Genomic DNA, 57,671 nt, shown 5'->3' on the forward strand with positions numbered 1-57,671 from the left:
GTAAAGACATTTACCGGTTACGTAAAGCCATCGTGGAACCCGCGTGGGGGCAAATGAAAGAATGTCAGGGCTTTCGTCAGTTTCACCTCCGTGGCGAAGATAAGGTTGAGGGTGAGTTCGTCCTTTTGGCTTTAAGCTATAATTTAAGAAAGCTTCATTCTGCCAAATATCCCAAACCATCCACGGTGTATAAACGGGAGAGGTCTGCCCAAAAACGTAAAAAAGCGGCGTAACTCCCACAAAGGCAAAGAAAGACACAGTGATTATACTCAAATCGTGATGAAAAATCATTTGAAAACCGAGTCTAACTCCGAAGGGACCTACAAAAGTAACTCCGTCGGACAGACTCCTAAAAGGCTGGTGAAAAAGCAGACTTCGCTAAGCGAGGGCGATCCGGAGAAGCGTCAGCGTCGCCTTCGTTCCCGAATTGCAGCCCATGCAAGGGACAATTATTCAAGAAATCCGGAACGGGCGGCGATGGGGAGCTGCTTTCGCATGCACAGTAGGCGACCCTCCTATCGTAGAGAAAAATCCGCTGTAAAGGCGAGCGCTAACGCTCCTACAGTCGCGCCGTACTCTCGCAACGGACACAGCGGCCGTTATATCAACCCTATCGGCCATATTGGATTTCTAACGGACACAGATGCAGCTATCTGTTGACAACGCCGCCTTAGAAAGCCATTCGGAGCTATGTAAGCGCCATGACGTCCGTTACGTTTGAAAAGGGTCTGTTTGCAACGAAATTAGCTCCCTGACGTCCGTTAGCTTTAGAAACGGTTCGATGCTCGGTTCCGGAGGCTGCCTGCAGCCAAGCCGTTGTCTAAACGGATACGTTGGAGCATGAAGAGGGTACCGGATTCCAGACGCTGTGAACATGACTTTAAAAGAGTGGTGAAAAACAAGCATCCCGCGCTCGATAGAGGTTTCCACTCTCTGGTGCAGCCGGATTTTTTTTCACATTGCATTAACAGTTCCCGGCAAAATTGACGTTCCGATAACATGATGTCCCATTTCCGATAATGTTGGCTCCGTATAATGAGCGATGTAGCGAATGTCTTCATCCTTATTTCATAAACGGAGGGGAATTTTTTGAAAAAGGTATTTAAACAGCTTTTAGTTTCCGGTATGGCACTTTCCTTGCTTCCGGCATGGAACGCAGGCCCGGCTATCGCCGCCGATGCTCCGGCAGGGACTGCGTCCGCGCCGGCCCTATCGAAAAACGTCATCGTGCTGATCGGCGACGGCATGGGTCCGGCCCAAGTATCGGCGGCGCGCGACTACTCCCGCCATTTTCTGAACAAAAATCATCTTGAGCTTGATTCCTATTATGTGGGCCAAGCCACTACATATGCAGACCGGGGAGAAGACGGCGGCGTGATGGTGTCCGGGGAAGTGACGGATTCCGCCTCGGCCGGCACGGCCTTCGCAACCGGACATAAAACTTACAATGCGGGCATCAGCGTCTCCAACGAAGACGTATCCAAGCCGTTCGCATCGGTCATCGAGGCTTCCGAAAAAATCGGCAAGTCGACGGGGCTGGTGACGACAGCGCGAATTACGCATGCGACGCCGGCCGTTTACGCTTCGCACGTGCGCAACCGCGATAACGAGAGCGCGATCGCTTCCCAATATTTGCAGGATCAGGACGTGGACGTGCTGTTCGGCGGCGGCAAGCAGTTTTTCCTGAGCAAGGAGGAGAAGGGCAAGCGTACGGACAAGACGATTATCCCGGATTTTGAAGCGAAAGGCTACAAGGTTGTTTACGACAAGCAAGGGCTGGAGTCGCTCGGCGCCGGAGCCGGCAAAGCGCTCGGATTGTTCGGCAGCTCTCATGTCGATTATGTGCTGGACCGCGACGATACGGTTCCCAGCCTGGCGGATATGACCGGGAAGGCGATCGAAATTTTGGCGCAAAATCCGAAAGGGTTCACGATGATGATCGAGGGCGGAAGAATCGACCATGCGGGCCATTCGAACGATTTTCCTTCCGTCGTTCAAGAAGCGCTCGATTTCGACGCGGCGGTGAAAGTGGCGATGGATTTTGCCAAAAAAGACGGCAACACGTCGGTCGTGGTGACGGCGGATCATGAGACCGGCGGTTTGTCGCTCTCCCGCGACGGGGTATATGAGATTAATGTCGATGCCTGGGATCAAGAGAAGCAATCGTCCGAAATATTCGCTGCGAAGCTGAAGGCGGCGAAGAGCATCGAGGAAATCAAGCGATTGGTGCTTGAAAATACAGGATTCAACGATTTGACCGATGACGAAGCGAGCTACATTATGGAGGGCGACGGCACTTCTTATGCGCAGGAAGGCGCGTATAACGCCGTGATGGCCAAGCGCTTCATGGTCGGCTTCACCGGGCACGGGCACTCCGCCGTCGACGTAGGCGTCTGGGCGTACGGGCCGATCGCCGATCTGGTCAAAGGCCAAATCGACAATACGGATATCGCCAAAGCGATCGCCAAAGTGGCGGATGTGGATTTGGAAGGCACGACGGCCGAAAAGCAGGCAGAGTACGTTTATCCGAAGTTTAAGGTGACGCGCGACGGTTCCGTACTGTATCCGGCACGCGCCTTGTCCGAAGCGCTCGGTGTTCAGGTGGCATGGGATGAAGCGGCGAAATCCGTCGTCTTGTCCAAAGACGCCAACCAAGCGGCCGTTAACGTAGAGACGTCCGAAGTTACGTATAACGGAGCTCCTGCCGGGTTCCAAGCGAATATGGATAACGGCTCTTTATGGCTGTCGCTGGACGCGTTCAAGCAATTGACCAGGAAACCGCTGACCTGGGATGCGTTGTCCGAGCGGATCAGCTTGAAGTAACGGCATGGGTAAAGCGAGGCGGGGGAGCGATGTTCCCCTGCCTTTTCAAAGTCGCGGCATCGGGCTGCAGCGAAATACGGCGATAAAGGCGGTGAGAAGATGATCGAGATTAGCCGGTTGCAGAAATCGTTTCGGGCGGAAGGTCGGACGCTGCCTATTTTAAAAATAGACCGTTGGTCAATAAACCAAGGTCAGCGAATCGCCTTGATCGGACCGAGCGGCAGCGGCAAGAGTACGCTGCTGCATCTTCTGGGCGGGGTGCTGACGCCGGACAGCGGAGAGATTACGGTTTGCGGCCATCCGCTGCACCGGTATTCAGAAGCGCAGCGAGACCGGTACAGAGCCGAACAGGCAGGGTATATTTTTCAAGATTTTCATCTGATTTCCTCGCTGACGGCAAGGCAAAATATTGAGCTCGTGCTTCCTTCGCACTGGAGCCGGAAGGATAAGGAGGCGCAGCTGAACGAATGGTTCGAGCGAACCGGCTTGCAGGACCGGCAGCGGCATCTTCCGGCGCAGCTGTCGCGAGGCCAGCAGCAGCGGGTGGCGATGATCCGGGCGCTCATTCGCCGTCCTCCGTTTATTTTGGCCGATGAGCCGACCGGGAGTCTGGATTGGGAGGCGGCGGGAGAGATTATGAAGCTGCTGCTCGGATTATGCGAAGAGGAGGGGCTTACGCTGATCACCGTTACGCATGATCTGCATTTGGCGCGGCTGTACCCTACGCAGGTCCATATGAGCGAAATCAATGAACTGCTTCGCAAAGAGCCGCAGAAGCGGCCTGAGGATCAAGGAGGCGTGAAGGGTGAGTCTTCCTCATTTATTATGGCGTAACATGATGCACCGCAAGACGCTATCCTTGCTGACGGTTTGCTCGGTAGCGTTGACCGTGGCGCTGCTCGTCTTTCTCATCTTATGCAGTCAAGGAGTCGAGCAGGGGGCGGAGAAGGGCTACGGCCCGTTCGAGCTGACGGTGGGAGCGCAAGGCAGCTCGACGCAGCTGGCGCTGAACACTTATTATCACGTCGGAACGCCGACCGGAAACATTCCTTACGAAGTGTTCGCGCAGCTTGAGAAGGAGGAACAGGCCGAAGCGGTTTATGCGATGACGACCGGGGACAACTATAACGGCTATCCTATTGTGGGGGTGGACGCCAAATATTTTTTGACGCGGTACGGAGATAAGAAGCTGGAAGCGGGCACGGTCTATCTCCGCACGGGGGAGGCTGTCGTCGGCTCTCACATCGCCCGAACGCTCGGCGTGAAGGTCGGAGATACGTTCCGCGGCGGCCACGGCCTCCTTCACGAGGGAGAGCCTGCGGAGGAAGAGGAGGCCGGAGAATCCCATGAGGAGCATGAGGCTCATGCCGGTTTTCTGTACACGGTGGTCGGCATACTGCCGCCGCTTCATACGCCTGACGACCGGGCGGTGTTCACGACCGTCGATTATGCCTGGGCCGTCCATCACAGCCAGCAGGGGGAACATAAGGATGTAACTTCGGTTCTGGTCAAGCCCCGGTCGCTGCTCGGTGCGCAGACGCTCAAAACGAAGTACGACAAACTCGGTAACGCGCAGGCGATCTATACGAGCAAAGCGGTAGCCGATGTCGTCAATGTGGTTGACAAAGGCTCGCAGGTCATTCGAATCGTCACGATGCTGTGTATCGTATTGGCGGCCATCTCGATTCTGCTGTCGCTTACGTCGGCTGTGAACGAGCGCAAAAAGGATGTCGGTCTGCTGCGGCTGATCGGCAAGTCCAGAACGTTCGTATGGCTGTCCCTGATCGGAGAAGGGCTGCTGCTGACCTTGATCGGTTTGCTGCTCGGTTTGGCGGCCGGTCATGCGGGAAGCTATGCGGGCCGCGACGCGCTTTTCGACTTCTCCGGCATCGCGCTGGACGTATGGCGTCTGCCTGGCGAGGAATGGCTGCTTATGCTGGGTACGCTGGTGATCGGAGCGCTTGCGTCGCTGTGGCCCGCAATGAAAATATACCGTGTAGACCCGCTGCAGTTGTTCCGCTCATGAACGGTCTTTCGCTCATGAGGGGGTATAAGAAACGAAGCGTTGCAATGATTACAGAGGCAAGGGGGAAGCTACGCATGAAACGGATGATTGGCGATTTGCGGCCGCTTCGAGAGCAGCGCGCCGCTGCCGGCGAAGTGAAGGCAACGGGACGGGAGCGAGCGCCGCGTCCGGCCGGAGGCTGCCGATGGCCGGCGGCCATCGCCGCGGCGGCGGTGCTCGCTGCCGCCGCGCTGCTCGCCGGCTGCGGCTCGAAGCCGGCCGGCTCGCCCGAGGCGGCGTCCTTCGCCGCCGCCGAGACCGCTGTGCCGCTAGCGGCGGCACAGCCTGCTTCTGCGGGGAGCGCCGCAGAAGGGAGACCCGCGGACTCGCGCCCGGCGCCGAGTCCTGCCGCTTCGGCCGCGCCGCCGGCAGCGGCCGAGCCGGCGTCTCCCCCTGCGCGGCAGGCAGGGGGAGACGCTCCATCCCCTGAGGCGCAGGGGATGGAAACTGCGGCGGCGGCGGAAGCCTCGCCCGCCGCGACGCAGGCCCAGGCTCCGGCTCCGGCGGGAGCCGAGGAGCCGCAGCCTGCCGCCGCTGGCGCCGGCGCTTCAGCGGAGAGCGCCCCGGCCGCGCCTTCTCAGGGCGGCGCTCAGGCGCAGGAGCCGGAGCTGTCTTCGCCTCCATCTCCATCTTCTCCGCCCCCGTCCCCATCCCCGGCTCCGTCCCCGACGAAGCAGCCGGCGGGGAACGAGCTGACATGGGCGGAATTTTTCGACGATGATACGCAGTCGACGCCGTCGAACAAGTTCTGGGACTTAAACGGCAAAACGGTGCAGATCAAAGGCTTTATGGGCGAAGTGCTGTCGTTCGACAAGCATTGGTTTCTGTTGATCCCGCAGCCCGGGGCGGAATGTCCGTTCGACAACGGCGACGAGACGTACTGGAATAAAATTATGATCGTCTTCGTGCCCAAGGATACGAAGCTGAGGTACACGTCGGGGGCTTTGCAAATTACGGGCCGGCTCGACGTAGGCATCAAAATCGACGAATCCGGGTATAAGACGATGTTTCGGCTGTACGACGCCAAATTCGAGAAAATCAAGGAATAACCGATGCGGATTAAGCCGAGCCATACTTATTTATAACAATTGCGTCCATGGAAAAGCTTGCTTCTATGGGCGCTTTTTCATATGATAAGGGAATAAACTTGTTGATCCGATCCTTGCGGGATCGAACTCGGAGGAACATGCTGCTCAAGAAAACGCAAAAACAGCGATCGGCGGTGCATACCATCGTGATCGCCTATTTTTTAGTCATCTTCATCGTTACCGTTCTGCTCATACTGCCTATTAGCCTGAAGCCGGGCGCCAGCCTGTCGTTTACCGACGCTCTGTTTGTTTCCGCCAGCGCGGTAAGCGTCACGGGTCTCACTACCATCAATACCGCCGCCACCTTCAGCGGGTTCGGCACGATTGTGCTCATGATCGCTTTTCAGGTGGGCGGCATCGGCATTATGGCGATGGGCACTTTTTACTGGATTTTATTCGGCAAGCCAATCGGTCTTTCGCAGCGCAAGATGATGATGATCGACCAGAACCGTTACAACTTGTCCGGCATGGTGCAGCTGATGAAGCTGATCATCGGGATGACGCTGCTCTTTGAAGGCGTCGGGGCTTTGCTGTTCGGAGGTTATTTTTATTTTGCCGGCTACTACGACACGCTGTACAGAGCGATGTATCACGGTTTGTTCCATGCGGTGTCCTCGTACACGAACGCAGGCTTCGACCTGTTCGGCAATTCCTTGCTCGATTATTCCGACGATGTCGTCGTGCAGCTGCTCACGATGCTGCTTATTGTGCTCGGGGCGATCGGATTTCCGGTCATTGCCGAGGTTCGGGAATATTTATTCGGCGGGCATAAACGGTTCCGCTTTACCTTGTACACGAAGGTCACGACGACGACGTTCGCCATTTTGCTGCTGCTCGGGGCGGCGGGGATCTGGATTACCGAAGGGTCGAATACGTTCGAAGGCATGGCATGGTACGAGAAGGTGCTGAACGCCTTCTTCGCCTCGATCACCTCGCGCAGCGCGGGACTGGCCACCATCGATCCGTCCAAAATGACGGATGCCAGCCAGCTTCTGCTGGCCGTTCTGATGTTCATCGGAGCGAGTCCTTCCAGCATGGGCGGCGGGGTCAGGACGACGACCGTAGCGATTATCGTCTTGATGATCATTACGTTTATGCGGGGAGAAGAGGAAATCAGAGTGTTCGGGCGTTCCGTACGGCATGAAGATATCATTAAAAGCTTTCTCTTTTTCATTACGGGAGTTTTACTGGTCATGATCGGCATATTCGTCGTGCTGATCTCCGAATCGCCGCATGTGCCGGCAATCGCCGTCATTTTTGAAGTATGTTCCGCATTCGGGACATGCGGGCTGTCTACCGGAATTACCGGAAGCTTGTCCTGGGCGAGCAAAGTCGCGCTCATCGTGCTGATGTATATCGGAAGGATCGGAATGACGCAGTTCCTGACTTTGTTCGTTTCGCGCAAGGCGAAAGCGGATGTTCATTATCCGGAGGAACGGCTTATCATCGGTTAAATAAGAGGTGACTGAAAAAGGGTGATCATGGGGGAGCTTTCTCTCGTCGTCATCCTTTTTCGTCTGCGCTCTTGGAATGAAACTGCAGCAGCAGCAGCAGAACGTCCAGCTCCTGACTGAGGGTAATCACTTCCTGATCGCAAAAATTATTTTTTTTATTTACGAGCTCGACCAGCCTCGCCCGGAGCACTTCCACTTGTTCTGCCAATTCCATGATCAATAAATCCCCTAACTTTCAAAAATCTTACAACCATTTTAACACGACTGTTATCTATTGGGAAATGCTTTGTTTGCTATTGTGAAAAAAAGGGTAAACGGAAATATTTTACCGTTGGAAAGTATAACTGTTTGAATCCATTTTCACAAGGTGGAAATTATGAACTTTCGATAAAAACATGATAGTTTTCGTTATATCCTCTCTCCCGATTCCTCCTTATAATGGACGTTATATGGTGGGCTGCTGCCCGTCTTTCAGTTGAACAGGGGGGATTTGAGATGGCAAAATGGCCGGCGGGGAGAAGAACGGTCCGTCTGTGGATGGCGGCAGCGGTGATGACGGCAGCGCTGTCCGGCTGCGGCGGCGGAGGGAAGGAAGAAGCGGCGGGAGAGCAAGCGGGAGCGAAGGAGGATTTGAATGCTCCGGTAACGCTTATCTTTAAGTCCGATTTCGGGGACGACCAGGAGGCGTTCGATAAAAAATACGGCAATAAAATCAAAGAAAAGTTTCCGAACGTTACGGTTCAATTTTTGCCAAGGGAGCAGGGGGTGGGAATTAATGAATTGATCACATCGGGCGTTTATCCCGACATTATGATCGGCAACACATCCAACATCGATTCCTTCCTCATCAATCCCGGTCTCGCCTACGATATGAGCGGACTCATCAAAAGCGCGAACTACGATCTGGACCGGTTCGAGCCGACCTTGATCGAGCAAATGCGCAATACGAACCCCAAGGGGGAGTTGTACGGTCTGCCGATGCCTTACGGCGGGATGCAGGTGCTGTTCTACAACAAAGGGCTGTTCGATAAATTCGGCGTCCCTTATCCGACCGACGGGATGACTTGGGACGAAGTCTACGAGCTTGCCAAAAAGATGACCCGCGTCGACGGAGGCCAAGTATACCGCGGCTTCAGCTCGTTCATCGGCGCCGTTCTCCGCGATAACCAGCTCTCGGTTTCTTACCTCGATCCGAAAGCCGATAAGCTGAACGATACGGAGAAATGGAAGCGGCTGCTTGAGAATCTCGGGCGCTTTTATCAAATCCCGAACAATAACCGCGATCCGAAGAAGCGCAGTCAGACCGAGGAATCCGGAGCCTTTATGAAAAATATGAATGTAGCGATGATGGTCAATCAATTCGGGCAGTATACGGGCATTCCCGAGGAAATCGACTGGGATATGGCGGCGATTCCGACCTTCAAGGAAGCTCCGGATACGGGGACGCAGATCAACTCGGCTTACTGGTTCATTACGAGAACGAATGAGCATAAGGATATTTCGTTCGCGATTATTTCCTATCTGCTTTCCGACGAGGTGCAGGCGCTGGATGCGAAGCAGCAGGCGACGGTGCCTTCGCTCAAGAGCGCGAATGCCGGCGATGCTTTCCGGTCGCTCGGCCAAGACGTGCCGGCTCTTCAGGGGAAGAACGTGAAGGCGCTGTTCTATCATAAGCCGGCGGCGGCTCCGCCGAAGCGCGATCCGGGCTTGGTCGGGGCCGACCCGAATAAGCTGAAGGTGGCGCTGGAGACGGCGTTCAATCAGTATACGCTCGATAACGTCGATATGAATACGGTGCTTCGCCAGACGGAAGAAGCGGTGCAGAAGCTGGCGGAGGAGAAGAAGAACAATCAGCAGACGGAGAGCGCGGGCAAATAAATAACGGCAAGGCGGCGCAGCCTTCATGAGGCGCGCCGCCTTGCCGTTTAGTCGTTGCTTGGGAGAATCGAATGGCGTTCCAATACCGCTTCCCCCGATGACCGGATCTTTGTCCATGCAGCTTCGGCGCCGCAGCGTCCGGTCATGAGGCGCGCCGGCGTGCCATATGAATGAACGTGATGGCCAGAGCGAGCACAAGCACCGTTCCTTTAATAATATCGAACGCATAGTACGGCAAGTTCAGCATGGTCAAGCCGTTGAGCAGCACTCCGATCAGCACGGCTCCGAAGAAGGTGCCGATCACATTCGGTTTGCCTGCTCCGAGCACCGAGAAGCCGACGAACACGGCGGCTACCGATTCCATCAGGATCGGCGAGCCCGCGTCGATCTGCCCCGAGCCGACGCGGGCGGCGAACAGGATGCCGCCGATAGCGGCGAAGACGCCGGACAGCACGTAAGCGAGCGTGCGTACGCGGTTGACCGAAATGCCGGAGAGCCGCGCTGCTTCCCGGTTGCCGCCGGTCACGTACAGCTGACGGCCCCAGCGGGTATACGTCAGGAAGATGTGGACGACGACGACGGCGACGATCATCAGCACGACAGGCACGGGCAGGCCGAGCAGCTTGCCTTGGCCGATCCAGAGGAACGATTCCGTAAATTTGCCTGGCGCTTTCGTTCCGTCCTGCATTTGCATGTTGTTGTAGATGGAGAAGCCTTTGGTGTACGTCTTATGCACGCCGCCGATAATGTACATGACCGCGAGGGTCGCGAGCAAATCGGGAATTCTTACCTTCACGATAAGAAAAGCGTTTAACAAACCGATAATAATGCCGATCAATAGCGGAACGGTCAGCACCAGAACGAGCGGCAGCTGGTACCAGACCATCATCGTCGCGACGACGACCGTTGTCAGCGAGACGGTCGATCCGACGGACAAGTCGAAGCCGTCGACGATTTGCGAGAACGTCACGCCGATGGCCACGAACGTGACGATAGAGATGGAACGAAGAATGTCGGCCATGTTGTCGTACGACAAAAAGTTTTCGTTGACTACCGAAAATACGATGATAACGGCGGCGATAATGATGAGCGCCCCGTATTTGTATGAATAATCGAGCAGCTTGTCCTTCACTAGACCGTTGCCTCCCCTGCGCTGGCGTAATACAGTATTTGCTCCTGCGTCGCTTCTTCGCGCCGCAATTCCTTGACGATTTGACCGTAGCTCATGACGAGAATCCGGTCGGCGATGCCCAATATTTCCGAGATTTCGCAAGATAAGTAGACGATGCCTTTGCCTTCCTGGGCGAGCCGGCCGATCAGACGGAAGATGTCGCTCTTGGCGCCGACGTCGACGCCTTTGGTCGGCTCGTCGAACAAGTACACTTCCGCTTCCGTGGGAAGCCATTTGCCGACGGCGACCTTTTGCTGGTTGCCCCCGCTCAAATATTTGACCGTCTGGTCCATATTCGGCGGCTGAATGCCGAGCTGCGCGATCATCTCTTTGGCGTTGACGGCTTCCTTCGATTTCTGGACGAAGCCGAGCGTGCTGAACAGCTTAAGCAGCGGCAGCGACAAGTTATGCTTTACCGTCTGCTCGACCAGGATGCCCTGCTTGCGGCGTTCCTCGGGGATGAGCGCGATGCCTTCGCGCACCGCGTCGGCCGGACTGCCGAGCTTCAGCCGCTTGCCGCGCATCCGGATTTCGCCGCCGGCCAGCGGATCGGCGCCGAACAGCACGCGCGACAGCTCGGTCTTGCCCGCGCCGACGAGTCCGACGACGCCGACGATTTCGCCGCGGCTAACGGTCAAATCCACGCCGCGCACCTTCGTGGAGAAGGTGATGCCGCGAGCCTCCAGCAGCGGCTCGCCGATCTCGACCTCCGCCTTCGGGAATTCTTCCTCGAAGGTGCGGCCGAGCATCTGCTCAATCACCGCCTGCGCGTTCGTCTCCGCCGCCGCGACCGTCGTGATGCGCTGTCCGTCGCGCATGACGGTGATTCTGTCGCTGATGCGGAATACTTCGCCCAGCCTGTGCGAGATGAAGATGCAGCCGACGCCCTCGGCCTTCAGCCGCTCCATAATGCGGAAGAGCTGATCGGCTTCTTCATTGCTGAGCGGGGCCGTAGGCTCGTCGAAAATAATGAACTTCGCCTTCTGCGCCAGCGCTCGTCCGATCAGCACGAGCTGCTTCTGCGAAATGCTAAGCTCGCTGACCTGGCGCCTTACGTCGATCGTGAGGCCGATATCGCTCAGGATGCGCTCGGCTTCCTTGTTCACCCGGCTCCAGTTGATCCAGGAACCGCCGCTTGTTTGGGTAAGTCCGTCGAGCATAATATTTTCCGCGATGCTCAGCTGGGAGACGAGGGCGGTATCGACCTCCTGGTATACGCACTGGATACCGCTGCGCATGGCGTCGATCGGGCCTTGAAGAGCGAGCGGCTTGCCGTCGATGGCGATCTGCCCTTGCTCGGGAATATAAGCGCCGGCCAGCACTTTGATCAGCGTGCTTTTTCCGGCCCCGTTAGCGCCGAGCAGGGCATGAATTTCACCGCCGCGCACTTCAAAGTCAACCTGCTGCAGCGCCTTGACGCCGGGGAAAGACTTGGATATCCGGTTCATTTGCAGTAAGGCGGTGGTTAAAGACATCAGGCATCACACTCCTTCTTTCAATGGAAAATCCCACCGGCCGTGCGCCGATGGGATAAGAGCTATTGCACGCGTTTTTCGCGAGGCTTCGGTCTATTTCTTGGCCGGTTGTTCCAATTGCTTGAGCCAATCGGTGTAGCCTTGCTCGCTGTTGCCCCAGCCTTTTACATGCTCGCTAAGCTGCGTTGTGGAGATTTGCGTTTGCGGCAATTGGTCGCGAGAAACGAATACCGGATCGAGCACGATATTGTCCGGCGTCTGATCTCCGTGCAGTTTTTGGTACAGGTAACGGACTTGAACGCGTCCGATGTCTTTAGGATCGACGGCTGCGGAAGCGACCCAAGGATTCGTCGTGTCTTGGATCATTTGCAAGTCCTCGTCGCTCATATCGATCCCGTATACTTTAATTTCCGTACGGCCCGCTTGCTGAATGGCGCGCGCCGCGCCTTTGGCGAATTCGTCCCAAGCCGCCCAGACGGCCGTGATATCGCCTTTGTTCGGATATTTCTTCAAGATCGCTTCCATTTGCGCCTGCGTATCGAGAGCCGTGTTTTGCGATGCCGCGCCGAATGCGGCAACCTCTTTGACATCTTTGTTCTTGTCCATAAATTGCTGGTAAGCGACTTGTCTGCGCTCCATCGGAGCGAAGCCGGCTACCCAGATTTTAACGATATTGCCTTTGCCGCCGATATCTTTGCTCATTTTATCGAGCGTCAGCTCGGCCATCTTCTGGTCGCCCTGCTCCAGCACGGTTACGCCGGGAACTTTAATATCCGCGTCGAAGGCGATAACCGGAATTTTTTTCTCGACCGCTTTCTTGATGCCTTGGTCGAGCGCCTCTGCTGTCCCATGGTCGATCAGGATGCCGTCGAATTTTTGGTTAATGGCTGCGTCAAGGTTCGAAGACATTTTGGCGAGGTCGCCGTCGGCCGTAAAGACCGTTACTTTGCCGCCGAGTTTTTCGGCTTGTTCTTTGACGCCTTCTATGTACTGCGCAGAGAACGTGCCAAGGTTAATTTGCATGATGAGTGCGATTTTTTTATTGGCCAGCGATCCGGCTGCGCCTGCTGCGGCATTATCTGCCGGAGCCGCGCCTTCCTGCTTGGCTTCGGGTTTCGCTCCGCAAGCCGCCAAGCTGATCGATAAAATCAGCACGAGCAGAAGCGCTATGCTTTGTTTCAAGCTTTTCATTCGTGGTCCTCCCCCGGAAAATCTGTTTTTATAATTCCAATATGATTACTTGGTAATTGTATTTTATCACTAGCCCTTGCAAATGGTCAATGAAATTTTTCATTATATCGATGTATTTCGACTAAAATTTCGACAAATTATGACATCCCTAATAGTTTATAATAACACAGCGGCCGGAGAATGGGAATACGAGAATCCGCGTATAGCGGCTTGCGGCGGTCCAAGCGGCTTAGGCAGCAAAAAAGAGGTTGTAAAACAAGAATAAAAGATGAATAATAATAGGTAGTAAACGTTTTCAAAGCGGATTGACAGGCATGGCATCTACGTACGATTATCTCTCGGGGGAGGGATTCGATGAGACTATGGACCAAGTTCCGGCTGCGGCGGCGCAGCGTCGTTCTGACGTGGCTGTTATCTTATATGGCCGTGCTGCTGCTGCCTGTCGTGATCAGCATTATCGTATACAACTCATCGAGCAAAACGCTGGAGAGCGAAATTCATCAAGCTAACGACGCGCAGCTGAAGCAGCTTCGCGAGATTATGGATAACCAGTTTCAATCGATGGAACGGCTGAGCTTTGAAATGACCTGGAACGTCAAGGTGCAGGACTTGCTGTATTCCAACAAATACCGGACGCCGAACGAAGACCGGTACGATCTGTTCCAGGTAACCCAGGATTTAAAACTGTACAAATCGTCGTATCCTTTTTTGGATAGCTTCTATATATATTATGCCGCGGACGATATGCTGCTGCTTCCCGCCATAACCCGGGATTCCAAGCTCGGCTACGATCTGACCCACGAGGGAGGCTCCATGTCTTACGAGCAGTGGAGCGCTATATTGAAGCAGAAGTCGTTCAAAGGCTTTATCCCGATGCCTTGGCTCGGCGAAGACGGTCATTTGCGACAGGCGGTAGCTTACGTCAGCACTTACGCGGCCGGCCCTGGGGAGAAGCCTATCGGCACGAACGTCATTTTGCTGGACGAGGCGAGAATTCTCGGTCCCCTTGCCAATATGCAGTTTTACCGCGAGGGCCAGGTGATGATTTTGAACAAGGATAATCAGGTGCTTGTCTCCAGCAACGGCGACGCGGCTCCCGCCAATCTCCCCTACTCGGAGCTGAACGGCAATGAAGGGCTTTTCTACTTCACGAAGGACGGGGAGAAGATGGAGGGCTTCTATATTCATTCGGCGCGCGCCGATCTGAAGTACGTCTCCGTTATCCCGAGCCGCTTGTATTGGAAAAAAGCCGAGCAAGTGCGCAACCTGACCTACATGAGCATTCTGATCAGCGTAGTGGGCGGGGTGATCCTGACATACTTCTTCCTGCGCAAAAACTATGTGCCCGTGCGCGAGCTGATGCAGACGTTCGCCGGCAAGACGGACGCTCCTATCAAGGAAAGCGGCAATGAATTTCATTTTATCCAGGAGTCGATCCATCATACGCTGCGCGAAATGGATAAGTTCACGACGCAGATGAAACAGCAGCATCATGTGCTGCGCTCGAATTTCATCGGCCGGCTGCTGAAGGGCAAGCTCGACAGCCAGGTTCCTGTCGACGAGGCGCTGACCGCCTATCATATGCAGCCGCTGACGCAGGATTATGCGGTGATGCTGCTGTACGTCGATGAGCGCGGCCCGTTCTTCGAGCGCATTGAGGGGATGGAGGTCGGCGACAAGCATATGCTGCTGCAGTTCATCGTCACGAATGTGGTGGAGGAGCTGGCGGGGCGGAAGCATCGCGGCTATGCGGTGGAGATCGACGAGACGTTCGCCTGTTTGATCAATTTCAGCGCGGGGACGGAGGAGGAGCGCCGGGGCGAGATGATGAGCATCGCCAAGGAAGCGCAGAGCTTCCTGCTGCAGCGGTACCATATTCATCTGACGTTGTCGATCAGCGGGACTCACACGTCGATTTCCGGCATTTCGCGCGCGTATTCGGAAGCGCTGGAGGCGATGGAATACAAGCTTGTGATGGGCAGCGACGAAATTCTCGCTTATCCTGCGCTGCGGCGGGAGGAGGAGCAGGACCGCACGTCCGGCTATTACTATCCGCTATCCGTAGAGCAGCAGTGGATGAATTCGATGAAGATCGGCGATCTGGAGCAGGCGAAGCGGACGCTGGACGATATTATCGAGCGCAATTTCCGCAGGCATCCCGCACTGCCGGTGCCGCTCGCCAAATGCTTGTTGTTCAATCTGGCAAGCACGATGATCAAGACGACGAGCGAAATGGGCGACGAAATGAGTCCTTTCCTGCGCAATAACCCGAAGTCGATTGAGCGGCTTATGGCGTGCGAGACGGTCAAGGATATGCAGCTCCAGCTGAACGGCATATTGGAGAAGGTGTGCGCGTATACTTCGGACAAGCGCCAGCAAAATATACAGCAGGCCCGTCAGCAGGCGCTGCAATCGCTGGTGGAGCGCGTTACGGCCTTCATCGGCGAGCATTATCAGGACGTCAATCTGAACATATCCATGATCGGAGAGCATTTGGACATGAAGGCGACGTATGTGTCCAAGCTGTTCAAGGATCAGACCGGAGGCGGCCTGCTGGATTATATTAACAAAGTGCGTATTGAGAACGCCAAGACGCTGATTGCCGAGCATCAGCGAAGCATTACCGATGTCGCTTCGCTCGTCGGCTTCAACGACCCGAATGCGTTTATCCGCACGTTCAAAAAATACGAGGGGATTACCCCCGGCAAATATAAAGAAACGGTGAGTGTGTGACGATTTCCGCGAAGCGGCGGCCGTCCCTTCGGGATCGCCCGCGCCTGCATGCACAGACAGCGGTGTTCCGCCGGTATATGGCGGGAGACCGCTTTTTTGTTGTTTAGGAAATGATGCGCAGCCATATCCTGTGGATATCCGGGGGCTCCCCCGAAAGTAATGTGTCTACCCATAGAACGATCCCAGAGGAAGGGTTAGACGCCGATCCAGCTTAGGCTGGATGCGGACGGAATAAGCTTCAGAGCAACCGGCGTACGGGAAGGCAGCGGAAGGTCGAAAAGCGGCTCAAGGCAAGCGGGCCGCGTCCGGCAGCACGGCAAACAAGCGAATGCCGCCAATCGGAGCTCGCCGGAGAAGCGCGCGCCCGTCCTCGTTTCTCGCTTCTCAACCGTTTCCCCGGCCAATTTCCCCGGTCAATGCACCGCCTTTTCCGCCGCTTTTTGTCCCTATTTTGGATATATTGCAGATCGATTTGGAGCTTTTGACTACTGCCGTTTCATATATTGACGATGCGAAAGAAAAAATTGCCGATATCAATTTGTAAGCGTTGTCATTATGATGGAAGTGTGAGTTACGCATCTCATACCTAAAAGAATAGCGGGAGGTCGAAAGCGATGAAGAAAAGAAGTAAACTCATCCCTATTGTAACGATCACCACCATGATGAGCAGTTTGGCGATAGCTTGTTCCAATCAAGCGGCTCCGCCGGCTGCCGATAACACCAAAGCGCCGCAGGGCGACAGCGCCCCGGCGGCAACGACATATCCTATTAAAACGGATAAAACGCTAACGTATTGGGGAGAAATTACCGGCAACGCAGTCGGCATCAGCTCTTCCCTGGCGGATATTCCGTTCTTCCAGGAATGGCAGAAGCGGACCGGCGTTCCGCTCAAGTTTTCCTCTCCGGTCGTCAACCAGGCCAAAGAAGGCTTGAACGTCCTGCTGGCGTCGGGCGATCTGCCGGATATGATCGAGTACAACTGGCTCGATTTCCCCGGAGGTCCGGAGAAGGCGATCAAAGACGGCTACATTTTGAAGCTTAACGATTATATCGATAAATACGCTCCGAATTTAAAGAAATATTTGAAGGAGCATCCGGACGTCGACAAAATGGTCAAAACCGACGAAGGCAACTATTTCGCCTTCCCGTTCATTCGCGGCGACGAATATTTGAAGGTGTTCCAAGGGCCGATTGTGCGTAAAGACTGGCTCGACGAGCTCGGTCTGCCGATTCCCGAGACGATCGACGATTGGTATACCGTGCTCAAAGCATTCAAGGAGAAGAAGGGGGCTGCCGCTCCGCTGTCCTTCTTCAGCGTGCCGCGTCCGCTTGAGCAAATTTATAACGGCGCTTTCATCGGAGCCTTCGGCATCAACCGGATGTTTTATACGGAAAACGGCCAGATCAAGTTCGGTCCCGCCCAGCCGGAATACAAGGAATTCCTCGCCACGTTCCGCAAATGGTACGCAGAGGGCCTGATCGACAAAAACATCGCCACCGTAGACAGCAAAACGCTCGATGCGAGCCTTGCTTCCAATGCGACAGGAGCCACGATCGGCAATACCGGGGGCGGCATCGGCAAATGGATGCCGATTCTGACGGCCAAAGATCCGAAAGCGAATCTGGTAGCTGCACCTTATCCGGTGCTGAAGAAGGGCGATACGCCGAAATTCGGGCAAAAGGACCCTGCCTTTGCGCCGGGCGGCATGGTGGCGATTACCGCCAATTCCAAAAACGCCGAGCTTGCGGCACGGCTGCTTGATTACGGCTACAGCGACGACGGGCATATGTTCTTCAACTTCGGTACCGAAGGCGTCAGCTACAAGATGGAGAACGGCTATCCGAAATATACCGATCTCATTATGAATAATCCGAACAAATTGGCTCCTGCCCAAGCGATGTCGCAGTATATCCGCGGCAACTACAACGGACCGTTCGTACAGGATAAACGGTATATCGAGCAATATTTGACCATGCCTTCGCAGAAGGAAGCAGTGACCGTTTGGTCCAAAACCGATGTGGACAAATACGCGCTGCCTCCGATTACGGCTACGCCGCAGGAGAGCACAGAGCTGGCCAAAATTATGACCGACGTCAATACGCTGGTCGACGAAATGACGCTCAAAATTATTTTGGGCAACGAGCCTCTGGAAAACTTCGACAAGTATATGGATAAGCTGAAATCGCTCAAGCTGGATCGCGCGATCGAGATCGAGAAAGCTGCGCTGGACCGTTACAACAAACGGTAATTCGCGCGTGATCCGGAAGGCCGTACCAGGAGAGGCGTATGACGCCTCTCCTCCCGGCGCCGGAGATGCCGAGGATACCCCGCAACTATTGCGCTAGCCGAAAGCTTGCGAAGCCGGTTCCGCCGTGAGAGGCGGAGCTTCAGAGGAGGGAATGTTATGGCCAAAACGATGACTGTCGAGACATCCGAGAGCGCCGCGCTGCGCCGACCGAGCTGGACTTCCCGGGTCGTCAAAGACTTTGTGCTCAACAAATATTTGTATTTGATGATGCTGCCCGTTCTCGTCTACTATGCAATCTTCCATTATGCTCCGATGTACGGGGCGATTATCGCTTTCAAAGACTATACGCCGATGAAAGGCATACTCGGCAGCCCTTGGGTAGGGCTGGCCAATTTTCAGGACTTTTTCAGCAGTTATTACTTTTGGCGTATTTTGAAAAATACGATCGTCATCAGCGCCTATTCCTTGTGTTTTGAATTTCCGGCGCCGATCATCTTGGCGATTCTCATCAACGAAGTGCGCAATGCCGCATTCAAGCGGGTCGTTCAATCGATCACTTATATGCCGTATTTTATCTCGCTCGTCGTCATTTGCGGGATGATTAAAGATTTCACCAACAGCGACGGCATCATTAATATGATCTATACGTACTTCGGCGGCGACGGTCAGGCGATGCTGCAGAAGCCGGAGCTGTTCCGGGGCATTTATATCGTTTCGGAAATTTGGCAGAAGATAGGCTGGGAATCGATCATTTATATCGCCGCATTAATGAGCATCGACCAAGAGCAATACGAAGCGGCCCGGATGGACGGGGCGGGGCGGTTCAAGCAAATTTTGCATATTACGCTGCCCGGTATTTTGCCTACGATTACGATCATGTTTATCCTGCGGATGGGCAATCTGCTGAACGTCGGCTTCGAGAAAATCATTTTGCTCTACAACCCGGCTACTTACGACACGGCGGACGTCATCAACACCTTCGTCTACCGTAAAGGCTTGCTTGAATTCGGCTGGAGCTACAGCTCGGCGGTCGGCTTGTTCAACTCCGTCATTAACCTGATCCTGCTCATTAGCGCCAACTGGATCAGCCGTAAAATCAACGAAAACAGTCTATGGTGAGGAGGGACTTCGATGAAACGGGATAACGGCATTATGGAACGGATCTTCGATTGGAGCGTCCACATTATACTGCTGCTGCTGGTCGTCATTGCTTTGTATCCGCTGCTGCATGTGGCCTTCTCCTCGCTCAGCGACGCCAACCAGATCATCGCCCACAAGGGGCTGTTGTGGAAGCCGCTCGGCTTCAGTCTGGAAGCGTACAAGAACGTGTTCGATAACCCGGGCATTTTTACGGGCTACCGCAACACCTTGTTTATCGTCGTATGCGGCGTCATCATCAACTTATTCGTCACGGCGCTGGGCGCTTATGTGCTCTCCCGCAAAAACGTCATGTGGAACAAAGTATTTATTTTCCTCGTTGTGCTTACCATGTTTTTTAACGGCGGTTTGATTCCGCTTTATCTCGTAGTGAAAAACGTCGGTCTCATCAACTCGCTGTGGGCGACGATCATTCCGTTTGCGGTCAATACGTTCAACCTGATCATCATGCGCACCGCCTTCATGTCGGTTCCCGAAAGCCTGGAAGAATCGGCGAAGATCGACGGAGCGAACCATTTTACGATATTGTTCAAAATTATTATTCCGCTCTCCATGCCGGTTATCGCCGTAATGATTTTGTATTATGCGGTGGAGAAATGGAACGGCTGGTTTTACGCCTCGATCTTTATCAAGGACCGCGATCTGTATCCGCTGCAGCTGATTTTGCGGGAAATTTTGCTCGCGAATTCGACGGACAGCATGTCGTCCGGAGCCGCCGCAGCCGATAAGTTCCAGATCGGGGAAACGATCAAGTATGCGACCATCATGGTAGCCACGGTGCCGATCTTGTGCGTGTATCCGTTCGTGCAAAAGTACTTTGTCAAAGGCGTCATGGTGGGTGCTTTGAAGGGGTAATGGGCGGCGGGCTCCCGCTGCTTGGGATGCTTGGGATGTACCGCAGTATTGCCGCAAAGAGCCGGGATTCTCGGACTTTGCGGTATTTTTTTGCATTTTTGGCGTTATGCGAGCAACCTTTTGGAAAGCATCGCCGTCTAGAAGGTAACTCCGGAGTGATAAGTTGGAAACGATTTGCAAAATTTTGGTGAACAATATAAGCGAAAGTCAAATCCCGTTGAACAATGAGCGTTCGGAAGATCGAGTGGAAACTTCTATCGACCGCAGGCCGCTTGTTTTTCACCGCACTTCAAAAGCAAAGGTGGATATTGATACATGAAAAATAAAAAATGGATTACTCTGATGTCGACGGCAGCTCTTCTGTGCAGCGTGTCCGCCGGTTCGGCGTACGCGTTTTCGGATGTGGACGCGGCGGAAAAAGAGCCGATATCGGCTTTGCAAAATAGAGGGATCGTCAGCGGCGTGGACAGCCAGCATTTTGTTCCGCGCGGTCAAATCAGCTATGCTCAAACGGTCAGCATGATCGTAAAGGGCATGAAGCTGAATCTCAATACGGTCAAATTCGTCAAAAAGCCGGTGGCGTCCGACTACTTTACGAACGTTCCTAACGACGCCTGGTACGCCGAAAGCTTCGTGATCGCCAAGGTGAACGGCCTCGATCTTCCGCAGGATATCGATCCGAACGCTGCGGTCACCAAAGAGAAGTATGCCGATCTTCTCATTCATGCGCTGGATACGAAAGGCGTCTTCCCGACGGTGAAAATGCTCATTCTGTTCGCCGACGAAGACCAGATCGACAGCGAGTACAAGGACGAGATGCAGCGTATTTACCTGCATAAGATCGCCAATCTGGGCGAGGACCGCATGGCCCATCCGAAGCAGCAGATGACCCGCGGCGAAGCGGCCGTGTGGCTTTATAATACGATCAAATTCGCGGAAGCGCACGCAGAAGCGCCAGAGACGCCGCAGCAAGGCGATGTTGAGGTGAGCGTCGAGAAGGTTAGCGACGAGGTGAACAAGGTGATTTTGTCGCGCCAAATGCCGCATCCGGGCTATGGCCTGCAAATTACCGGCATCCGCTTCCAGGAGGACGGCACGGCGGTCGTTCAATACCAAGTGACGGCTCCGGACCCGGACAAGATGTATCCGCAGGTCGTTACGGAGGTTAAGGCGGCAACCTACGTTGCCTCGAAGTATAAGCCTGTTGCCGAACCGGCGGTTGTTACACTGCCCGGCGTGCTCGGCGGCTCCTCCAGCTCCGAACCCGCCGCCTCTACCGTGTCCGATATCGTTCAGCCGCAATAAACGCCGGACGCCGCGAGCCTATTGCGGGTTAAACGCGGATATCCTGTCCGTCTATAAGCATCCCTATCTCGTTGTCCGCGGCTTCTTTCAAAGCTTGCCCCGGACGAAACGGATAGGGGTCTTTTTGTTTGAGAAGCGGCAAGGTGTGGTAAAATAAACCTGATTGTTATCAACGGAAGGGAGCTGTTTCTTTTATGGATAAAAAATTCGCTCAGCTGGATCATATCCGGCTCGCTTACAAGGAACAAGGACAAGGACCGGCCGTCGTGCTGCTGCACGGCTTTTGCGGAAGCTCCGCTTATTGGGACAAGCTGCTGCCTTTGCTTCCGGACGGCTGCCGCTTTATCGCCCCGGATTTGCGAGGTCACGGGGACTCCGAAGCGCCGGAAGGAACGTATACGATGGAGACGATCGCGGACGATATCGCGCAGTTCATCGGCAAGCTGGGCCTCGGCCAAGCGATCGTCCTCGGACATTCGCTAGGGGGTTATGCGACGCTGGCGCTGGCCGAGCGTCATCCGAATGTGCTGTCCGGCTTCGGCTTGATCCATTCGACCGCCTATCCCGACAGCGAAGAAGGCAAGCAAGGCCGTCTCCAAGGGATGGAGACGATTAAGGGGCAAGGGCTGCCGGCGTTCATCGACGGCTTGATTCCGAAGCTGTTCGCGCCGGATCACTTGCAATCGATGCCGGAGGCGGTGGAAGAGGCCAAGCGGATCGGCAACGGCACGAGCCCGGAAGGGGCGATCCGCACGCTCGAAGGGATGCGGGTGCGGCCGGACCGCAACGGCGTGCTGCAAGGGACGAAGCTGCCGCTGCTGCTCGTCGCCGGTGAGAACGACCGGATCATTCCGGTCGAGCGGACGATGGCCGTGAGCGGGGAGCGGGTGACGCAGCAGGTGATCCGAGGCTCAGGCCACATGAGCATGGTGGAAGCGCCGCAAGAGCTTGCGGAAGCGATTGCCGCTTTCGCCGCCGCTGTGCGGTAACTGCTTTATTTTTTGAAAAAAGTGAGCTAATGATTATTGCTAGGGCATCTTCCCGGTGTTACGATACAACCAAATCCAGCGAAGATAAACAGAAATCAGGAGAAGGTGCCCAGAAATGCATAAGCTTGTACTGAACGAGACCCAACGGTTTTTACTGCGCAGCGTGTCCATTATCGTGCTCGGTCTCTTTATTAACCAATTGCTGCAGACGGCAGGCGGGATCGTACTGGCGCGCGTGTTGAACGATCCGGCTCTGTTCGGCGAAGTGAACCTGCTGCTGCAAATTTTCGGGATGGTGTCGCTCTTCCTTAACGTAGGCTTCAATGCCGCGCTTGTCTATTCGTTCTCAACTAATGTCCAGGAAGCGGTGCAGGATAAATTCCGGTTGGCTTTGATCGGAAGCATGTTTTTCGGCATCGTCGTCAGCCTGCTGCTCGCCGCCTTGTCGCCGTGGCTTGCCCGTGCGTACCAGCTTCCATCCTTGCAGGGGGCGCTCTTGATCAGCTCTCTCATGCTTATTTTCAACTCGGTCATCAACGTCGGAGTAGCCTCCTTCTCGGGCAACCGGGATTTCGGCACTCAGGCTTTTTTTATGGTCATTACGACGATATTTTCGACAATGGGTATGATTCTGGGGGTGCTTGCGCCCGCAGGTCATAACTTGTTATGGGGCGTTTCGCTGTGGATGGGGGTCGGCTCGCTGCTGACCGCCTTATTTATTTGCTGGAAGGCGAAGAGGGTGCATCGGCCGCGGTGGGGCGGGGGAATCCGATTGTCGCAAATGCGGGAGATGATGAAGTACGGCGTTCCCGTATGGGCCGGCAATATTGCCAAGGCGTTCCAGCAGCCGTTTCTCGTAATGGTGATCGGCGCGAGCTCGGTCGTTGCCGTAGGCCATCTGGCCAATGCGTTTCGAATTACGGGCTTCATCGGAATTGTGACCTGGGCGTTCATGATCGTCACCTTTCCGTTCGTCGCCGAGAGCTCGAAGGATTGGGCGGAGAGCCGGCGCAGAGGAACGCTGTGCGTGCGGTATAACAACCTTATTTTGTATCCGCTGACGTTGGCGATCTGCCTGTACCCGGATGAGATCAACGGTTTTTTGTTCGGGACCAGCTACGCGACCGGCGACTCAGGCACCTATATCCGGCTGTTGGCGCTCGGCGTATTTTTCTCCTCCGTCGGCCGTCTGGGCGGCAATATTTTGGCCGGGCTCGGCAAAACGAAAGCGAATTTCTGGGTGATGATCGTTGCCGGCATCTTTGTCGTCGCTCTCGTGCCGTTTATCGCCGGGAATCATCCGGTGCTCGCCGTCTGGATTTACACGGGCGGCTGGGCTGTATCGGCTTTGTCGATGATCTGGTTCTTCTACCGCGAAGGCTTCAAGCTCGATTGGTGGAAAGCTTACGGCGAGCCGCTGCTGCCGACTTTGGCGATGGGCGCGCTGATGGAGCTCGGCCGGTTCACCGGCTCCTGGTTCGGCTGGTTTGTCGGAATGGGCATCGTCTGTCTGCTGCTCGGGACGTACTACATTGAAGCGAACCCGCTCCCCGTACGCGGTATGCTCCGGCTGAAGCCTTCGGTCGGCGGGCGAAATAAACTCAACCGCTGACGGTTGCCGTATTGTGCCGGGCATGGTTTGCGGGCGGCCTATTTCGCTGGCAGTCTATTTCATAGTAGCGACATTTACTTGTGGGGAGGACACAGTGAAAAGGGGATTCGTCAATTTTGTTCCTTAGACGATAAAACAACCAGGCAGAATGTGGACGCCAAACTGAAGCGCGATAACCTATCAGAACACGACCTGCACTAGATCGCGAAAACCTGCAACGCGACGTTCGAAGGACGTCCGACTGCTAACGGACGCCACAGCCGTTACATCGTTCGAAGCCGCCGTTTTCAAAACGTAACGGACGTCACAGCGCTTAATGGCTCGGAATGGCCGCTTCAACGGGGCTGCTTCGTCAAATAGCGGCTGCTATGTCCGTAAGGAATCCAAAGGTCCGATTTTTGCTTGTATAACGGCTGCAGTGTCCGTCCCTCGTAATTAGGGGATAATCTCACGAATGCTCACTCATTCGCAGGATTTCTATTGTATTGGATGTCGGTGAAGTTTGGAATGTAGGGATTCTGGCCCATCTCATTGGCTAATAGGCATGCAGGAACAGAGGCAGCGTTCATAACGCTTCCAGTTTTACCCTATTGTGCACTACTCCACTTTGCCTCTGGAGGTTCACCCTCCCATGACTCAACGGGTCTTCGCCCTTACATTCCTTCGTTACACCTGTCCAAAGGTGTGGAGACCGATAGCGTTTACTTGACGGGTCATTGCCCTGACGGACACAGAATTCGGTTCACTGTGCATCCATGATTTGAAATCCTGCAAATGAGTCAATACTCGTTTCTGCTAGGAGACTTTAGGCTGCAGGGATGGCCGCTTCGTGTGCGGAACGGTATTCTTCTCCTCTTTGAACCATACCGATCGTGATGCGTGCCCATTTTCCAATTAACTTAAAGATTGATGCCTGCTTCTTCATCCCCTTCGCTACGTTGTGTTCATGCCATCGCTTGAAATCTTCATTGTATCGAACGAGATTGAGCACGCCCAGGAACAAATATTTACGCAGCATGCTGTCTCCGCGCTTGGAAAGCTTGATTTGTCCTTTGAACTTGCCGGAGGTGCACTCTGCCAGATTCAGACCGGCCCGCCTGAGCAACTGCCGACCATGCGAGTACAAGCGAAGGTCGCCTGCACAACCCAGGAGGGCTGCAAGGGTAATCGTCCCCAGCCCGCGAATACTTTGCAATTGCTGCGCCAACGGCATGTCACCCACGAGGGCCTCTATTTCCCGCTGGATTTCATCGAGTCTCTGAAGGGACTGTTTATACGCATCCAACAACCGCTTGATATCTCGACGCGCTTCTTCCGGCACTCGCTTGTCACCGATGCTGCGTGCGGCCAAAGATAACAGCTCCAGCGCCTTCGCTCTCCCGCTAACGCCTGAGGCCCGTTTCATGCCTTGTTCTTTCCAGCCTGCAATGACCTGCTCTACCGTTAGCCCTTGAAGGTCACCAGGTAGCGCAAACGCGCCGAGCGTCGCCAGCGCACGAGGGACGGTCCAATCTTTGAATACCAGTCTGAACTCAGGGAAGTACAAATCGATCCACCGGACGATGCGGTTACCTAAACGTGTGGCATCCTTCGACCAGAACTCGCGGTCGCTCATGATGGTTTTGATCCGTTCAAAGGCAGTCCCTCGGGGAAGGTAGTCCGTGTAGAAGCCCCGGCTCACCACATCAGCAATGGTGAGTGCATCTTTTGGATCGTTTTTGGAAGGACTGTTGTCCCGATTTTCCTTGTTGCGGTGCGTCGTGACGGGGTTGACCAGCACGACGTCAACGCTCTGCTCGAGCAGCCAGTTGGCAAGATTGAACCAATAGTGCCCCGTGGGCTCCATGCCGACGAGAAGCGAAGACAAGCCGTGTTTAGCTTGTGCTTCTTGAATCCACCGGAGAAATCGTTTAAACCCCTCCCGTGAGTTGGGAAACGACAGGTGACGTGAAGTCAGAGAGCGACCGCGAAAATCCGTCAATTGGGCTACGTGGCTATCTTTCGCGATGTCGACTCCCACCACCGCATGGTGTGGGGTTATACGGTCGATTCGTTGATTTATAGTGGCATTTCGGTTAAACTTCATAATAAGACGCCTCCTGATGGGTTTTTAGGGCCTTGACCCGTGACACCCCCATCATACGAGGCGTCCCTGTTTTTGTCCAAGGCCAAATATTAGCCTCTACAGGAATGTTTACGCTTAGCTGTCTCCGTCCCAACGCAGTTTATAAGTGCGATACCGCTGATTTCCGCTGGCAACCGTCAACAGATTTCGTTCGACCAGTCCATGAAGCACTCGCCGGGTGTGGCGATCGGACAGTCTGAGATGCCCGGCAAGGTCGCCGGCTGCAAACGAGTGAAGCACCCGGCGCGCATACCGCAGCGTTTCCGCCTCAGCCCAGTCCAAATCGGACGATAGCGGGGTGGAGATGAATTTCCCGATAAAAGCAAGTACCAGTTGCTTGCAAAATTCAGGTTCTTCCATTATCGATAGATAAGCGACATAAAGACAAGTCCAATCATCCAGCGCAAGCATCGAATGCTTTTTGCACAAATCTTTGAAGCGGGTAACGCCGATGTCTCTCGCATGGGACCGATAATCCTGAATTTCGATGCAGCCTTTGACCCCTCCCGGCATATATGCCAGATCAAGATAGCGTATGGAATTGTGAACATCGCGAATCTCCCATTCCGGATACAGATGATCCAGATTTCCAACCGCCGGATACCAGCAGGATCGCAAAAATGCCACGGTGCCGTGCGATAATCCTCTCTCAAGAAGCTCGCGTCTTCTCGCGTTCCTCTCCTTCGCAATATGCTGATGCAGCCATTCCTCATAGGTTTTCAAAAATAAGCTCATGATCCAATCCCCTTTTTTTCAAGCTAACGAAAAAGCCGCCCTAATACGGCATCCTTGCAAGGATGGTCATATTAAAGCGGCATGTGCTTCAAGCCGGTTTCGATATGGTTCGAGTATATACGATTGTGACGGTTATCGCAACGGATACCCGTCTTTTATTCGATCAAGCCCATACTTTCATCCCAAAGGAAAATGCGTGCTACTCCGCTATACCCGCAGATTTGCCCTTTCTTTCCCGTAGGCGCATTTAGAAGAGTGGTGAAAAAGTCCGCTGCGGCGTCCATTTGATCCTCCAATCGCTGTTGAAAACGGATTCTTTGGATTATTTTTTCGTTTTTCTGTGGAGAGAATCCGTCTGCATAGGCGACCGCTTACGCTGTTCCAACTCTCTAGCCGCTCTCCGGCCACTTGTTCAACGGGCTTTTAGAAAAGGACGGCTAGTTTGCCGTCCCAAAATACGCTCGGGAGGGGCGCGGGCTGATCCACTCGCAAATGACGGGCGATAAGCGGGCGATTCCTCATCCCCCTGGCTCCGCTCCCCGCAGATTTCGTGCCAAACCGGCGTGAGCTGCACATTTCCTAAGCTGCGGATTATTCATCAAGCGAGATGATACCCCGCTGAAGGCGGCTGTGGAGAACAGGTTAAAATCAGATGATTGATGTAACGGGCGATCCGATATACGTTGGAAATGAAGCTTTTGGGTAAAATTCCCATAAGGGGATGGTTGCCCGGCTTCCGCCATGAACGTATTGCAGCCCACGTTCTTAATGGCGATCTTACACATATCCCGGGGAGGTGAACTGTAAGACGGCGTTAATGCCCATTTATTCCTAACAGCAATATCAGTACGATTAAAGGAGGAAGATAACGAAATGAAAAGAAAGGGAAGCATTCGACATTTGGCGTTGATTTTGAGCTTTTCTCTGCTGGCTGCTATGATCATGTTGACCCCGGTTTCGGCAGCGACGTTGTTCAGCGATAATTTTGAAGACGGCAACGCCGACGGATGGATGACTCAGAACGGCACTTGGTCCGTCGTCCAAGACGGAGGTTCTTATGTCTATTACCAGTCCAGCACGAATGAGGGGCGAGCATCGGCCGGAAGCCAGACATGGACAGATTATAGCGTAGAAGCCAAAGTAAAGGTCGACAATTGGAACGGCTCTAATCGTACCTATGTAGCGGGGCGTTACAAGGACGGCAACAATTTCTATGCGGCATCCCTGTATAACAGCAGCGGAGGAACGCTGGAAATCCGTAAAAAAGTAAGCGGTTCAACGACAACGCTTGCCACCAAAACGAACGTAGGCTTGTCTGCGGGCACCTGGTATACCGTAAAACTTGAATTGGCCGGATCTTCCATTAAAATGTATGTTAACGGTACTTTACAGCTGACGGCCACGGATTCCAGCTTGACGTCCGGCGGAATCGGGCTGGTCGCTTATAAGACCGTAGCCAAATTTGATAACGTCGCCGTTTCGGACAGCGGGTCTTCGACGCCGACACCGACCCCAACGCCAACACCGACGCCAACGCCGACGCCAGCGCCAACACCAACGCCTCCGGTATCCGGCAGCATTTATGTCGCACCGAACGGGCTGGACGGCAATGCGGGAACGATCGGCAGCCCGACGACTCTGACGTCGGCGATTACGAAGGTCGCGCCCGGCGGAACGATCTACCTGCGCGGAGGCACGTACGCCTATTCCACGCAAATTACGATTGACCGGACGAACAGCGGAACGGCCGGCGCCAAGAAACAGATCGTCGCTTACGGGTCGGAGAAGCCTGTGCTGGATTTCTCCTCCCAGACGTACAACGCCTCCGACGTGTCCCAGAATGCACGGGGATTGCAAATCAACGGCAGCTACTGGGTTGTGAAAGGCCTGGAGGTGAAGGGCGCGGCGGACAACGGCATCTATGTGGCCGGCAATTACAACCGTCTTGAAAACCTCGACGTTCATGACAACCGGGATACGGGCGTGCAGCTCGGAAGGTACTCCTCTTCGGCGTCCAACAGCGAGTGGCCGAGCTACAATGAAGTCGTCAATACGTATTCTCATGACAATTTCGATCCGGATAACGGCGAGGATGCCGACGGCTTCGCCGCCAAGCTGACCGTGGGACCGGGCAATGTGTTCGACGGCTGCATATCGGCGTATAACACGGATGACGGCTGGGATTTGTACACCAAATCCGATACGGGAGCGATCAGTCCGGTAACGATTCGCAATAGCGTCGCTCATCACAACGGGCAGACTTCCTCGGGGAATTCGACCAGCAACAGCGACGGCAACGGCTTTAAGCTCGGCGGAGAGAAGATCGCGGTCAATCATATCGTGATCAACTCAGTCGCTTACCAGAATAAGAAGCACGGTTTTACGTACAACAGCAATCCGGGCTCCATTACGATGAAAAACAATACGTCCTTCGGCAACGGGCAAAGCAATTTTGCTTTCGATACGGGAACGCATCAGTTTTCCAACAATTTGTCCTACAAAGGCTCCTCCAGCGATAAAACGAGCGGAACCGATGTGGACAGCTCCAACGTTTGGTGGAAAAATAACAAAAGCACCAATGCCAAAGGCTTGGTTGCCGCGGACGACGATTTTGTCAGCTTGACGCCGACGCTGACCCGCAATGCCGACGGATCGCCGAATTTGGGCAATTTCCTGAAGCTGGCTTCGGGCAGCGATTTGAAGGGGGCAGGTACGCCTAGCGGCACGGATATCGGACACGATTAACGGTTTGATTGGCCTGCCCTAGGGTTGGGTATAACTGAGGTAAGAGGAGGACCCGGGGGAAATGCTTTCTTCCCGGGCCGCTCCCATCCTGCCCTGCAATAAGCGGCGAGACTCTACTAACCACCTGGGGGCGAGGATCATCATCACTACATGGCTGTGCAGCTTGCTCTTCATGCTGTTATGCTTTTTCGTTTACCGTTATATGGACAAGGGGAGCGGGCTGCGGCGCAGGAACGCTTCGGAACATAGGCTGCTCTTGTCGGCGATACTTGCGGCGGGATTCATTATCCGCGTCGTTATAGCTTGGCATGTTTACGGTTATGACGTCGATGTTAACACGTTCAAGGCATGGGCGGCGCATGCGGCTTCCGCAGGCCTTGCGAGCTTTTATACGGAGGATATGTTCGCCGATTATCCGCCGGGTTATATCTACGTGCTGTATGTCATCGGATGGCTGAGAGGGCATCTGAACATGCCGTTCGATGATCCCGCGTTTTTGCTGCTGCTGAAAAGTCCGGCGATCGCCGCGGATATGCTCGGCTCGTATTTGCTTTACCGCCTGGCTATCCGGTATACCGGGAATTTAGCCGCCGCTGCGGGCTCGGCAGCGCTTTATTTGCTGAATCCGGCGGTGATCGCCGACTCGGCCGCTTGGGGGCAAGTAGATTCATTTTTCATGCTGTGGGTGCTTCTGCTGTTCGAAGCGTTGTCGCAGGGGAAGCTGAGGCCGGCGGCCGTGCTTTATGCGGTTGCGCTCTTGATCAAGCCGCAGGCGCTTTTGTTCGGGCCGCTGCTGCTGTTTATCTTTGTCCGCCGCCGTTCGTGGCGTGAGCTGGCTGTCTGCCTCGGGCTCGGACTGGGCGCTGTCGTCTTGCTGGCCGCTCCGTTTCTGATTCATAAGGGGCCGCTCTGGCTGTTCAGCCTGTATTTCGGCACGCTGTCCTCTTACCCGTACGCCAGCTTGAACGCGTATAATCTGATGACGCTGCTCGGAGGCAATTTTGCTCCGGTCGCAGAGAAGATGCTCTTGCTTAGCTACCAGACATGGAGCGCACTGCTGATGGCTTGCGTGCTAGTGTTTGCGGCCTTCTTATATTTCAAAAGCAAGCGGGACGAGTCGCAGCTCGCCGTGATCGGCGCTCTGCTGATGGCGGGGGCTTTCACGGTGCTGACGAAAATGCACGAGCGCTATTTGTTTTACGCGCTGCCGCTGCTGCTGTACGGCTTCATACGGTCCAAGGACCGGAGGCTGCTGCTGTTGTTCGCCGGCTTCAGCGTGACCCATTATATCAACGTCGGTCAAGTGCTGGCGGCAAGCTTTCGTCAGGAATACCATATCGCTCCGGGGGATGCCGTGTTAAGGGGCGTTTCGCTGCTGAACGTCATATTGTTCGCTGTCCTCTGCGTAACCGCATGGCGGCTTATCGTTCGGCGGAGCACGGTTATGCTCGCGGGCGGAACCGCCCGGGAAGATGGCGGCGGGCCCGATCGTCGCGGCAAGAGGGGCGACGAGGGCCGCTCCGCCGCCCGAGCGGCTTCTGTTGCAAGCATAGCGCAGCTAAGCGCGGCGGCGGAGGATGCGGGACGAGGCGGCTTGCTGAAGCTGCTTCCGCGCGTCTATCCGCTGAACTGGCGGCGCAAAGACACGCTGCTGCTGGGCGCGCTTGTGCTGGTGTATTCCATGCTCGCCTTCTATCATCTCGGCTCGACCGAGGCGCCGGAGACGGGATGGCAGGCGACGGAGGCCGGGGAGCGGATCGTCATCGATCTGGGCGAGAAGCGGCAGATCGAGCGGATCAACAGCTTCGAAGGGATCGGGGACGGCAGCTTCACGTATGAAATCAGCGAGGACGGACTTGCCTGGAAGGAGCCTGTCGAAGTTTCCGCCGATGTGTTCAAGGTACTGATGTGGCAGGTGATTCCCGTCAATGAAACCGGGCAGTATATCCGGCTGACGGTGAAGCAGCCGACGTTTACGTTGAACGAAATCGCCGTCTATGCCGAAGGGAGCCGGCAGCCGGCGCCGATTCGTTCGGTGCAAGGCGAGCGGGTAAATCCCGCTACGGCGGAGGCGGTCGCGCGGCTTGCCGATGAGCAGAGCAAGGCGGCGTACACGCCCACGTACATGAACGGCGCTTATTTCGATGAAATTTATCACGCCCGGACGGCGTACGAGCATCTGCATAAGATCGAGCCTTACGAATCGACGCATCCGCCGCTCGGCAAGCTGTTCATTTCGCTCGGGATTGCGCTATTCGGGATGAATCCTTTCGGCTGGCGCATTGTCGGAACGATGCTCGGCATCGCCATGCTTCCGATCATGTATGTGTTCGGCAAACGGCTGTTTGGCCGGAACGAATATGCGTTTGTCTGCAGCTTCCTGATGGCGGCGGACGCCCTGCATTTTGTCCAGACGCGCATTGCGACCATCGATGTGTACGGCGTATTTTTCATCCTGCTGATGTTCTACTATATGTACCGGTATTGCGGGGAGAGCCTGCTGGCCGAGTCGTGGACAAGATCGTTCATCCCTCTCGGGCTGAGCGGCCTGTTTTTCGGCTTGGGAGCGGCGTCCAAATGGATCGCGCTTTATGCTGGAGCGGGACTGGCCGTCATGTTCTTCCTATCGCTGGCGCTTCATTACAGAGAATACCGGCTGGCGGTGAGAGAGCTTGCCCGCGAGCCTCGGACGGATGCACAGCGGGCGGCCCGACTTAAAGCTATTGCCGATGTGTTTCCGTTCCGGGCGCTCATGACACTGCTGTTTTGCTGCGGCTTTTTCGTCATCATCCCGGCGGCGATCTACGTCATGTCCTACATTCCGTTTATGATGGTGCCCGGCCCCGGGCACGGACTTGCGGATGTATGGACGTATCAAAAAAACATGTTCAGCTATCACAGCCAGCTTAAAGCGACGCATCCGTTCAGCTCCGAATGGTGGCAGTGGCCGATTATGGCAAGGCCCGTATGGTATTACGGCGCCGCGGAGCTGCCTCCCGGCCAAATATCCAGCATTGCGGCGATCGGCAATCCGCTCGTATGGTGGACGGGATTCGCGGCGATCGTACTGCTGCTCGTGCGGGGCCTTCGGACCCGCTGCCCGAAGGCGCTGTTTATCGTCATCGCCTTTTTCTCGCAGTATGTTCCGTGGATGCTCGTGCCGAGGCTGACGTTTCTTTATCATTATTTTGCGATGGTTCCGTTCTCGATTTTGGCGATCGTTTATTATTACCGGCATTGGAAGGAAACGAACCCCGCAAGCAAGCGCTGGCTGTACCTGTATCTGGGGGCGGCCGCCGTCGGTTTCGCGCTGTTTTATCCGGTGCTGTCCGGCCTCGTCGTAAGCCGCTCTTATGCGGAGCATGTGCTGAAATGGTTTCCGCAGTGGCAGTTTTTTTAACCTATTATCCGAAAGGAGGGAGCGTCCATGCAGACGGACATCCGCTATACCGTCATCGTTCCGATGTTTAACGAGCAGGAGGTCATCGCCGAAACCTATGCAAGGCTGAAGCAGGTTATGGATACGCTGGGCGAGCCGTACGAGCTGCTGTTCGTCGATGACGGGAGCAGGGATCGGACAGCCTCGATCGTCAAGGAAATCAGCCGCAACGATCCTTGCGTGCGTATGCTGGGCTTTGCCCGCAATTTCGGTCATCAGGTGGCGATAACGGCCGGGATGGACTATGCGGAGGGCGATGCGGTAGTCATCATCGACGCCGATCTTCAGGACCCGCCCGGAGTCATTGTGCAAATGATCGACAAATGGAAGCAAGGCTACGACGTCGTCTACGGCAAGCGGCTGAAGCGCGAAGGAGAGACTTGGTTTAAGAAAACGAGCGCGCACATGTTCTACCGCATGCTGAAATCGATGACGAGCGTCGACATCCCGGTGGATGCGGGGGATTTCCGCCTGATCGACCGCAAAGTATGCGACGTGATGAAATCGTTGACGGAGCGCAACCGTTATGTGCGCGGCTTGGTCAGCTGGACCGGGTTCCGGCAAACGTTCGTGGAGTACACGCGCGAGGAGAGGTGGGCCGGGGATACCAAATACCCGCTGCGCAAAATGCTCCGCTTTGCCGTCGACGCGATCGCTTCCTTTTCTTACAAACCGTTGAAGCTGGCCGCTTACCTCGGTTTCGTCCTATCCCTCCTCAGCTTCGTCTATATTCTGGTCATCGTGTATCAAAGGCTGTTTACCGATACGACGATTACGGGCTGGTCCTCGATCGTGGCCATCAATTTGTTTTTTAATGGGATCGTGCTGATCATTCTCGGCATTATCGGGGAATATATCGGGCGCATTTATGATGAGAGCAAGGGCAGGCCGCTTTATATTATTTGGGATAAAACCGGGTACGGGGAAGAGAGTGCGGACAACGCCGGGAAGCATGAACGGGAGGCGGAGCGGCAAGGGATTCTCCGATGAAAGCGGCGACGCGGCAAGAGAGGAGGTGAGGCGAAGGGGGAGGTAGAGAGAATGCTGGTTTGCCGGCTTTTAAAAAACCGGTGAAAAACGAACGGAGGGGCCATTTGAATCTGAAAAAGCGTGAGCGATCGCCTTTGTCCGCGGATTTCAACCGTTTCACGGGACAGCCATTTAAGAAATCCGCGACGGGCATTGATTGGAAGTTCAAATAGGCGTCGCAGCGAGCTTTTTCACCAGGCTTTTAAACGGCTGTATTTTAGTCCAAACGGGAGGTTCGTTATGGGAATGGTAATGAGTTGGAAAAAAGGCTATAAAAATGCGGCGATCGTCGTATGCTTTGCTCTTCTCCTATCGCTGTTTGTCATGTATCCGGCCAGCGCCGCGACACTGTTCAGCGACGATTTCGAGGACGGCAATTCCACAGGCTGGACGCCGACAACGGGCACATGGTCGGTCGTGCAGGATAACGGCAGTTATGTCTACTACCAATCGAGCACGAGCGAAGGCAGGACTTCGGCGGGAAGCCAGTCTTGGACCGATTATACGGTTGAAGCCAAGGTCAAGGTTGAGGACTTTAACGGCTCGAACCGGGCTTATGTAGCGGGGCGTTATCAGGACGGCAACAATTTCTATGCGGCATCGTTGTACAACAGCAGCGGAGGCACATTGGAAATCCGTAAAAAAGTAAACGGTTCCACAACTAACTTGGCTACCAAAACGAACTTTGGCCTTGCAGCGGGCACCTGGTATACAGTGAAGCTGGAGCTGAGCGGCTCCTCCATCAAAATGTACGTCAACGGCACGCTGCAGCTCAGCGCGACCGATTCGAGCCTGACGGCCGGAGCCGTAGGCCTGGTCGCTTACAAGACGAAGACGAAGTTCGATAATATTACCGTTTCCGACAGCGGTTCCTCGACACCGACACCGACACCAACACCGACGCCGACACCAACGCCAACACCGACGCCAACACCAACGCCAACACCTCCGGCGGGCGGAAACAGCCAGTATAATCTGGCCGGATTCTCGGCGGGCAATACGGGCGGGGGCAGCATTGCGGAGACGGATTCCCGCTATAAAAAGGTATATAATGCAACCGATCTGGCCGTGGCGCTCAAAAAAGGCTCCGGGGTCAAAGTCGTCGAGATTATGAACGATCTGAACCTGGGCTGGAATGAGATTCCTTCCGCGGCGCAAACATCGCCGTTTGCTGCCAACAACTCGCCGCTTACCCATCCGGTGCTGAAGACGACGGGGGTCAGCAAAGTGACGATCGACAGCTTCAACGGGCTCACGATCTTCTCGGCGAACGGCGCGAAGATCAAGCATGCGGCTCTGGATATCAAACGCAGCTCGAACCTGATTATCCGCAATCTCGAATTCGACGAGCTGTGGGAGTGGGACGAAGCAAGCAAGGGCAATTACGACAAAAACGATTGGGATTACATTACCATTGAAGGCGCTTCCTCCAAAGTGTGGATCGACCATTGCACGTTCAACAAAGCGTATGACGGTCTGGTCGACGTGAAAAAAGGCAGCAGCGGCGTCACCATTTCCTGGTCTACGTTCCGCGGCGACGACCGCAGCTCGGGCAGCTGGGTAACCCAGCAAATTAACGCATTGGAAGCCAATCCGTCGGCTTATCCGATGTACGCCTATTTGCGTAGCAGCGCGGTCGGACTCAGCAAGGACGATATTATAGCGATCACCGCTTCGCAAAAGAAAGGGCATCTGGTCGGCGCGACGGAATTCGCTTCGGACAATGCCGATTTGCAGATTACGCTGCATCATAACTATTATCAGGATATTCAAGACCGCATGCCGCGTTTAAGAGGCGGCAACGCTCATGCTTACAACATCGTGATGGATAATGCCGCCGCGTGGGCTGCCAAGCAAAAAATTACATCCGCCATGGCTTCGGCGATTTCCTCGAAAGGCTATCATTTCGGAGTGACGAGCAACGGGGCGATCTCTACCGAGGACGGGGCGGTGCTGCTGGAGAAATCGCAGATCATCGACGTAGCTTCTCCGGTGCGCAACAATCAGGCGGATGCCGGCGATGCCAGCTATACGGGCAAAATCCGCGTTCTGGATACGATGTATTCGCTGGACGGCAGCTCCTTCCGCGGCGGCAGCGACACGTCGGGCAGTCCGCTTGCTCCGGTGCCGGCGCCGGTCAAGGCGTTCTCCTGGAACGGCTTCACCTCTCTGCCTTATTCGTATACGGCCGATGACCCGGCAACGCTGAAAAGCAGGCTGACCGCCTCCAACGGCTCCGGCGCGGGAAAGCTGAGTTGGTCGAAGCAGAACTGGCTCGCTACGAGCTATTAACCCGCAGCAAGTCACGTATCGTATTGTAAGCAAATAAGAGGCCGCTGCAGCGAATGGATAGCTCCTACTAAGTAGACAGGTTTACTGAAGAAACCGGCTGCTTGAAGGAGGCAGTTCACGCTGCGGCGGCCTCTTTGGCGGATTTCGAATGCGATACGGCAGAAACTGCGGCTTTATAGGCAGAAGCGGGTATTACGACGAGACCTTGACTACGAAAGGTACGGTAAACACTTTACCTTCATGCTGGAACTGCCCCCATACTTTATAAACGCCGCTCTTAGGGAACGTCGTCATAAATTTTGCGTCAGGTCCGCTTGCCTTTTCCTCCATCGGGTGCACGTGCAAATACTGCTCGGCATCGTCGCTTAATATAACGACATGCCCGACGGCGCCGAGATACGGCTGCAAGTTCGTAATCGGCTGCTTCGTGGCGGCGTCCTTGATCGTAAAAGTAAGCGAGGCTTCCTTGCCCGCTTCCAGCTTGCCGGTCGCCAGCGTCACTTCTTTGCCGTCCGCCGTTTTGGTTAAGCTTGAGTCCGGCTGAATCGGCTGAGGCTTCGGCGCGTTGCCTTGAACGGTCACCCATTGGCTCCTGGTTACGGAGCCTTGACCTGAAGGAACGAAGTCGGCGAACAGCTTATATTCCCCTGCGACGGGGAGCTTGGCCGTTACATCGAACACACCTTTGCCTTGGTAGGCGGGATGGATGTGCTCGAAATACGACAAGTCTTTGCTTACGACAATCAAATGCATTTGCTGCTCGTGGCTGACATCGAACTTATCGACCGGGTTGCCGGCGCTGTCCGAAATTTGGATCGAGACATTCGTATCCTTACCGGCTTGCGGCCGCTCCGGTTTAAAGGAGAAAGCGGCTTTGACAGCCGCCGCTTTGGCCGTTTCGCCGATTTCATGCCCTGCATGGGCCCCATGATCGCTGCTGCTCATATCCATGCCTTCATGTCCGCTTTGGGCGGGAGCCGCTTTGGAGCAAGCGCTCAACAAGGCGGCGGCCAACAGAAGAGCCGCCGTAGCTTTTTTCATAATCATTCCTCTTTTCTGCAAGGCATGCGATATGCCGAATATACATACACATTCTCGCCGGAAGATGCGGATTTTAACGCATGCGATGATTGTATTTTCAGTTGTCATGTGGCCGCAGCGGCGGGACAACGTTACAATTTTACCCGCTGGAGCCGCAGCGCGTTGAGCACAACGGACACCGAGCTCAGCGCCATAGCGGCGCCGGCGACCCATGGAGCCAGCAGCCCGATGGCCGCGATAGGAATGCCGAGCGAATTGTAGGCGAGCGCCCAAAACAAATTCTGTTTAATATTGGCCATCGTCTTTCTGCTCATCAGCATCGCGTCGGGAATGCCGGTCAATTCGCCGCGCATGAGCGTGATGTCCGCAGCCTCCATCGCGATATCGGTGCCTGTGCCAATGGCCAGGCCTACGTCGGCGGTAGCCAGAGCAGGGGCGTCGTTGATGCCGTCGCCGACCATCGCCACCCGGCGGCCTTCGGCCTGCAGCTTCTTCACTTCGGCGGCTTTGCCCTCCGGCAGCACTTCGGCCAGCACCCGGGTAATGCCGACTTGTTTGGCGATCGCCTGAGCCGTCCGCTCGTTGTCCCCGGTCATCATGACGACCTCGATGCCCATCTGCTGCAGGCGGGATACGGCTTCGCGGGACGATTCCTTGATCGTGTCCGCTACGGCGGCCAAACCGGCGAATCGGCCGTCAACGGCGATCAGCATGGCGGTCTTGCCTTCGGCTTCGAGCTGCTCCATCCGCCGCCCGGCAGCGCTGTAATCCACGGAGGCTTCGGCGAGCAGTTTGCGTGTGCCGACCAGCACCTCCTTCGAGCCGACGACGGCGCGGATGCCGTAGCCGGGAACCGCCTCGAAGCGCTCGACGGGACGCAGCGCAATGCCTTTGGCGCGAATGCCCTCTACGATGGCTTCGGCCAGCGGATGCTCGGATTGCTTCTCGGCCGAAGCGGCCAGAGCGAGCACTTCGGCTTCGTCCAGCTCGGGAACCCAAATATCGGTGAGAGAAGGCTTGCCTTTGGTCACCGTCCCGGTTTTATCGAGAACGACCGTCTCGATTTTATGCATGGATTCCAGATGCTCGCCGCCTTTGAACAGGATGCCGAATTCCGCGGCGCGGCCGGAGCCGGCCATGATGGAAGTCGGCGTAGCCAGCCCCAAGGCGCAGGGGCAGGCGATGACGAGCACGGCGATCGCTTTTTCCAGCGCGCCGGCGAAGTCGCCGGGAGCTATGGCGAAATACCAGATGAGAAAGACGATCAGGGCGATGCCGACGACAATAGGAACGAAAATTCCCGAGATTCGGTCGGCGACGCGCTGAATCGGCGCTTTGGAGCCTTGCGCGTCTTCAACGACCTTAATAATTTGCGCGAGCGCGGTTTCTTTGCCGACCTTGGTCGCCTTTACCTTTAAGCTGCCGTTGTTGTTGACGGTGGCGCCGATCACGGCGTCTCCCGCTTTTTTCTCCACAGGCAAGCTTTCGCCGGTAAGCATCGACTCATCGACGGAGGAGCTTCCTTCGAGCACCTCGCCGTCGACCGGAATTTTCTCACCCGGTTTGACGATGACGATGTCTCCGGCGAGCACTTCTTCCAAGGGAATCGCCAATTCTTGGCCTTCCCGCACGACGAGAGCGGTCTTGGCTTGCAGTCCCATCAGCTTCTTGATCGCTTCCGACGTGCGGCCTTTCGCCAACACCTCAAACAATTTGCCGAGCAGGATAAGCGTGATCAGCACGGCGCTCGTTTCGTAATACATTTCGGGGGCGTGATGGCCGGAAGCGCCCGCAGCCCACTGCAGCGTCAAATACAGGCTGTAGAAAAAGGCGGCGGAAGTCCCTAGGGCGACCAGAACGTCCATATTCGCGCTCTTATTGCGCAGCGCTTTATAGGCGCCGACGTAAAACTGCCTGCCGATGATAAATTGTACCGGAGCGGCGAGCACCAGTTGAACCCAAGGGTTCATCAGAAACGCCGGCAAGTAAATCCACGAAGTGAACGTGAAGTGGCTTACCATCGCCCACAGCAAAGGCAAGGAAAGAACGGCCGAAATCCACAGCCTGCTCTTTTGCGATGCGATTTCCTTATGGCGGCGGTCTCCTTCGGCAGCCTGCTCCTGCTTAAGATGAGCGTCGTAGCCGATTTTGCGGACCCGCGCGATCATATCTTCGACGGTAACCTCGCCCGAGTCGTATTCCACATGCGCCGTTTCGAGAGCGAAGTTTACAACGGCAGAGCTGACCCCGGGGAGCTTGCCGAGCACCTTCTCAATCTTGGCCGCGCAAGCGGCGCAGGTCATGCCGGTGAGCGTAAAATCGGCGGTTTCTTTTACCGTATCATAACCGAGAGCCTGAATTTTTTGCTCCAGGCTGTGCAGGCTGACTTTGTCCGGATCATAGGTGACGGACGCTCTCTCCAATGCAAAATTGACATTGGCGCCCGTAACGCCGTCCAGCCGTTTCAGTCCTTTTTCGATCCGGTTGGCGCAGGCGGCGCAGGTCATTCCCGATATTTGCATCGTCGATTGCTGCTGCTGCTGTTGTTGTTCCATAATAATCTTGCTCCCTTCAATATACCTGTGGGGGGTATATATCTGTCAAAAAAAAGAACAGCGCCGAATTATACGACGTCATATCCTTGTTCTTCGATCGTTTCTTTGATCGCCTGTGCCGTAAGCTTGGCTTCCTCGAATTGGACGGATACGCTCTTCGCGCCCAAATCGACTTTGCCCTGCGCGCCGATCCGCTTCAAGGCGCCTTCTATCGAATTAACGCAATGCCCGCATGACATGCCTTCCACTTTCAGTACGATAGTTTGCATCATTATCTTCTCCTTTAAGGAATATTTTTATGAACGGAGGATGGTTGTTTCCTGCCTTCTGTCTATACTATAATATACCCCCACGGGGTATGTCAATGGTCATTTGGCAATGTTTCGTCAAGCCGGATCAACGGCTTCTGCCGAAAGGGGGAGAGCGGCCATGGCGTTTCGATTCAAGAAAAAACGCCCCGAACCGCTGCGCGGGAGACAAGCTCCGTAGACTGAGTTCGGGACGGCAGTACGGCGGCAGTTCGTTAATCTGCGGCTAACGGTTGGATTAACGCTCGGATTGCGCTAATGCGCACTCATGAATGCAATAAGCGTACCGTTCCGGAATCGGCGGTGTGCGGGCGGGACCGACGGCGGCTTCGGCGGCTGCCCCGCGGAACGATCAGTTCTGCTGCCGAACCTCAGGCTTTACTTTGCCGATCCGCAAACCCAGATAGACGAGGAATAAGAGAAGCAATCCTCCTTGCAAAACGATAGCGCCGGAGATGGAAGCTCCATAATTTACAGCCGCGTAGTAAAGTGCAGATCCTACCAGCATCAGCGTATTTTCCGTCAGATTTTGCACGGCGATCGTTTTGCCGGCTCCGGCTATGCGCAGGCCTTCCTCCTGCAGCACCGTATTCATCGGCACGATAAAGACGCCGCCCATACAGCCGACCGCCAACAGAAACGCGATAGCGACCCCGGTATGGTGAATCCACGGGAAGAGCAGCACCAGGACCGCCATGATGAAGCCGAAACGGACCGAACGGTAAAAATGTGTAAGCGTCACGAGCCTCGGAGCGAGGAATGCCCCGATAATGATGCCGATCGAGGTCGTAGCGAGCAGCAGCGATACCCGGACATCGCCTTCCTTATAGCCGAGAGCCGCGGGAATCCAGGCCAAGACGGCGGTGCGCAGCACGGCGGAGCTCATCCAGAAGGCTCCGGTGCCGACCAGCGAAAATGCGGTGACCGGATGGCGGAAGAGCCGCCCTGCGCTCCGGTAGAACAGGAGGGCTTCCTTCGCATATCGGATCGACGCGTCGCCGGGGATTCGCGGAATCCGCAGCGTCATCGCTAACGAGATGGCGTAAAGCGCGGCGCATACGAGAGACGCGTATACGGGAGGGACGGCCGCGACGACCGCGCCTCCGCCCCCGATGCCTGTCAGTATGGCCAGAATCGTGTAAGCCTCGATGCGGGAGTTCGCCTTAAACAGCTCTTCATTCGTTCCCGTCAGCTCGGGAAGAATGCCGTACTTGGCAGGCGAGTAAATGACCGCTCCGACACCTACGGTGAAATAACAGAGCATCAGCCATACGATGCCGGACGTATCGATGAGGAGCAGCAGAACTATACCGAGCAGCTTAACGGCGTTGCCCGCGATCAGCACGCGGGATTTCGGATATTTATCGGCGAACGGCCCGACGAAGGGCGCGAGAATAATATACGGCAGGAAAAACGCCATCGTCACAAGGGCCAAAGACTCGGCCGAGAAGCCGCCCCGGGTCAGCAGTCCTGCTATGACGAGCAGCGACATATTGTCCGCGAAGGCGGATAAAAATTGCGTCACATACAGCGCGTTCAGCGCCTTCAGGTTGGTTGACAGCGGTGCGCGTGCGGGTTTGACGGCGGCATGGGTTTGCATCGGAATCCGCTCCTTTATATTAGCATGTAATCTATCGGTCGAACCGTCCAAAGCTCCAGGATGAACAAGGGAAATTAGAAATTAGGCCTCGGCTCCGGCAATTTCAATTTCTCCGGCGAGCCGCTTCAGCGCCACGTAGTCCGGCTTACCGCTGCCGAGCAGCGGCATCGCGTCGATCGTCTCCGTCCGGGACGGGAGCAGGAGAGGGGTGCTGCCGCGAGCCGCGAGGTACGCTTTCAGCTCCTGCAGGCGCACCGGCTTCGTCACGTAGAGCACGATCCGCTCTCCCTTGCGTCCGTCCGGGACGCTGACCGCAGCCAGAGCGAGGGACGAATCGCGGTAGCAGGCGGCAGCCAACTCCTCCACCAATTGCAGGGAGATCATCTCTCCGCCGATTTTGGCAAATCGCTTCAATCTCGCCTTCATCGTCAGGAACCCTTCATCGTCCGTCTCTACGACATCTCCGCAGTCATACCAATCCGGGCAGGGGACAAAGCCTTGGCCGTGAAGCAAATACCCTTTCATCACATTGGGGCCCTGGATTTGCAGGCTGCCGCCGCTGTCGATGCCGGGAACCGGGCTGATTCTAGAACGCAGACCGGGCAGCAGCCGACCGAGCGTACCCTGCTTGCTCGCAAGCGGCGTATTGATCGAGACGACCGGAGCCGCCTCCGTCGTTCCGTAGCCTTCCAATACGCGGATGCCGAACTTGCGGCTCCACAATTCCCGCACTTCGTCCTTCAGCTTCTCTCCGCCGGCGACGGCATACCGGATCGAGCGAAAATCGAACGGATGCGCCGCGCGGCCGTAGCCTGCAAGGAATGTCGAGGTGCCGATGATAATCGTCGCGTTGCGGTCGTAGGCGACCTCGGGAATCACCCGGTAATGAAGGGGGCTCGGATATAAATAGACGGGCATGCCGGTAAGCAGCGGCAGCAGCGTGCCGACGGTAAGGCCGAAGCTGTGGAACATCGGCAAGGCATTGAACATTTTATCCGCCTCGGTGAAGTCGAATACGACACGGGCCTGCTGGATATTGGCGTACAGTTGTTCGTGGCCGAGAACGACGCCCTTGGGCTTGCTCTCGCTGCCGGAGGTGAACAGAATGGCTTCGCTGCCGCCCGTTGCCGAACCGCTGCGGGACGGCGTTCCGGCGGCGGGAGCTTTGCGGCGCAGAATCAGGTCCAGCAGGCCGGACAGTTTGTCGGCTGGGCCGACTTCGGCTTTAACGTCCTCCAGATAGACGATGCGGCAACGCTGCGCGAGCGCCTCGATCGCCGGCTCCAGCTTCGCCTTCGCGGCGAACTCCCGCGAGGTAAGGACGGTGCGCAGCGAGGCGGTCTCGCAGGCGTCCAGCAGGCTTTGCCGGCCTGCGGAGAAGTTCAGCATCGCCGGCGTTACGCCGAGCCGGAACAAGGCGAACAGGGCGATGACATGCCCGTTCGAGCTCGGCAGCAGCAAGCCTGCGGCGCCTTGATCCGCAAGCAGCGGGCGCAGCTTGCGGGCGAACACATAGGAAGCGGCGGCCAGCTTCCTGTAGCTGAGCGCCTGCGACAAGTCCTCGCAGGCAGGGCTGCCCCAGCCGCTGCGCGACGCTTGCAGCAGCAGCTCGTTGAACAGGTTGACGCCCGGCTTCAACCTGGCGCGGAGCAGCACATCCTGCAGCGCGAGCAGGATGGCGTCGGCGGCCCGCTCCTTTTGGCGTTTCATCGGAACGCCCGGCTGCGGCGCCACCGTGAACGCATCGCCGATATGGACGGCGATGCGAGGGAACCAGGCCGTCCGCACGAGACGGCCAATGTAAGAGAGCTTGGAGCGCTCGGCTCCGTCTATGGCGATCGGCACGAGCCGCGCGCCGGTCTTCAAAGCGATATAGGCGATACCGGGATAAATCTTCATGATGCTGCCGGTCGTCGTAATGCGCCCTTCGGGGAACAGGACGAGCGGGACGCCGCTCTGCACGACCTTGACCATCGTTCTGACCGAATAAGGGTTCAGCGGATCGACGGTGATGTGGCTGCGCAGCTTCAGCAGCAGCCTGAAGCGCGCCGCGATCTTCGTGTTGACGACAAATGCGGCTTCCTCCGGCAAAAAAGCGGCGAGCAGCACGGCATCCAGCAGCGAAACATGGTTCGGCATCAGGATGGTCGGCTGACGGAAATCAAGCTTTTCAAGGCCGGAGATATTCAAACGAAAGCAGATGCGCAGCAGCGCTCTAAGCAGCGGGATAAGAAACGACATCGGAATCCACTCCTTTTTTTTCGTAAAGCGAAGCGAGAATACGCTAGGATGGGCTTTTAATACCTGGTGCTAATTCATACTTGTATTGTAAATGCAAAGCGCGCCGAAGAAGAGTACTAACTTTGTATAGTACCCTGGCCTGCCCAACTTGGGGGCGTTATGGAGCAATGCCTACAGCATCTTCGGTCCGCGGTTCATATGCTGTTCTAGCGAAAGCGGATTCTGTACCTATTCGATGCAGAAGGGGAGACTCGAATGGCAAAATGGAGCAGCAGCAAGTGGAGTAAATACAGGGTGTTGAAGCGATCTTCGGAGGTAAAGCCGCATCTGCCCGCAACGTACCGGATGAATTCGTCCGCCTTGTGGCGAATGCTGGACCGGTACGGCGAAGCGATCGTGAAGCCTTCGGGCAGCTACGGCGGCCAGGGCGTACTTCTCATATCGCATGCGGGAGACGGCCGCTACGTGGTGCATGACGGCCCGAGCAAAAAGAAGGTGGAGGGAAGAGAGAAGCTGGAGTCGCTGGTCCGGAGGAAAGCCTCGCGCGGCTATATCGTTCAGCGGCGGATTTCTCTTGCCAGCATTCACGGCCGCCCCTTCGATCTGCGGGTTATGGTGCAGCGCCGCAAAGGCGGCAGCTGGAACGTCACCGGGAAGCTGGCGAAGGTGGCCGGCAAAGGATATATCGTCACCAACGTCAGAAGGAGCAGGGGAAAGGTCGTTCCCGTGAAGACGGCTATCCGGCAATCCGATATGAAAGGATCGTCGGCGGAAGAGTCGCTGAGGAGCATCGATAAGGTGTCTTTGGCGACGGCGCATCAAATGCGTAAATATTACCCGGGCAATCGCACATTGGGCATCGATATGGGGCTGGATAAGAACGGGAAGGTGTGGATCATTGAAGTCAACTTTATGCCGATGCTCGGTTTGTTCCGCATGCTGAAAGACAAATCGATGTACCGCAAAATAACTTCGTACGCCAATCCGGCCGCTGCGGCCAAACGCAAGTAAGCCCGGCTCCGCAGGGGGCTTTCGGGGATGCTATCGCTGGCTGCAGCCGAGGTGGATGTTGACGTTGATTGTACGTCAGGTTTGAGCTCTCCCGCCTTAAGCGGGCGGGCTTTTTTTGTTGTTTAGGAAATGATGCGCAGCAAATTCCTGTGGAAATCCGGGTGCTCCCCCGAAAGGAATGTCTACCCATAGAACGATCCCAGAGGAATGGCTAGACGCCGATCCAGCTTAGGTTGGATGCGGACGGAATAAGCTTCAGAGCATCACGTCACTTTTGGGGGATTTGTTCCCGCTTCGGCCGCAAGCCGCAGGCCCTCCCGGAAGCAGCGGGGATTTGCCTCGAAGCGCAGCTTCGCTGCGCCTGACATTTCCATATGTACATCGTTCATGGCGGCGTGTCCGCGGCGGGGCTTCACCGGGAACGATGGCTTGAAGACGGACCGGCTGCATCAAGCCGATGCCGGGGCGCTGACCGTAGGCTCCATAATAGCCAGCGAAGGGTTCGAGCTCTGCGTATCGAGATGCGCCAAAGCGCCTATAGGTACCGCCGCTTTGTACGTACCATGAGCGGCGGACAGATTGGTCAGCAGCGGCTTGCCCAGCGGGACGATGAAATCGTTGATGAGATCGTCGTAGCTTTTGCCGTAGGAAACGCCGCATTCCGTGCATTCTCCCATGACGATGCCGACGCAATCGTTGAATTTCCCCGCCAGCTTCAGATGATTCAGCATCCGGTATACTTTGTTGATCGGCTCATGCGTCTCCTCAAGGAATAAAATGCGGCTGCGCGCGTCGATCTCATACGGCGTGCCGAGCGTATCCGTCAACGACGTGAGATTGCCCCCGATCAGAGTGCCGGATACTCTTCCCGGTACTTTGCCGACCAAGGGGATGCCCGGAGGATTAAGCACGAATTTGGGTACGGACGCGGAAGAGACCATCCCGAAAAATTGATCGTAGTTGTATGCCGGCGTATCCATGCGGAAATTGAGCAGCATCAGGCTGGAGAAGGTGAGCAGGTCGCTGTTTTGATACAGAGTGTTAAGCAGTACGGTCACATCGCTATAGCCGGAGACGATTTTCGGATTCGCGGAAATGAACCGGTAGTCCAAATAAGGCAATATGCCCGCCACACCGACGCCGCCCCGCGCGGGAAGAATCAGCTTCACGGCAGGGTTGGCGAACATGGACATCACATCCGCCGCGCGCTGCCGGTCGGTTCCTGCGAGAAAGCCGTTGCTGGCGTAGACATAATTTCCGGTGATTACTTGAAAACCCATACTTTTCAATATGGTGATGCCTAGATTGATTTGATCTGCAGGAAGAGGGCTCCCCGGCGAAACGATACCGATGGTATCTCCGGGCTGTAATAGAGGGGGATGAATCGCCATTTTGAATCTTCCTCCCGTTCTGTAATAAAAGGATGATCAGAGGTCGTTCCCATACTTCATATGTATGCAAATATATTATCAATTACGCTCATCTTCTCGAACATCTGCAAGGAGGGAGCGGAATAGAATGTTACATAGGAAAGAATCGGCATAAAGCGTAACGGGGTACAGCATCCCGATGCTTGGGAAGGAGACCGTATGCAAATTCACGTTGTGCAATCGGGGCAATCGCTTTACGGTATCGCCGGCATGTACGGGGTTTCCATGCACGACATCGCCGAAGCCAACAAGCTGGCGGAGCCAGGGAGGCTCGTTGTAGGGCAAGCGCTCGTCATTCCGATCGCGGGCATGTATTACTGGGTCCGCTCGGGGGACACGCTGAGCTCCGTCGGCAGGACGTTCGGCATTTCGGAGTCGGCGCTGGCGCAGGCCAATCAGTTGGCTCCGCAGGCGGCGCTGCGGCCGGGCAGCCGCTTGTACATACCGCAACGCCCTCGGCGTGCCGCGGAAATAAACGCTTACGTCGAGCCCCATGGACATAACGTATCGGCGGCTTTGAGGACAGCGTCCGCCGAAGCGGCGCCGCATCTGACTTATTTGGCTCCGTTCAGCTTCCGCATTCGCAGAGACGGCACTCTGCAGGAGCCGCCGCTGGACGACCTGCCTTCGATCGCGGCCGGACAGGGAGTCACGATGATGATGGTCGTAACGAATTTGGAGGGCAGTCAGTTCAGCGCCCGGTTGGGGGAGCTGGCGCTGCGCGACCCGGATATGCAAAGCCGCCTGCTGGAGGAGATCATCCGAACGGCCAAGCGGCTCGGCTTCCGCGATATTCATTTCGATATCGAACATCTCCGGCCTGCGGATAAAGAGGCCTATAACGCTTTTTTGCGCCGGGCGGCCGCGCGCATTCACAGCGAAGGCTTCCTGATGTCGACGGCGCTGGCTCCGAAGACGAGCGCCGCCCAGACGGGAGCGTGGTATACGGCGCATGACTATAGAGCGCATGGGGAAATAGCCGATTTCGTCATCATTATGACCTATGAGTGGGGGTACAGCGGAGGCCCTCCGATGCCTGTCTCCCCGCTGCCGTCGGTGCGCAAAGTATTGAAATATGCGCTGACGGAAATGCCGGCGTCCAAAATCATGATGGGGCAAAACTTATACGGCTATGACTGGACGCTGCCTTACGTGCATGGCGGGAAATTTGCCCGGGCGATCAGCCCGCAGCAGGCGATTAAGTTGGCGAGGGACCATAACGAAGCGATTCGATTCGACCGGACGGCTCAAGCTCCCCATTTTGAATACACGGATCGCCAGGGGCGAAGGCATGTCGTATGGTTCGAGGATGCCCGTTCCATTCAAGCCAAATTCGATCTGGTGAAGGAGCTCGGCCTTCGTGGGGTCAGCTATTGGAAGCTGGGGCTCGCTTTCCCGCAAAATTGGCTGCTTATCGAAGACAACTTCGAGGTCGTCAAGCGATGAGCGTTCCGCGCAGAAAAGCCCGGCTGAAGGGAATCGCTCTCTTCGAACCGGGCTTGTCCAGCGTCATCTATGAGTTGCCGCTTTCCATCGATTGGCCTTTTTTCTTAAGCAGCCGCAAGTCCGAACGAAGGACGACGACTTGCGCCACTTCGGCGATCGATAAGAGCAGCAGCAGGCCGCCAAGCGAAGCGAGCACGGCAAGCGGAAACGTCCATACCTGCGCCGGCTCCGCAAAGTACGGAATCAGCGCAATCGCCAGCACGGGAGGCGCGTTCAAATGAAACTTGCGGATGATCAGTATCGCGAACAGTGAGGCTAACAGAAGCGACAGCAGACCCGTATGGCTTAAAAAAAGCGCGGAGCTGACCAGCGACGCGACCGCGGCGCCGGCAATCATCTTGCCGAACTCTTTAACGGAGAAGGCGCGGCTGATAAACAAATAAGAAAAAGCGCCGAGCGTCGGGAAGAAGATGGCTCTCACATCGGGAATATGCCGGGAAATCCAATAAATAAACATTAAATAAAAGCAGATGATCCAAATCTTTACGTTCAACTCAACAACGTCCTTTACCTCGATACCTATGTATTAACATCGGAATTAGTGAATTGCCATGGATCATCTTACTATGAGGGCAGCCCGCTCGTCAATGGCGGATTGCCTTATTTTTGCTTGCGGTATTGGCCCGGCGGCACGCCGACGAAACGTTTGAACATACGGATGAAATTGGAATAGTCGTTGAACCCGGACAGCTGGCAGGCGTCGGTGACATTATGCCCTTCGAAGAGCAGCTTCTTGGCCCGGGCGATTCGCTTCAGCAAAATATATTCATGGATCGTGCTTCCCGTGCTTTGGCGGAACAGCCGGCTCAAATAATAGCGGTTCATGAAAAATTGCTGCTCCAGCGCCTCCAGCGACAAATCGTGATCCAGATGGTGGTCGATGTAATCGAGCACGGGAGCCAGCTTCTCCGGAGCGACGGAGGAAGGCAGCGGCGAGAAGTTATGCCGGAACGCGCGGTTCAGCAGGACAAGCAGCTCGGTGCAATAGGCGGCGAGAAGCAGTTCGGAGCCGTCGTCCGGCTCTTGGAACAATGAATCCATTTTATGATACAAGGCCACGATCTCTTCGAGCTGGTGGGGGTGCAAATGAATTTTATTTTGCTCCCCTTGCGGGCGGTTCGTAAAGCAATCCAGCAGATCGAAGGCAAAGGCGGAGGTGAGCTGACGAATCGCCTCCGGGTCAAAATGGATCACGATATTTTCATAAGGGGCGTCCGAACGGAAGGTCGCCTTGTGCAGCTCCCGGTTGTTCATAATGAGCAGGTCGCCGTAGGCGAGCGGATATACCGACTTTTCGATAAAATACTGCACGTCCCCGGCGATGAAAAAATAAATTTCGAACCGGTCGTGAAGGTGGAAATCCATCTTCGGAGGCTGCTCGATGCGCCGGTGCCCGTATTGAATTCCTTTAATTTCATGATGAATGCGCATGGCGGATCACCTCGAACGAAAAAAAGTCAAAAAAAGCAATAAAAACGGCAATTGAAGCAAGGAATTTGTTTTTATTATACTTCATTATAAAATGGTATTGAAAGCGAAGCTAGACGAGTTTCTTCTCCGCAGATGGTTGGGAGGAGCTCCGTTGCAGCAGCGACGCTCAACTTCAACGAAATCAGGTGAAACCGTGAAACCATTGGGTACAGCGATTATTGGCTGCGGTTCTATTTCCGGCGTCCATTTGAAAGCGATCGCAGGACTGGAACTGGCAGAGCTTAAGGCGGTTGTGGACATTAATGAAAGCTTGGCGCAAAAAGCGGCGGCAGAGTACGGCTGCGATTATTACACGGACTACAAGGAAATGCTGAAGCGCGAAGACATTCAAGTGGTTCATATTTGCACAGGCCACTATTTGCATGCCCCGATGACGGTGGACGCCCTCCGCGCGGGCAAGCATGTATTGACGGAGAAACCGATGGCGGAGAACAAAGCCTCCGCAATGACGATGCTGCAGGCGGCCCAGGAGCATCCGGAAGTGCAGCTCGGCGTCATTTTCCAAAACCGTTACAATCCTTCCTCGGTTCGCATGAGACAAGCCGTCGATTCCGGCGAATTCGGCAAGCTGCAGTGTATGAAAGGGATCGTAACCTGGTTCCGCGGCCCCGGTTATTACGAAACCGAGTGGAAAGGGAAGTGGGCTACCGAAGGCGGCGGCGTTCTGATCAATCAGGCGATCCATACGCTGGACCTGCTGCAGTGGCTCGGCGGCGAGATGACAAGCGTCAAGGGCACGATTTCCAACGATTCGCTGGAAGGGGTTATCGAGGTCGAGGATTCCGCTCATGCGTTCATCCAGTTCAAGAACGGCGTGCGGGCGGTATTCTATGCAACCAACGCTTACGGCAAAAGCGCCCCGATCGAGGTCGAGCTTGTATTCGAGCAAGCGACATTGTCCCTGCGCGGAGATACGCTCTACTTGCAGCAGGACGATCAGGTCACGGTGCTTGCGGAGCCGGTCAAAAACGATCTCGGCGAGAAGGCCTACTGGGGCATGAGCCATCAATATCAAATCCGCGATTTCTACGAGCATGTGCTGGAAGGCAAGCATTTCTGGATCGACGGACCCGAAGGGTACAAAGGCTTCAGCCTTGTCATGGACATCTACGAATCATCCCGTACCGGCCAAAAAATCGTATACGAATAAAAGATCCAGCCGGTATGATACGAAACCGTCCCGATTATTCGATTATTCGGGGCGGTTTTTTGCCGTTGTTTTTTTGCGAAAAAAAATAGTTGGAACTCACCTCTCCATTCATGGAGTCAATCGGCGTCTTCGCTTCATACCGTATAGTACAAGCGGCGTAAAGGAGGGCTGAGGTGCCGGAGATGATCCAAACAGATGCGACGAACGTTTGCTTGGCGCTTGCGTTCTTATTTGTGTTTGCCAAATGGTGGTTAAGGCCGCCCCTGTCCCCGGATTCCCCCGTTTTAACGAGGCTTGGCGCAGGGCTGCTCTTCGGAACGATAGGAGCGCTGCTGCTGTATTTTGTCCCTTTGGCATCTCCCGGTACGGGAGAAAGCTTGCGATGGAGCCTATGCGGCTTGGCCGTTGCGCTGTCAGCGGCTTTCGGAGGAATGTTATCGGCGTCCGTCGCCGCCGTCATTCTGGCGGAGAGACTGGGCGGCGCATGTCCGGACGCGCCGATTGTTCTGTCGTTATCGCCGCTGCTGGTCGCGCTGATCTGCGGCCTGGCTTCGCGGCTTCCGTGGAGCCGCTCGGCGAGGTTCCACCTTACGAACCTGCTTCAGACGCTCGCATACGCGGCGCTGCCCGCGTTGTCCGCAACTTCCGGTGCGGCGCAGCAGTGGCTGCTGAACGGTCGCAATGCCGCGGTATCTCTCGCCGGAGGGTCCATCGCTTTTTGGGCGATCGATCATTGGATGAAGCTTCAAGGGTTTCGGGCGCTGGCGGAGACGAGCCGGGCGGCCCTGGACCAAGTACGGGAGGTCGTCTATTTGACCGATCGCGAGGACAGGTGGGTATTCCTGAATCCGGCGTGGTCGGATATGACCGGTTTCCCGGCGGAGGCTGCGCTGCAGACGAGCGTTTTGAATTATATTCACCCGGAGGACCGCGACGAAGTCCGCAGCCAGATGAATCTGATAAGGAGCGGGGCGCTGTCGTCATGCAGGATGGAAATGAAGGTCGTCACACAGGACGGCGGCTATCGATGGGTGGAGTTGTACGCCGAGCTTGTAAAGAAGGGGCAGGGCCCGTCCGGCGGGATGTTCGGCACGCTGACCGATATTACGGAGCGCAAGCTGAGCGAGCAGCAAAGACGCTATGATATGGGGTTATCCAAGCGCATTCAGCAATCCGTGCTGCCGGTGCCGGCGGAAAATTCGTTTATAGCGGTCAAGGGGATGCACATACCTTCTGCGCAAGTGTCGGGAGATATGTATACATGGGTGTTCGTGGACCGGCATACGGTCGTCCTTCTGCTTATGGATGTGATGGGACACGGCGTGTCCTCTTCATTGGTCAGCATGTATATGCATTCCTACGTACAGTCGCTTCCGTTCGGAACGTCCGAACCTGAAGCCATCATCCGGCGGCTGAACGGCCGTATGTGCGAGCTGTTTCCTTCGGAGGCGGGCAAAGGGGGCGTTTATTGTACGGCGGTCTGCCTGAGGGCCGACGCTCTGAACAGACGCGTGGAGTACGTCAATGCCGGTCATCCTTACGGGGTTATGCTTGCGGATGATGCGGATATGACCGAGCTTCGGCGCGGTGGCATACCGCTCGGAATCGATGCCGAAGCCCGGTTCGGCCAAGGAGTTGCGGATTATGCCCGCAAAGCGAGAATCGTGCTGTTCACCGACGGTTTGTTCGAGCTGTATCGGGCATCGCCGGCGGAAACGTCGGCACGGATTGAGAGACGATTGAGAGCATGCGCCGGCGAAGATGCGGATTGCTTCATGAGGGAGCTGGAGGAGGAACTGCGGAAGACCGAGTGCAAGCCGGACGATATTTGCGTAGTCGTTCTGGATTTAAAGGAGCAGCCAATGAGAGCGGATAAGGAGTGACGTTTGATGGTGCGGATGATGATTGAAAGCGAGCCCACCCGGAAATTTATCGATTTGTCGGATGAAATGACGGAAAGTTTTCTGAAATATACCGGGGTTCCGCAGTATAGAAAACTATGCTTTGCCGTGCATGAGCTGGTGATTAATGCGGTGGAGGCGTCCCTTAGCCAGTACGGCTGCTCAGGCGCCTACGGCGCTTGCGGCGCGGAGGAACAGAGCCCTTCGCTTGCGGATAGGAGCGGTGAGTTGAAGGCGGCAGGGAGCGGCTGCACCATTTCGTTAAAAATGGAGCTGGTCGAGAGCGATATCGTGATCACCATATCGAATCGCGCCGAGCCTTCCGCCGTTCAGAGGCTTCATTCGATGCGCGGCATGACACTGGATGACCTGCTTCATGAAGAAAGGGGAAGAGGGCTGCTCATAGCCAAGCGATTATCCGATGAGCTGACCTTCGACCAGGACGAGAGGGGGCAAATTACGATCGAGCTAAGAAAACGAAGGAGGCGATGGGCATGAGCGGTTCATTGGGTAATCCTCGCGGCAGGGGAAGGGATAAAGGAACGTTCATTCATTTTGACAGCAAGCGAATCGGGGCTTACCAGCATATTGCCGCCGCCGGGAAGCTGACGTTCGGCCTTGAAGCCAGAGCGAAGGAACAACTGAGTCAGATCGTCGAGCCGTGCGAAGGCTATGTTTTCGATTTATCGCGGCTGACTTTAATCGATAGTATGGGCATGGGGATACTGATCCATTTTATGAAAACGTATTGTAAGGGAAACAGGAGAATGACGATTATGGTACAGGATGAGCTTATGAGAGAGCTGCTGCTGATTGCCCGGTTGGATGCGCTGATTCCACTTTGCTCCACTGTGGATGAGGCCGTCCGGCTGCTGAAGGGCGACGGGACGTAACGGAAAGGGGAGGTGCTATGAATGGCAATGAATCCGAAGCAGTCATGGACGGACCGAATGACCGGAAAGGATCTGATCTTCAGCTTCATCATCATCGATTTGACGATCGTTACCATCGGGGCCTTGTCTTGGAAATTCGGTTCCGCTCGCGAGCTGATTGACCAGATCTCGTTCGGCTCGGCGCTCTCCACCATTTTGCTGGCGATAGTGGCGATGGTGTATTCCTATGTTCAAGCATTGGAAGCCTCGGGCCATAATATGCTAGTCCAGCAAGCGCTGGGAAGAATCATCGACAAGGTCGACGAATTTGCTCATATGAAGGAGGAACTGCTTGCACTGAAGCAGGACACACGGACTTATAACGAACATATCCTCGAATCTTTCAACCGGTTTGCGGAGCAGGCTTCGGCGCATATCGATTCGGTCTTTGAAGTGCTGCGCGAGCAAGGATTGGATGTGCCGGAGGAGCTGGAAAAAGACATCGCCGAAGTATACCGCAGCAAGTTCAATAGCGAGCTTGCGGCGATCAAGTCGCGTTTTTTGGTCAGCCAGGATAAGCGGCTTATACGCGAGCTCATGGTGTTGATCCAAACGAGCTTTCAGAGCGGTTACGAAGTCACGCTGCTGGAGCTAGTCGATCTGCTCGTGTATAAAGGCGTGGAGTTCGAGGTAAGGGAGCTCGGCGAAGTGCTGGCTTCGCTCGAACAGCTCGGTATTGTGGCGATGGCGGATACGGAGCGGGGCAGAGCGGTGCGGATTCAGTAGCCGGCAGGCTCCTTCCCTGCTGCCAATCCGGCGGCGGGACCGGTAAGACGGATTGGCGGCGGAAGGGGCTTGTTTTTAAAAGCGTGGAACAACTGGCCGCAGGACATGACGAAATCACCACGCTTTTCACTTTTAAAGCGTGGTGAAAAGAAGATGGAGCAAGCGAGCGCAGTCTGGAGAAGCGCCGGCGTTCTCCTTTGTCCGCGGATCACACTCGCAACGGACACAGCGGCCGTTATATCAACGCTATCGGCCTTTTGGGATTTCTAACGGACACAGCTGCAGCTATTTGTTGACAAAGCCGCCTTAGAAAGCCATTCGGAGCTATGTAAGCGCCAGGGTGACCGTTACGTTTAAAAAGCGTCTGTATGCGGCGAATTTAGCTCCCCCGTGTCCGTTACACTGGAAAAAGGAAACAACCGTCCCCAAAATCCGGTTTCAACAGCGATGGGAGGATCGAATGGCGCCGCAGCGGACTTTTACATCATGCGGACTATTGCTGCTCCGCAAGCTTATCGTAGAAGCCGATGACCTTCGCTTCGTATTCCTGCGGATAAACGGCATGGGTCTTCACATGATCGGCGCCGGTAACTTGCCACAGCTCGAACCGGTCCTTATGCTTGGACCACAGCGATTCGCTGTTGCGGTACGGCACCGAATGGTCGTCAACGCTATGAATAAACAGAATCGGCCGCGGGTAGATCCGGTCGACCGCTCCGAGCCCGTCTACCTGATCGGGATCGATGCCGGTAAGCGGCGGCAAAATGCCCAAGATCAGCGGCGTGAACGGAATATTCGGAAGATGGGACCATACCGGCAAATTTTCCTTCAGGTAGGCGGTCAGCTGATTGAACGGACTGTCCGCCACGACGCCCGCAACGGACGGCTCGTCCGCGGCCGCTGTCAGCGCCGTCGTCGCGCCCATGGAGAAGCCGTGCAGGGCAATCTTGCCCGGATGCTGCGCGTTCATCCAATCGATGGCTCCCAATAGATCGTATTTCTCCAAATAGCCGACGGAGGTGAGAGTGCCTTCCGATTCGCCGGAGTTGCGAAAGTCGAACATGAGCACGTTATAGCCTTGCTCTACCAAAGCTTTCGCCAGCTGCAGGGCTTCGGCGTCCGCTTGCAGCCGATTTTTGCGGTAGCCGTGCGCCATAATAATGTTCATCTTGGCCGGCTCGGATACGCTGGGAAGAAACCAGCCCTTCAGGTTCACTTCTTGCGTCCTGCTTGCGAATTGAACGTCCTCGAAGGCGAGCCCGTAGTTCTCGGGCGACTCCGAAAGCGCCAAGCGGGCGGGATGCGTCAGCTGCCAGCCGACGTAAACGGATGCGAGGACGGTGCCGATCGCGAGAACTAGGACAAGCAGTACCGCCGTCCACAGCGTTCTGCGGCGAAGTGTCCTTCGGGGTCGGGCCGCTCTTGTAATTGCGGGAGTGGGTCGCATAGGAAAGTGCTTCCTTTCTACCGGTAGTAAATGAAAACGCATGTATCATTATACGATACCTTGCCCGGCAGCGACAGCGTTTTCTCGGCTTCAGCCGCTACCGGTACCGGTGATACAGCCAGGAAGCGGCGCCGCCAAGCAGCAGCAGGCCGGCCGCCTGGAGCCAGCTGCCCATGGAGAAGCCGGCGGGAACAAACAGAATCGCCAGTATGACAAGGTGTACGGCGCGGCGCACGATGCCGACGGAACGCTTATGCAGCTCCGGGGGCAGCGGATAAATGCGCTGCCATAAATGCTCCTTGTAATAGCGCTTCAAGTCCGAGAGCTGCAAGGCGCTGAATAAGGCGACGACAATATAGACGACGGCCGCCGGCCAGGTGCCGGTCACGGATAGCAGCAGCAATACTCCGATAACGGTGATGCGCAGCGAAATGCCGAACAGCTCCGAACGAAACCAGACGATCGAGTACAAATAAACATAGGCGGATTCCGCGCGGAACGGAATCTTGACCCAGCGCTGGATGGACAAGCGGGTATTACGCGCCTTGCCCTGCACCTGCGGCACGTCGATAAACCAGTTCAATATCCGGTATACCGCGGCGCGATGGCGCTTCTCCAGATCGATCAGCTGCATCCAGTGAACCGGATATTTGCGCGGCCAGCGAAGGCAGACGAGATAAAGAAGCAAGCCTGCGGCCGGCAGCAGAATGCCGTAAGGGGGCTCGAAGGCGATGACGACGTAGGCGGCGAAGGCGGACAGCGCCCAGCGAAGCAGCGTCAGCCAGCGGCGCGCGGCAGGCTCCTGCAGCTGCTGCTCGAACCATTTGCCGTATACGAGCGCAGCCTTGAACAAGGCCCACACGAGCAGCAGCAGGACGAACCGGGAGGCGGCGGTCTCGGTCATTTTGGCGTACAGCGGCCATACGATCAGCCAGGCGGCAATCGCCCCGGCGAGCTGAAGCATAAGCGCTTTTTGCAGCGCCGCTTGCAGATAGAGCGCCATTCCCTTCTCTTGCGGCAGCAGAAACAGCGTGTCCGCTTCCTGCAAATACGTGCGGACTTTTCCCGACATCAGCATAATCCACATGAGCGCGGCGGCAGGCAGCTGCCAGGGAAAGGCCGGCGTAACCCATTGAAGGAACAGATGGTACCCGATGGAAAATAGCAGCAAAGCCGTCAGCGCGGCCATCGACGCGCTCTGCAGCGCGTAGTGAAGATAAGGGAGGATTTCTTGCAGAAATCCCGCTGTCCGCCGGCGGTACAAGGCTTTCATATCCATTACCGCGAACCGCCCCTTGTGACCAATTCGTAGAATACGTCATCCAGCGGCGCTCCGGGCAGCCCGGCCGCCTGCTGCAGGGCGGGAACGGGGCCGGATACGATCAGCTTGCCCTGATGCATCACCAGAAACCGGTCGCAGTAACGCTCGATGGTCGCGAGAATATGCGAGCTGATCAGAATGGAGGCGCCGCTCTGCTTCACGCTCACCATCAGCTCAAGCAGCGAACGCATGCTTAAAGGGTCGAGTCCGAGAAACGGCTCGTCGATAATATACAGTTCCGGCTGCACGAGGAAGGCGCACATGATCATGACTTTTTGGCGCATTCCTTTGGACAGATGCGAAGCCATCCGGCCGGTTAGCGACTCCATCTGAAACTGCTCAAGCAGCGGGCGCATCCGCTGTTCATACGTCGGTTTGTCCAATTGATAGGCCATCGCGGCCAGCTCCAGATGCTCCTGAACCGTCAATTCTTCATATAATAAAGGACTCTCGGGAACGTAAGCGAACGTTTTGCGGTACTGCTCCCGGGAGTCCGCAAGCGTGCTTCCTTTGAGCCGAATTTCTCCCTTATGCGGCAGCATCAGTCCGAGAATATGCTTGATCGTCGTGCTTTTGCCGGCGCCGTTCAAGCCGATCAGC

Annotated in this window: 42 protein-coding genes and 2 pseudogenes (2 of these 44 only partly in view); 26 read left to right on the top strand and 18 right to left on the bottom strand. The window is 55.7% G+C overall.

Features of this window, described 5'->3' with window-relative positions; translation table 11 throughout:
• From SK3146_RS25735 to SK3146_RS25760, 6 genes are all read left to right on the top strand, one after another.
• On the top strand, positions 1-233 hold the 3' end of the coding sequence (locus SK3146_RS25735) for an IS1182 family transposase (protein WP_249861446.1). The gene continues 1,255 nt to the left of window position 1, outside the view; only the last 233 of its 1,488 coding nucleotides appear in the window; its start codon lies off the left edge, out of view; it ends in the stop codon at positions 231-233.
• Positions 234-1,125: 892 nt separating this feature from the next.
• Entirely contained in the window at positions 1,126-2,823 is a 1,698-nt protein-coding gene (locus SK3146_RS25740; protein WP_375295580.1) for an alkaline phosphatase, read from the top strand.
• Between the two features lie 99 nt (positions 2,824-2,922).
• On the top strand, positions 2,923-3,657 hold the full coding sequence (locus SK3146_RS25745) for an ABC transporter ATP-binding protein (RefSeq protein ID WP_249861448.1): 735 nt from the start codon (positions 2,923-2,925) through the stop codon (positions 3,655-3,657).
• A complete protein-coding gene (locus tag SK3146_RS25750; RefSeq protein WP_249861449.1) occupies positions 3,629-4,849 on the top strand; it encodes an ABC transporter permease in 1,221 nt (406 codons plus the stop codon). Before SK3146_RS25745 ends, SK3146_RS25750 begins: the two co-directional genes overlap by 29 nt.
• 74 nt (positions 4,850-4,923) lie before the next feature.
• A complete protein-coding gene (locus SK3146_RS25755) occupies positions 4,924-5,937 on the top strand; it encodes a hypothetical protein (protein WP_249861450.1) in 1,014 nt (337 codons plus the stop codon).
• Between the two features lie 173 nt (positions 5,938-6,110).
• Positions 6,111-7,430 (top strand): TrkH family potassium uptake protein, encoded by a 1,320-nt coding sequence (locus SK3146_RS25760; RefSeq protein WP_249861451.1) that lies wholly within the window; start codon positions 6,111-6,113, stop codon positions 7,428-7,430.
• 49 nt (positions 7,431-7,479) lie between these two features.
• Here the strand turns inward: SK3146_RS25760 and SK3146_RS25765 are convergent, their stop codons facing one another.
• On the bottom strand, positions 7,480-7,644 hold the full coding sequence (locus tag SK3146_RS25765) for an aspartyl-phosphate phosphatase Spo0E family protein (protein WP_249861452.1): 165 nt from the start codon (positions 7,642-7,644) through the stop codon (positions 7,480-7,482).
• Positions 7,645-7,925: 281 nt separating this feature from the next.
• Here SK3146_RS25765 and SK3146_RS25770 point away from each other — a divergent pair, with 281 nt between their 5' ends.
• Positions 7,926-9,308 carry an ABC transporter substrate-binding protein gene (locus SK3146_RS25770; RefSeq protein ID WP_249861453.1) on the top strand — a complete coding sequence of 461 codons (1,383 nt, stop codon included), beginning with the start codon at positions 7,926-7,928 and terminating at the stop codon, positions 9,306-9,308.
• Between the two features lie 142 nt (positions 9,309-9,450).
• Here SK3146_RS25770 and SK3146_RS25775 read toward each other — a convergent pair whose 3' ends face one another.
• The 3 genes from SK3146_RS25775 to SK3146_RS25785 all read right to left on the bottom strand — a co-directional run bounded on the left by SK3146_RS25775 (position 9,451) and on the right by SK3146_RS25785 (position 13,145).
• Positions 9,451-10,440 carry an ABC transporter permease gene (locus tag SK3146_RS25775; RefSeq protein ID WP_249861454.1) on the bottom strand — a complete coding sequence of 330 codons (990 nt, stop codon included), beginning with the start codon at positions 10,438-10,440 and terminating at the stop codon, positions 9,451-9,453.
• Positions 10,440-11,954, bottom strand: a complete 1,515-nt coding sequence (locus SK3146_RS25780) for a sugar ABC transporter ATP-binding protein (RefSeq protein ID WP_249861455.1) — start codon at positions 11,952-11,954, stop codon at positions 10,440-10,442. The genes SK3146_RS25775 and SK3146_RS25780 overlap by 1 nt, the downstream gene beginning before the upstream one ends.
• A 93-nt stretch (positions 11,955-12,047) precedes the next feature.
• Positions 12,048-13,145 carry a sugar ABC transporter substrate-binding protein gene (locus tag SK3146_RS25785; protein WP_249861456.1) on the bottom strand — a complete coding sequence of 366 codons (1,098 nt, stop codon included), beginning with the start codon at positions 13,143-13,145 and terminating at the stop codon, positions 12,048-12,050.
• Positions 13,146-13,499: 354 nt separating this feature from the next.
• Here SK3146_RS25785 and SK3146_RS25790 point away from each other — a divergent pair, with 354 nt between their 5' ends.
• From SK3146_RS25790 to SK3146_RS25820, 7 genes are all read left to right on the top strand, one after another.
• Positions 13,500-15,878 (top strand): helix-turn-helix domain-containing protein, encoded by a 2,379-nt coding sequence (locus SK3146_RS25790; protein WP_249861457.1) that lies wholly within the window; start codon positions 13,500-13,502, stop codon positions 15,876-15,878.
• Between the two features lie 614 nt (positions 15,879-16,492).
• Positions 16,493-18,127, top strand: a complete 1,635-nt coding sequence (locus SK3146_RS25795) for a type 2 periplasmic-binding domain-containing protein (RefSeq protein WP_249861458.1) — start codon at positions 16,493-16,495, stop codon at positions 18,125-18,127.
• Between the two features lie 264 nt (positions 18,128-18,391).
• Positions 18,392-19,246, top strand: a complete 855-nt coding sequence (locus SK3146_RS25800) for an ABC transporter permease (RefSeq protein WP_375295567.1) — start codon at positions 18,392-18,394, stop codon at positions 19,244-19,246.
• Between the two features lie 12 nt (positions 19,247-19,258).
• Entirely contained in the window at positions 19,259-20,140 is an 882-nt protein-coding gene (locus SK3146_RS25805; protein ID WP_249861460.1) for a carbohydrate ABC transporter permease, read from the top strand.
• Positions 20,141-20,455: 315 nt separating this feature from the next.
• Complete coding sequence (locus SK3146_RS25810; RefSeq protein WP_249861461.1) at positions 20,456-21,445, top strand: S-layer homology domain-containing protein; 990 nt, start codon at positions 20,456-20,458, stop codon at positions 21,443-21,445.
• 194 nt (positions 21,446-21,639) lie between these two features.
• Entirely contained in the window at positions 21,640-22,434 is a 795-nt protein-coding gene (locus tag SK3146_RS25815) for an alpha/beta fold hydrolase (RefSeq protein WP_249861462.1), read from the top strand.
• A gap of 115 nt (positions 22,435-22,549) precedes the next feature.
• Positions 22,550-24,046 (top strand): oligosaccharide flippase family protein, encoded by a 1,497-nt coding sequence (locus SK3146_RS25820; RefSeq protein WP_249861463.1) that lies wholly within the window; start codon positions 22,550-22,552, stop codon positions 24,044-24,046.
• A gap of 805 nt (positions 24,047-24,851) precedes the next feature.
• On the opposite strand, the gene SK3146_RS25825 is transcribed toward SK3146_RS25820, so the two are convergent.
• The 3 genes from SK3146_RS25825 to SK3146_RS25835 form a co-directional block, all read right to left on the bottom strand.
• Positions 24,852-26,132 (bottom strand): IS110 family RNA-guided transposase, encoded by a 1,281-nt coding sequence (locus SK3146_RS25825; protein ID WP_249860577.1) that lies wholly within the window; start codon positions 26,130-26,132, stop codon positions 24,852-24,854.
• Between the two features lie 114 nt (positions 26,133-26,246).
• Entirely contained in the window at positions 26,247-26,906 is a 660-nt protein-coding gene (locus tag SK3146_RS25830) for a transcriptional regulator (protein WP_249861464.1), read from the bottom strand.
• A gap of 518 nt (positions 26,907-27,424) precedes the next feature.
• On the bottom strand, positions 27,425-27,850 hold the full coding sequence (locus SK3146_RS25835) for a hypothetical protein (RefSeq protein ID WP_249861465.1): 426 nt from the start codon (positions 27,848-27,850) through the stop codon (positions 27,425-27,427).
• Between the two features lie 67 nt (positions 27,851-27,917).
• Here SK3146_RS25835 and SK3146_RS25840 point away from each other — a divergent pair.
• The 5 genes and pseudogenes from SK3146_RS25840 to SK3146_RS25860 all read left to right on the top strand — a co-directional run.
• Positions 27,918-28,328 (top strand): annotated as a pseudogene (locus tag SK3146_RS25840) (LamG-like jellyroll fold domain-containing protein); the annotation flags it as partial.
• A 150-nt stretch (positions 28,329-28,478) separates the two neighbouring features.
• A pseudogene (locus tag SK3146_RS25845) lies at positions 28,479-29,651 on the top strand (right-handed parallel beta-helix repeat-containing protein); the annotation flags it as partial.
• Between the two features lie 172 nt (positions 29,652-29,823).
• Positions 29,824-33,051 carry a glycosyltransferase family 39 protein gene (locus SK3146_RS25850; protein ID WP_249861466.1) on the top strand — a complete coding sequence of 1,076 codons (3,228 nt, stop codon included), beginning with the start codon at positions 29,824-29,826 and terminating at the stop codon, positions 33,049-33,051.
• A 27-nt stretch (positions 33,052-33,078) separates the two neighbouring features.
• On the top strand, positions 33,079-34,080 hold the full coding sequence (locus tag SK3146_RS25855; protein ID WP_249861467.1) for a glycosyltransferase family 2 protein: 1,002 nt from the start codon (positions 33,079-33,081) through the stop codon (positions 34,078-34,080).
• A gap of 279 nt (positions 34,081-34,359) precedes the next feature.
• Positions 34,360-36,411: a pectate lyase family protein gene (locus tag SK3146_RS25860; protein WP_249861468.1), complete on the top strand. Its 2,052-nt coding sequence runs from the start codon at positions 34,360-34,362 to the stop codon at positions 36,409-36,411.
• A 192-nt stretch (positions 36,412-36,603) separates the two neighbouring features.
• Here the strand turns inward: SK3146_RS25860 and SK3146_RS25865 are convergent, their stop codons facing one another.
• From SK3146_RS25865 to SK3146_RS25885, 5 genes are all read right to left on the bottom strand, one after another.
• Positions 36,604-37,452 (bottom strand): hypothetical protein, encoded by an 849-nt coding sequence (locus tag SK3146_RS25865; RefSeq protein ID WP_249861469.1) that lies wholly within the window; start codon positions 37,450-37,452, stop codon positions 36,604-36,606.
• Between the two features lie 131 nt (positions 37,453-37,583).
• Positions 37,584-40,007, bottom strand: a complete 2,424-nt coding sequence (locus SK3146_RS25870) for a heavy metal translocating P-type ATPase (protein WP_249861470.1) — start codon at positions 40,005-40,007, stop codon at positions 37,584-37,586.
• A 68-nt stretch (positions 40,008-40,075) separates the two neighbouring features.
• Positions 40,076-40,276 (bottom strand): cation transporter, encoded by a 201-nt coding sequence (locus tag SK3146_RS25875; protein ID WP_249866440.1) that lies wholly within the window; start codon positions 40,274-40,276, stop codon positions 40,076-40,078.
• Positions 40,277-40,667: 391 nt separating this feature from the next.
• On the bottom strand, positions 40,668-41,915 hold the full coding sequence (lplT, locus tag SK3146_RS25880; RefSeq protein ID WP_249861471.1) for a lysophospholipid transporter LplT: 1,248 nt from the start codon (positions 41,913-41,915) through the stop codon (positions 40,668-40,670).
• An 81-nt stretch (positions 41,916-41,996) separates the two neighbouring features.
• Positions 41,997-44,156: an AMP-binding protein gene (locus tag SK3146_RS25885; protein ID WP_249861472.1), complete on the bottom strand. Its 2,160-nt coding sequence runs from the start codon at positions 44,154-44,156 to the stop codon at positions 41,997-41,999.
• 255 nt (positions 44,157-44,411) lie between these two features.
• On the opposite strand from SK3146_RS25885, the gene SK3146_RS25890 reads away from it, so the two are divergent.
• A complete protein-coding gene (locus SK3146_RS25890) occupies positions 44,412-45,167 on the top strand; it encodes a YheC/YheD family protein (RefSeq protein WP_249861473.1) in 756 nt (251 codons plus the stop codon).
• 449 nt (positions 45,168-45,616) lie between these two features.
• Here the strand turns inward: SK3146_RS25890 and SK3146_RS25895 are convergent, their stop codons facing one another.
• Positions 45,617-46,558: a S66 peptidase family protein gene (locus SK3146_RS25895; RefSeq protein WP_249861474.1), complete on the bottom strand. Its 942-nt coding sequence runs from the start codon at positions 46,556-46,558 to the stop codon at positions 45,617-45,619.
• Positions 46,559-46,756: 198 nt separating this feature from the next.
• On the opposite strand from SK3146_RS25895, the gene SK3146_RS25900 reads away from it, so the two are divergent.
• Positions 46,757-48,043 carry a glycoside hydrolase family 18 protein gene (locus SK3146_RS25900; protein WP_249861475.1) on the top strand — a complete coding sequence of 429 codons (1,287 nt, stop codon included), beginning with the start codon at positions 46,757-46,759 and terminating at the stop codon, positions 48,041-48,043.
• Between the two features lie 67 nt (positions 48,044-48,110).
• Here the strand turns inward: SK3146_RS25900 and SK3146_RS25905 are convergent, their stop codons facing one another.
• Together SK3146_RS25905 and SK3146_RS25910 are read right to left on the bottom strand one after the other, a co-directional pair.
• Entirely contained in the window at positions 48,111-48,596 is a 486-nt protein-coding gene (locus SK3146_RS25905) for a hypothetical protein (RefSeq protein WP_249861476.1), read from the bottom strand.
• Between the two features lie 107 nt (positions 48,597-48,703).
• Positions 48,704-49,534: an AraC family transcriptional regulator gene (locus SK3146_RS25910; RefSeq protein WP_249861477.1), complete on the bottom strand. Its 831-nt coding sequence runs from the start codon at positions 49,532-49,534 to the stop codon at positions 48,704-48,706.
• 193 nt (positions 49,535-49,727) lie between these two features.
• On the opposite strand from SK3146_RS25910, the gene SK3146_RS25915 reads away from it, so the two are divergent.
• The 5 genes from SK3146_RS25915 (at position 49,728) to SK3146_RS25935 (ending at position 54,303) form a co-directional block, all read left to right on the top strand.
• Complete coding sequence (locus tag SK3146_RS25915; RefSeq protein WP_249861478.1) at positions 49,728-50,744, top strand: Gfo/Idh/MocA family protein; 1,017 nt, start codon at positions 49,728-49,730, stop codon at positions 50,742-50,744.
• Positions 50,745-50,926: 182 nt separating this feature from the next.
• Positions 50,927-52,627, top strand: a complete 1,701-nt coding sequence (locus SK3146_RS25920) for a PP2C family protein-serine/threonine phosphatase (protein ID WP_249866441.1) — start codon at positions 50,927-50,929, stop codon at positions 52,625-52,627.
• Between the two features lie 6 nt (positions 52,628-52,633).
• Positions 52,634-53,143 (top strand): ATP-binding protein, encoded by a 510-nt coding sequence (locus SK3146_RS25925; RefSeq protein WP_249861479.1) that lies wholly within the window; start codon positions 52,634-52,636, stop codon positions 53,141-53,143.
• Entirely contained in the window at positions 53,140-53,538 is a 399-nt protein-coding gene (locus tag SK3146_RS25930) for an STAS domain-containing protein (protein WP_249861480.1), read from the top strand. The genes SK3146_RS25925 and SK3146_RS25930 overlap by 4 nt, the downstream gene beginning before the upstream one ends.
• A 21-nt stretch (positions 53,539-53,559) precedes the next feature.
• Positions 53,560-54,303 carry a hypothetical protein gene (locus tag SK3146_RS25935; RefSeq protein ID WP_249861481.1) on the top strand — a complete coding sequence of 248 codons (744 nt, stop codon included), beginning with the start codon at positions 53,560-53,562 and terminating at the stop codon, positions 54,301-54,303.
• Positions 54,304-54,796: 493 nt separating this feature from the next.
• Here SK3146_RS25935 and SK3146_RS25940 read toward each other — a convergent pair whose 3' ends face one another.
• The 3 genes from SK3146_RS25940 to SK3146_RS25950 form a co-directional block, all read right to left on the bottom strand.
• Positions 54,797-55,750, bottom strand: coding sequence for an alpha/beta hydrolase (locus tag SK3146_RS25940; protein WP_249861482.1), 954 nt, complete (start codon positions 55,748-55,750; stop codon positions 54,797-54,799).
• 97 nt (positions 55,751-55,847) lie between these two features.
• On the bottom strand, positions 55,848-57,029 hold the full coding sequence (locus tag SK3146_RS25945) for an ABC transporter permease (RefSeq protein ID WP_249861483.1): 1,182 nt from the start codon (positions 57,027-57,029) through the stop codon (positions 55,848-55,850).
• Positions 57,029-57,671 carry the 3' portion of an ABC transporter ATP-binding protein gene (locus SK3146_RS25950; protein ID WP_249861484.1) on the bottom strand. It continues 104 nt past the right edge of the window, so 643 of the gene's 747 nt are visible here — the last part of the coding sequence; the start codon falls outside the window, past its right edge; the stop codon is at positions 57,029-57,031. Before SK3146_RS25950 ends, SK3146_RS25945 begins: the two co-directional genes overlap by 1 nt.

It is taken from the genome of Paenibacillus konkukensis, assembly GCF_023523925.1.
In the GTDB taxonomy this organism is placed as follows: domain Bacteria; phylum Bacillota; class Bacilli; order Paenibacillales; family NBRC-103111; genus Paenibacillus_S; species Paenibacillus_S doosanensis.

Bases quoted from the DNA above. Each gene is read 5' to 3' on its own strand.
- SK3146_RS25740 (WP_375295580.1), top strand. From the start codon at position 1,126: ATGGCACTTTCCTTGCTTCCGGCATGGAACGCAGGCCCGGCTATCGCC.
- SK3146_RS25745 (WP_249861448.1), top strand. From the start codon at position 2,923: ATGATCGAGATTAGCCGGTTGCAGAAATCGTTTCGGGCGGAAGGTCGG.
- SK3146_RS25755 (WP_249861450.1), top strand. From the start codon at position 4,924: ATGAAACGGATGATTGGCGATTTGCGGCCGCTTCGAGAGCAGCGCGCC.
- SK3146_RS25765 (WP_249861452.1), bottom strand. From the start codon at position 7,644: ATGGAATTGGCAGAACAAGTGGAAGTGCTCCGGGCGAGGCTGGTCGAG.
- SK3146_RS25770 (WP_249861453.1), top strand. From the start codon at position 7,926: ATGGCAAAATGGCCGGCGGGGAGAAGAACGGTCCGTCTGTGGATGGCG.
- SK3146_RS25780 (WP_249861455.1), bottom strand. From the start codon at position 11,954: ATGTCTTTAACCACCGCCTTACTGCAAATGAACCGGATATCCAAGTCT.
- SK3146_RS25785 (WP_249861456.1), bottom strand. From the start codon at position 13,145: ATGAAAAGCTTGAAACAAAGCATAGCGCTTCTGCTCGTGCTGATTTTA.
- SK3146_RS25790 (WP_249861457.1), top strand. From the start codon at position 13,500: ATGAGACTATGGACCAAGTTCCGGCTGCGGCGGCGCAGCGTCGTTCTG.
- SK3146_RS25795 (WP_249861458.1), top strand. From the start codon at position 16,493: ATGAAGAAAAGAAGTAAACTCATCCCTATTGTAACGATCACCACCATG.
- SK3146_RS25800 (WP_375295567.1), top strand. From the start codon at position 18,392: ATGATGCTGCCCGTTCTCGTCTACTATGCAATCTTCCATTATGCTCCG.
- SK3146_RS25805 (WP_249861460.1), top strand. From the start codon at position 19,259: ATGAAACGGGATAACGGCATTATGGAACGGATCTTCGATTGGAGCGTC.
- SK3146_RS25810 (WP_249861461.1), top strand. From the start codon at position 20,456: ATGAAAAATAAAAAATGGATTACTCTGATGTCGACGGCAGCTCTTCTG.
- SK3146_RS25815 (WP_249861462.1), top strand. From the start codon at position 21,640: ATGGATAAAAAATTCGCTCAGCTGGATCATATCCGGCTCGCTTACAAG.
- SK3146_RS25820 (WP_249861463.1), top strand. From the start codon at position 22,550: ATGCATAAGCTTGTACTGAACGAGACCCAACGGTTTTTACTGCGCAGC.
- SK3146_RS25825 (WP_249860577.1), bottom strand. From the start codon at position 26,132: ATGAAGTTTAACCGAAATGCCACTATAAATCAACGAATCGACCGTATA.
- SK3146_RS25830 (WP_249861464.1), bottom strand. From the start codon at position 26,906: ATGAGCTTATTTTTGAAAACCTATGAGGAATGGCTGCATCAGCATATT.
- SK3146_RS25835 (WP_249861465.1), bottom strand. From the start codon at position 27,850: ATGATCATAGCAGCCAGCAGAGAAAAGCTCAAAATCAACGCCAAATGT.
- SK3146_RS25850 (WP_249861466.1), top strand. From the start codon at position 29,824: ATGCTGTTATGCTTTTTCGTTTACCGTTATATGGACAAGGGGAGCGGG.
- SK3146_RS25855 (WP_249861467.1), top strand. From the start codon at position 33,079: ATGCAGACGGACATCCGCTATACCGTCATCGTTCCGATGTTTAACGAG.
- SK3146_RS25860 (WP_249861468.1), top strand. From the start codon at position 34,360: ATGGGAATGGTAATGAGTTGGAAAAAAGGCTATAAAAATGCGGCGATC.
- SK3146_RS25865 (WP_249861469.1), bottom strand. From the start codon at position 37,452: ATGAAAAAAGCTACGGCGGCTCTTCTGTTGGCCGCCGCCTTGTTGAGC.
- SK3146_RS25870 (WP_249861470.1), bottom strand. From the start codon at position 40,007: ATGGAACAACAACAGCAGCAGCAGCAATCGACGATGCAAATATCGGGA.
- SK3146_RS25875 (WP_249866440.1), bottom strand. From the start codon at position 40,276: ATGCAAACTATCGTACTGAAAGTGGAAGGCATGTCATGCGGGCATTGC.
- lplT (WP_249861471.1), bottom strand. From the start codon at position 41,915: ATGCAAACCCATGCCGCCGTCAAACCCGCACGCGCACCGCTGTCAACC.
- SK3146_RS25885 (WP_249861472.1), bottom strand. From the start codon at position 44,156: ATGTCGTTTCTTATCCCGCTGCTTAGAGCGCTGCTGCGCATCTGCTTT.
- SK3146_RS25890 (WP_249861473.1), top strand. From the start codon at position 44,412: ATGGCAAAATGGAGCAGCAGCAAGTGGAGTAAATACAGGGTGTTGAAG.
- SK3146_RS25895 (WP_249861474.1), bottom strand. From the start codon at position 46,558: ATGGCGATTCATCCCCCTCTATTACAGCCCGGAGATACCATCGGTATC.
- SK3146_RS25900 (WP_249861475.1), top strand. From the start codon at position 46,757: ATGCAAATTCACGTTGTGCAATCGGGGCAATCGCTTTACGGTATCGCC.
- SK3146_RS25910 (WP_249861477.1), bottom strand. From the start codon at position 49,534: ATGCGCATTCATCATGAAATTAAAGGAATTCAATACGGGCACCGGCGC.
- SK3146_RS25920 (WP_249866441.1), top strand. From the start codon at position 50,927: ATGATCCAAACAGATGCGACGAACGTTTGCTTGGCGCTTGCGTTCTTA.
- SK3146_RS25925 (WP_249861479.1), top strand. From the start codon at position 52,634: ATGGTGCGGATGATGATTGAAAGCGAGCCCACCCGGAAATTTATCGAT.
- SK3146_RS25930 (WP_249861480.1), top strand. From the start codon at position 53,140: ATGAGCGGTTCATTGGGTAATCCTCGCGGCAGGGGAAGGGATAAAGGA.
- SK3146_RS25935 (WP_249861481.1), top strand. From the start codon at position 53,560: ATGGCAATGAATCCGAAGCAGTCATGGACGGACCGAATGACCGGAAAG.
- SK3146_RS25940 (WP_249861482.1), bottom strand. From the start codon at position 55,750: ATGCGACCCACTCCCGCAATTACAAGAGCGGCCCGACCCCGAAGGACA.
- SK3146_RS25945 (WP_249861483.1), bottom strand. From the start codon at position 57,029: ATGGATATGAAAGCCTTGTACCGCCGGCGGACAGCGGGATTTCTGCAA.